The 56,924-nt window shown below is 63.6% G+C and carries 51 protein-coding genes (2 of these 51 only partly in view); 24 read left to right on the top strand and 27 right to left on the bottom strand.

Features of this window, described 5'->3' with window-relative positions:
* The 4 genes from P0D87_RS02015 to P0D87_RS02000 form a co-directional block, all read left to right on the top strand.
* Window positions 1-2,269: the 3' portion of a nitrate reductase gene (locus tag P0D87_RS02015; protein ID WP_053857938.1), read on the top strand. It extends 563 nt beyond the left edge of the window; 2,269 of the gene's 2,832 nt are visible here — the last part of the coding sequence; the start codon falls outside the window, past its left edge; its stop codon occupies window positions 2,267-2,269.
* 713 nt (window positions 2,270-2,982) lie between these two features.
* Window positions 2,983-3,180 (top strand): hypothetical protein, encoded by a 198-nt coding sequence (locus tag P0D87_RS02010; RefSeq protein WP_006051067.1) that lies wholly within the window; start codon window positions 2,983-2,985, stop codon window positions 3,178-3,180.
* 48 nt (window positions 3,181-3,228) lie between these two features.
* On the top strand, window positions 3,229-3,396 hold the full coding sequence (locus P0D87_RS02005) for a hypothetical protein (protein ID WP_006051066.1): 168 nt from the start codon (window positions 3,229-3,231) through the stop codon (window positions 3,394-3,396).
* A 132-nt stretch (window positions 3,397-3,528) separates the two neighbouring features.
* On the top strand, window positions 3,529-4,443 hold the full coding sequence (locus P0D87_RS02000; protein WP_006051065.1) for a LysR family transcriptional regulator: 915 nt from the start codon (window positions 3,529-3,531) through the stop codon (window positions 4,441-4,443).
* 45 nt (window positions 4,444-4,488) lie between these two features.
* Here the strand turns inward: P0D87_RS02000 and madM are convergent, their stop codons facing one another.
* The 3 genes from madM to P0D87_RS01985 form a co-directional block, all read right to left on the bottom strand.
* A complete protein-coding gene (gene madM, locus P0D87_RS01995; protein WP_006051064.1) occupies window positions 4,489-5,256 on the bottom strand; it encodes a malonate transporter subunit MadM in 768 nt (255 codons plus the stop codon).
* 14 nt (window positions 5,257-5,270) lie between these two features.
* Window positions 5,271-5,666: a malonate transporter subunit MadL gene (gene madL, locus P0D87_RS01990; RefSeq protein WP_006051063.1), complete on the bottom strand. Its 396-nt coding sequence runs from the start codon at window positions 5,664-5,666 to the stop codon at window positions 5,271-5,273.
* 257 nt (window positions 5,667-5,923) lie between these two features.
* Window positions 5,924-6,751, bottom strand: a complete 828-nt coding sequence (locus tag P0D87_RS01985; protein ID WP_053857940.1) for an AraC family transcriptional regulator — start codon at window positions 6,749-6,751, stop codon at window positions 5,924-5,926.
* Between the two features lie 95 nt (window positions 6,752-6,846).
* On the opposite strand from P0D87_RS01985, the gene P0D87_RS01980 reads away from it, so the two are divergent.
* Together P0D87_RS01980 and P0D87_RS01975 are read left to right on the top strand one after the other, a co-directional pair.
* Entirely contained in the window at window positions 6,847-7,131 is a 285-nt protein-coding gene (locus P0D87_RS01980) for a hypothetical protein (protein ID WP_053857941.1), read from the top strand.
* Window positions 7,128-8,090 (top strand): quinone oxidoreductase family protein, encoded by a 963-nt coding sequence (locus P0D87_RS01975; protein ID WP_053857942.1) that lies wholly within the window; start codon window positions 7,128-7,130, stop codon window positions 8,088-8,090. The genes P0D87_RS01980 and P0D87_RS01975 overlap by 4 nt, the downstream gene beginning before the upstream one ends.
* Before the next feature lie 37 nt (window positions 8,091-8,127).
* Here P0D87_RS01975 and P0D87_RS01970 read toward each other — a convergent pair whose 3' ends face one another.
* The 5 genes from P0D87_RS01970 to P0D87_RS01950 all read right to left on the bottom strand — a co-directional run bounded on the left by P0D87_RS01970 (window position 8,128) and on the right by P0D87_RS01950 (window position 13,919).
* Window positions 8,128-9,084, bottom strand: coding sequence for an ABC transporter permease (locus tag P0D87_RS01970; RefSeq protein WP_053857943.1), 957 nt, complete (start codon window positions 9,082-9,084; stop codon window positions 8,128-8,130).
* A 5-nt stretch (window positions 9,085-9,089) separates the two neighbouring features.
* Window positions 9,090-10,070, bottom strand: a complete 981-nt coding sequence (locus P0D87_RS01965; RefSeq protein ID WP_053857944.1) for an ABC transporter permease — start codon at window positions 10,068-10,070, stop codon at window positions 9,090-9,092.
* A complete protein-coding gene (locus P0D87_RS01960) occupies window positions 10,060-11,622 on the bottom strand; it encodes a sugar ABC transporter ATP-binding protein (protein ID WP_053857945.1) in 1,563 nt (520 codons plus the stop codon). The genes P0D87_RS01965 and P0D87_RS01960 overlap by 11 nt, the downstream gene beginning before the upstream one ends.
* A gap of 80 nt (window positions 11,623-11,702) precedes the next feature.
* Window positions 11,703-12,713: an ABC transporter substrate-binding protein gene (locus P0D87_RS01955; RefSeq protein WP_006051055.1), complete on the bottom strand. Its 1,011-nt coding sequence runs from the start codon at window positions 12,711-12,713 to the stop codon at window positions 11,703-11,705.
* Window positions 12,714-12,821: 108 nt separating this feature from the next.
* A complete protein-coding gene (locus tag P0D87_RS01950; protein WP_006051054.1) occupies window positions 12,822-13,919 on the bottom strand; it encodes a LacI family DNA-binding transcriptional regulator in 1,098 nt (365 codons plus the stop codon).
* A 165-nt stretch (window positions 13,920-14,084) separates the two neighbouring features.
* Here P0D87_RS01950 and P0D87_RS01945 point away from each other — a divergent pair, with 165 nt between their 5' ends.
* From P0D87_RS01945 to P0D87_RS01915, 7 genes are all read left to right on the top strand, one after another.
* On the top strand, window positions 14,085-14,873 hold the full coding sequence (locus tag P0D87_RS01945) for a phytanoyl-CoA dioxygenase family protein (RefSeq protein ID WP_053857946.1): 789 nt from the start codon (window positions 14,085-14,087) through the stop codon (window positions 14,871-14,873).
* 272 nt (window positions 14,874-15,145) lie between these two features.
* Window positions 15,146-17,014: a serine hydrolase domain-containing protein gene (locus P0D87_RS01940; RefSeq protein ID WP_053857947.1), complete on the top strand. Its 1,869-nt coding sequence runs from the start codon at window positions 15,146-15,148 to the stop codon at window positions 17,012-17,014.
* A gap of 102 nt (window positions 17,015-17,116) precedes the next feature.
* The gene (locus P0D87_RS01935) at window positions 17,117-17,554 is read left to right on the top strand and encodes a MarR family winged helix-turn-helix transcriptional regulator (protein ID WP_053857948.1); all 438 of its coding nucleotides are present in this window, start codon (window positions 17,117-17,119) and stop codon (window positions 17,552-17,554) included.
* A gap of 151 nt (window positions 17,555-17,705) precedes the next feature.
* On the top strand, window positions 17,706-18,143 hold the full coding sequence (locus P0D87_RS01930; protein WP_053857949.1) for a MarR family winged helix-turn-helix transcriptional regulator: 438 nt from the start codon (window positions 17,706-17,708) through the stop codon (window positions 18,141-18,143).
* 37 nt (window positions 18,144-18,180) lie between these two features.
* Entirely contained in the window at window positions 18,181-19,683 is a 1,503-nt protein-coding gene (locus tag P0D87_RS01925; protein ID WP_006051049.1) for an efflux transporter outer membrane subunit, read from the top strand.
* A 46-nt stretch (window positions 19,684-19,729) separates the two neighbouring features.
* Window positions 19,730-21,070: an HlyD family secretion protein gene (locus P0D87_RS01920; RefSeq protein ID WP_053857950.1), complete on the top strand. Its 1,341-nt coding sequence runs from the start codon at window positions 19,730-19,732 to the stop codon at window positions 21,068-21,070.
* Window positions 21,071-21,175: 105 nt separating this feature from the next.
* Window positions 21,176-22,732 (top strand): DHA2 family efflux MFS transporter permease subunit, encoded by a 1,557-nt coding sequence (locus P0D87_RS01915; protein ID WP_006051047.1) that lies wholly within the window; start codon window positions 21,176-21,178, stop codon window positions 22,730-22,732.
* Window positions 22,733-22,801: 69 nt separating this feature from the next.
* Here the strand turns inward: P0D87_RS01915 and P0D87_RS01910 are convergent, their stop codons facing one another.
* From P0D87_RS01910 to P0D87_RS01890, 5 genes are all read right to left on the bottom strand, one after another.
* Window positions 22,802-24,760, bottom strand: coding sequence for an autotransporter-associated beta strand repeat-containing protein (locus P0D87_RS01910; RefSeq protein WP_053857951.1), 1,959 nt, complete (start codon window positions 24,758-24,760; stop codon window positions 22,802-22,804).
* A 206-nt stretch (window positions 24,761-24,966) separates the two neighbouring features.
* Window positions 24,967-25,761, bottom strand: coding sequence for an ABC transporter substrate-binding protein (locus P0D87_RS01905; protein WP_006051045.1), 795 nt, complete (start codon window positions 25,759-25,761; stop codon window positions 24,967-24,969).
* Between the two features lie 68 nt (window positions 25,762-25,829).
* A complete protein-coding gene (locus tag P0D87_RS01900; protein WP_053857952.1) occupies window positions 25,830-27,299 on the bottom strand; it encodes an NAD(P)/FAD-dependent oxidoreductase in 1,470 nt (489 codons plus the stop codon).
* Complete coding sequence (locus P0D87_RS01895) at window positions 27,296-27,598, bottom strand: (2Fe-2S)-binding protein (protein WP_053857953.1); 303 nt, start codon at window positions 27,596-27,598, stop codon at window positions 27,296-27,298. The genes P0D87_RS01900 and P0D87_RS01895 overlap by 4 nt, the downstream gene beginning before the upstream one ends.
* A complete protein-coding gene (locus P0D87_RS01890) occupies window positions 27,582-28,727 on the bottom strand; it encodes an NAD(P)/FAD-dependent oxidoreductase (protein WP_053857954.1) in 1,146 nt (381 codons plus the stop codon). Before P0D87_RS01890 ends, P0D87_RS01895 begins: the two co-directional genes overlap by 17 nt.
* 102 nt (window positions 28,728-28,829) lie before the next feature.
* On the opposite strand from P0D87_RS01890, the gene P0D87_RS01885 reads away from it, so the two are divergent.
* Window positions 28,830-29,753: a LysR substrate-binding domain-containing protein gene (locus tag P0D87_RS01885; RefSeq protein WP_053857955.1), complete on the top strand. Its 924-nt coding sequence runs from the start codon at window positions 28,830-28,832 to the stop codon at window positions 29,751-29,753.
* A 28-nt stretch (window positions 29,754-29,781) separates the two neighbouring features.
* On the opposite strand, the gene P0D87_RS01880 is transcribed toward P0D87_RS01885, so the two are convergent.
* Window positions 29,782-30,513 (bottom strand): IclR family transcriptional regulator, encoded by a 732-nt coding sequence (locus P0D87_RS01880; RefSeq protein ID WP_029969294.1) that lies wholly within the window; start codon window positions 30,511-30,513, stop codon window positions 29,782-29,784.
* A 158-nt stretch (window positions 30,514-30,671) separates the two neighbouring features.
* Between P0D87_RS01880 and P0D87_RS01875 the strand changes: the two genes are divergently transcribed.
* From P0D87_RS01875 to P0D87_RS01845, 7 genes are all read left to right on the top strand, one after another.
* Window positions 30,672-31,556 carry an aldo/keto reductase gene (locus P0D87_RS01875; protein WP_053857956.1) on the top strand — a complete coding sequence of 295 codons (885 nt, stop codon included), beginning with the start codon at window positions 30,672-30,674 and terminating at the stop codon, window positions 31,554-31,556.
* The gene (locus tag P0D87_RS01870; protein WP_408636712.1) at window positions 31,553-33,025 is read left to right on the top strand and encodes an aminotransferase; all 1,473 of its coding nucleotides are present in this window, start codon (window positions 31,553-31,555) and stop codon (window positions 33,023-33,025) included. Before P0D87_RS01875 ends, P0D87_RS01870 begins: the two co-directional genes overlap by 4 nt.
* Before the next feature lie 66 nt (window positions 33,026-33,091).
* A complete protein-coding gene (locus P0D87_RS01865) occupies window positions 33,092-34,426 on the top strand; it encodes an NAD(P)/FAD-dependent oxidoreductase (RefSeq protein WP_053857957.1) in 1,335 nt (444 codons plus the stop codon).
* Between the two features lie 52 nt (window positions 34,427-34,478).
* Window positions 34,479-36,518, top strand: a complete 2,040-nt coding sequence (locus P0D87_RS01860; protein WP_053857958.1) for a hydantoinase/oxoprolinase family protein — start codon at window positions 34,479-34,481, stop codon at window positions 36,516-36,518.
* Window positions 36,519-36,549: 31 nt separating this feature from the next.
* Window positions 36,550-38,577: a hydantoinase B/oxoprolinase family protein gene (locus P0D87_RS01855; protein WP_053857959.1), complete on the top strand. Its 2,028-nt coding sequence runs from the start codon at window positions 36,550-36,552 to the stop codon at window positions 38,575-38,577.
* 241 nt (window positions 38,578-38,818) lie between these two features.
* Window positions 38,819-40,390, top strand: a complete 1,572-nt coding sequence (locus tag P0D87_RS01850; RefSeq protein ID WP_053857960.1) for an ABC transporter substrate-binding protein — start codon at window positions 38,819-38,821, stop codon at window positions 40,388-40,390.
* Window positions 40,391-40,493: 103 nt separating this feature from the next.
* Entirely contained in the window at window positions 40,494-41,771 is a 1,278-nt protein-coding gene (locus P0D87_RS01845; RefSeq protein ID WP_053859013.1) for an NAD(P)/FAD-dependent oxidoreductase, read from the top strand.
* A 47-nt stretch (window positions 41,772-41,818) separates the two neighbouring features.
* Here the strand turns inward: P0D87_RS01845 and P0D87_RS01840 are convergent, their stop codons facing one another.
* Window positions 41,819-42,682, bottom strand: coding sequence for an SDR family oxidoreductase (locus tag P0D87_RS01840; protein WP_053857961.1), 864 nt, complete (start codon window positions 42,680-42,682; stop codon window positions 41,819-41,821).
* Window positions 42,683-42,783: 101 nt separating this feature from the next.
* Here P0D87_RS01840 and P0D87_RS01835 point away from each other — a divergent pair, with 101 nt between their 5' ends.
* Window positions 42,784-43,683 carry a LysR family transcriptional regulator gene (locus P0D87_RS01835; protein ID WP_053857962.1) on the top strand — a complete coding sequence of 300 codons (900 nt, stop codon included), beginning with the start codon at window positions 42,784-42,786 and terminating at the stop codon, window positions 43,681-43,683.
* A 10-nt stretch (window positions 43,684-43,693) separates the two neighbouring features.
* Here the strand turns inward: P0D87_RS01835 and P0D87_RS01830 are convergent, their stop codons facing one another.
* From P0D87_RS01830 to P0D87_RS01785, 10 genes are all read right to left on the bottom strand, one after another.
* A complete protein-coding gene (locus P0D87_RS01830; RefSeq protein ID WP_053857963.1) occupies window positions 43,694-44,764 on the bottom strand; it encodes an SDR family oxidoreductase in 1,071 nt (356 codons plus the stop codon).
* A gap of 70 nt (window positions 44,765-44,834) precedes the next feature.
* Window positions 44,835-45,914 (bottom strand): maleylacetate reductase, encoded by a 1,080-nt coding sequence (locus P0D87_RS01825; RefSeq protein ID WP_053857964.1) that lies wholly within the window; start codon window positions 45,912-45,914, stop codon window positions 44,835-44,837.
* Entirely contained in the window at window positions 45,911-46,774 is an 864-nt protein-coding gene (locus P0D87_RS01820) for an intradiol ring-cleavage dioxygenase (protein WP_029969316.1), read from the bottom strand. Before P0D87_RS01820 ends, P0D87_RS01825 begins: the two co-directional genes overlap by 4 nt.
* Before the next feature lie 20 nt (window positions 46,775-46,794).
* Complete coding sequence (locus tag P0D87_RS01815; RefSeq protein WP_006051026.1) at window positions 46,795-47,079, bottom strand: YciI family protein; 285 nt, start codon at window positions 47,077-47,079, stop codon at window positions 46,795-46,797.
* A 29-nt stretch (window positions 47,080-47,108) separates the two neighbouring features.
* Window positions 47,109-48,017 carry an NAD(P)-dependent oxidoreductase gene (locus P0D87_RS01810; protein ID WP_029969318.1) on the bottom strand — a complete coding sequence of 303 codons (909 nt, stop codon included), beginning with the start codon at window positions 48,015-48,017 and terminating at the stop codon, window positions 47,109-47,111.
* A gap of 4 nt (window positions 48,018-48,021) precedes the next feature.
* The gene (locus P0D87_RS01805; protein ID WP_044021613.1) at window positions 48,022-49,092 is read right to left on the bottom strand and encodes a 2,3-butanediol dehydrogenase; all 1,071 of its coding nucleotides are present in this window, start codon (window positions 49,090-49,092) and stop codon (window positions 48,022-48,024) included.
* A 56-nt stretch (window positions 49,093-49,148) separates the two neighbouring features.
* Window positions 49,149-50,120: an ABC transporter permease gene (locus P0D87_RS01800; RefSeq protein WP_053857965.1), complete on the bottom strand. Its 972-nt coding sequence runs from the start codon at window positions 50,118-50,120 to the stop codon at window positions 49,149-49,151.
* A complete protein-coding gene (locus P0D87_RS01795) occupies window positions 50,117-51,070 on the bottom strand; it encodes an ABC transporter permease (protein ID WP_053857966.1) in 954 nt (317 codons plus the stop codon). The genes P0D87_RS01800 and P0D87_RS01795 overlap by 4 nt, the downstream gene beginning before the upstream one ends.
* The gene (locus P0D87_RS01790) at window positions 51,054-52,628 is read right to left on the bottom strand and encodes a sugar ABC transporter ATP-binding protein (RefSeq protein WP_053857967.1); all 1,575 of its coding nucleotides are present in this window, start codon (window positions 52,626-52,628) and stop codon (window positions 51,054-51,056) included. Before P0D87_RS01790 ends, P0D87_RS01795 begins: the two co-directional genes overlap by 17 nt.
* Window positions 52,625-53,779 (bottom strand): ABC transporter substrate-binding protein, encoded by a 1,155-nt coding sequence (locus P0D87_RS01785; RefSeq protein ID WP_171799830.1) that lies wholly within the window; start codon window positions 53,777-53,779, stop codon window positions 52,625-52,627. Before P0D87_RS01785 ends, P0D87_RS01790 begins: the two co-directional genes overlap by 4 nt.
* 233 nt (window positions 53,780-54,012) lie before the next feature.
* Between P0D87_RS01785 and P0D87_RS01780 the strand changes: the two genes are divergently transcribed.
* Window positions 54,013-54,933: a helix-turn-helix transcriptional regulator gene (locus tag P0D87_RS01780; protein WP_053857969.1), complete on the top strand. Its 921-nt coding sequence runs from the start codon at window positions 54,013-54,015 to the stop codon at window positions 54,931-54,933.
* Between the two features lie 12 nt (window positions 54,934-54,945).
* On the opposite strand, the gene P0D87_RS01775 is transcribed toward P0D87_RS01780, so the two are convergent.
* Both P0D87_RS01775 and P0D87_RS01770 read right to left on the bottom strand, forming a co-directional pair.
* Window positions 54,946-55,392, bottom strand: coding sequence for a type II 3-dehydroquinate dehydratase (locus P0D87_RS01775; protein ID WP_053857970.1), 447 nt, complete (start codon window positions 55,390-55,392; stop codon window positions 54,946-54,948).
* Between the two features lie 4 nt (window positions 55,393-55,396).
* Window positions 55,397-56,680: an MFS transporter gene (locus tag P0D87_RS01770; RefSeq protein WP_053859014.1), complete on the bottom strand. Its 1,284-nt coding sequence runs from the start codon at window positions 56,678-56,680 to the stop codon at window positions 55,397-55,399.
* Between the two features lie 192 nt (window positions 56,681-56,872).
* On the opposite strand from P0D87_RS01770, the gene P0D87_RS01765 reads away from it, so the two are divergent.
* A protein-coding gene (locus P0D87_RS01765; protein WP_006051016.1) for an IclR family transcriptional regulator crosses the window boundary here: on the top strand, window positions 56,873-56,924 show its 5' portion. The gene runs 734 nt beyond the window's last position; the window shows 52 of its 786 coding nt (coding positions 1-52); its start codon is at window positions 56,873-56,875; its stop codon lies off the right edge, out of view.

The raw sequence follows: 56,924 nt of genomic DNA, 5'->3' as shown, positions 1-56,924 counted from the left end.
GTGTCATCCGATCCTGTTCCAGCGGATCGTCAAGATCAAGGAAGCGCGGCCCGACATGAAAGTCGTTGTGATCGATCCGCGCTATACCGCGACGTGCGAGATGGCCGATCTGCATCTGCCGTTGAGCGCAGGCAGCGACGTGCGGCTTTTCAACGGGCTGCTCAGTTTTCTCGCGGAACATGGTGCGATCGACGCGCAGTTTGTCGATGCGCATACCAACGGTTTTGCGCAGGCACTGGCCGCTGCTTCTGAGGGTGAAGTATCGGGCACGACAGCGGCCTTCGATCTCGCCCAATGCGCGAAGGCGTGCAAGGTCGATCCGCACGATCTGCTCGAGTTTTACCGCCTGTTCGCGCGCACCGAGCGTGTGGTGACGGTCTATTCGCAAGGCGTCAATCAGTCGAGCGCGGGCACCGACAAGGTCAACAGCATCATCAATTGCCATTTGCTGACGGGACGCATCGGCAAGCCGGGAATGGGGCCGTTCTCGTTCACCGGACAGCCGAATGCGATGGGCGGGCGCGAGGTCGGCGGTCTCGCGAACACGCTCGCCGCGCATCTCGAACTCGACGACGCGATGCATCGCGAACTCGTTCAGCAATTCTGGGGCGCGCCGGTTATTGCATCGCGCGCGGGGCTCAAAGCCGTCGAGCTGTTCGAGGCGATCGAGGAAGGACGCGTCAAGGCCGTGTGGATCATGGGCACGAATCCGGTCGTGAGCCTGCCCGACAGCGATCAGGCGAAGCGCGCGCTCGCGCGCTGCGAACTCGTGGTCAGCTCCGACATTGTCGAGCGCACGGACACCAATGCGTTCGCTCATGTGCTGTTGCCGGCGCTCGGCTGGGGCGAGAAGGACGGCACCGTCACGAATTCGGAGCGCAGGATTTCGCGTCAGCGCGCGTTCTTGCCCGCGCCGGGCGAGGCGCGCGCGGACTGGCAAATCATCTGCGATGTGGCAAAGCGCATGGGCTATGCGGGCTTCGAATTCGCGAGCCAGCAGGAGATCTTCGACGAGCATGCGCGGTTGAGTGCATGGCGCAACGGCGAGAGCGAAAGCCAATCGCATAGCCAACACGGCGACAGCGTGCGTCGCGCGTTCAATCTGGCGGGGCTGGTGGGCCTCGGCAGCGACGGCTACTCATCGTTGCAGCCTGTTCAATGGCCCGTACGCGCCAATAACAACATGGCCAGCGACACGGCCGGCGACACGACCGCACCCGGCACCGCGCGTCTTTTCGACGATCGCCGTTTTAGCCATGCGGACGGCCGCGCGCGTTTCATCGCCACGCCGCCGCGCGCGCCCGCGAATGCGCCCGATGACGACTATCCGCTGACGCTCAACACGGGCCGCGTGCGCGACCAGTGGCACACGATGACCCGCACGGGCAGGTCCGAAAAACTCGCGGGCCATGTGACCGAGGCGTTCGTCGACATGCATCCACAGGATGCGTTGTTGTGCGGCGTGCGCGAAGGCGACCTCGCGCGAGTGTCGAGCCGTTGGGGCGCGATGGTCGCACGCGTGCAATACGGCGGCGGCATGCCGCGCGGCAGCGTGTTCGTGCCGATTCACTGGAACGATCAGGTGGCGTCCGACGCGCGCGTGGGGGCCGTGGTGAATCCGTCGGTCGATCCGGTTTCCGGCGAGCCCGAGTTCAAGCACACGCCTGTGCGCGTCGACAAGTTTCATGTCGCGTGGCATGGCTTTTCGCTGAGCCGCCGCGCGCCGGTTCTCGACGGCGTCACGTACTGGACGCGCGTGCAGGGCACGCAGTTCGTGCGCTATGAACTGGCCGGCCGCAATCCGCCAGGAGAAGAGGGCGATCGCGGCGCGTGGGCGCGGGCGCTGTTCGGTGTCGACGATGCGCACGCCGATTGGCTCGAATACGAGGATCGCGCGGCAGGCGTTTATCGCGCGGTGCATGTCGTCGACGATCGCATCGAGAACTGCGTGTTTCTCTCGGCGCGCCCGGACCTGCCTGCGCGCGAATGGCTCGCGAGCCTCTTTGCAAAGGGCAAGCTCGACGACGCGGACCGCATCGGCGTGCTCTCCGGCCAGTCGATCGGCAAGGGCGCCGATACGGGGCCGACCATCTGTTCGTGCTTCGGCGTCGGGCGCAATACGATATGCACGGCGATACGCGAGCACGGCCTGAAAAGCGCCGCCGACATCACCGCGTGTCTGAAGGCGGGCGGCAACTGCGGCTCGTGCGTGCCGGAGTTGAAGAAGCTCCTGGTCGATACGGAGCTGGCGCGGCTTAATGCGGCTTGAGTGCTTGAGTGTTCGGGCGCGCCTAACGAGGAACCTCTTCTGCGATGCTGAAAAAACTGCAAACGATGCTGCGCGCGATCGACTCGGCCCGCGGATTCAACGACGAGCACGACGCCGGCATCGGGATGTCGTCGGTGCAAAACGAAGGCGGCCTGCAACAACGGCACGCGGCCAATCCTCGTCCGGCGCGCTTGCGCGGCCCGTGGCGTGCCGCACGTTCGCGTCGGCCGAGGATCGTGCCGCGATAACGGATAGTGGTCGCGCGCGCGTCACGCGCGGCTATTAACTCGCCATAGCGGCGTTAAAAATTCGCGTAATTCGAATGCGGCGATTTAATTCGCGATTCGCGAAATGCACGATAGCTGATAACCCGTTTTAAGAACTTTTAATGAAAGCGGGCGATTAAAAATAAAATAGCCGTTTTTCAGCCTCAAAGGTTCATTTGCCCGGTCGCCCTATCCCGATCCACCGCGTGCCCGCCTGGTCGCCGATTGCATATCATATGTTTAAACCATCGCTATCGGCCCCCACACGCCGATCCATTTATTCATGCGGCGGAATTGCATCATTTCAGTTTACAATTATTTCCCCGGCGCATCGCTGCCGCAAACAATATAAAGCGGAAAGACTTCCCGCCATTTTATCTTTTCAGATACAACGGCCGGTAATTGATTCTTCCGTCTGCATTAATAGAACATTGGAGAGAGACAACTATGCTAAGCCCCAAGGAGTTTGCCACCCTCATGTTGGTCAAGGCTGCTCCGGATCAGATCGATATGTGTCGCGAAGAACTCGACACGCTGCTTGAACGGCAACTCGTCGCACTCGAAGACCTCGCTTCCGGACACCAGCGCCTGCATGTCACTTGTGCAGGTCATTCCATGCTCAACGCGGTGGCGCGCAAACGCTAGGCGGCGAACCTCTCATCGTTGCATCGAAATATTGACGAGAAAGTAGTCATGGACGAACAACTGGTAAGCATCGTAATGGGCTGCGCGGTGCTCGCGATAGGCATCATCTTCGCGGTCGGCCACTATCGGCGGGAGCATCGCCGCGCACAATTGCTGCGCCAACTCGACCACGCGCCCGTGTGGAACTGGTTGCGGCATCATCAGCATCGCCACTGACAGCGCGGCCGGCTCCGACGTGATGTATGCACGCACGCGCCGCAAGCTCGCCGGCGCGTGAGGGATTAACGCTATTTGCAGCAGGCGCGCACGAGCCGATAATGGACGGTTCCGACCGTTCCATAGCTCGACATGCGCGACCGAATCGACGACGAAATCACCTTTCGTAAACTGGAAGTGCTGCTCGCCTTCATGCAGACCGGCAGTCTCGCGAAGGCGGCCGAAGCGCTGAACGTGAGCACGGTCAGCGTGCATCGCGCGTTGCATTCGCTCGAACAGGGCGTGCGCTGCGCGCTGTTTCGCCACGAAGGCCGCAATCTCAGATCGACCGATGCGGCGCAAATGCTCGCCGACGTCGCGCAGGAAGTCATCACGCTGATGTCCGACGGCATTCGTGCGACGCGCGAAGCGGCGGGCTATTCATCGGACCGGTTGAAGATCGGCTCGCTCTATTCGCTGACCATCAGGACGGTGCCGGGCATCGTCGTCGACATCAAGGTGCGGCGGCCCGCGCTTCAGGTCGAACTCGTGCTCGGCCCGAATGCCGAACTGATCGAGAAGCTCAAGCAGGGCGCCATCGACGCCGCGCTGATGGCCTTGCCCGACGCCGAGCCCGAGATCGAATCCATTCCGCTTTTCGAAGACGACATTTTCTTTGCCGCGCCCGCCAACTCGCCGTATGCCAATCTCGAAGCGGTCGATCTGCGCGACTGCCGTGACGAAACTTTCGTTTCGCTCGGCGAGGGCTTTGCGACCTATCACGGCTTTCAGGAAGCGTTTCGCGTCGCGGAGTTCACGCCCAACGTGACCATGCGAGTCGGCGACATTTTCTCGCTGATGAACCTCGTGAGCGGCGGCGTCGGCTATACGCTGTTGCCGGGCCGCGTGCGTGACGTGTTCGGCGACAAGGTGCAGCTCATCGCGCTCAAACCGCCATACCGGATGCGCCAGACCATCGGCGTGAGTTTTTTGCGGGCGCGCGAGCGCGATCCGAATCTGCTCGCGCTGATGGCCGTGTGCCGTCTTCGTACGCGAAACGAAGGCTAAACGAAGGCTGACACATAAACCAGGGCTGCGCATTTGCGTCGCCGCTCAGCCGCCGACCAGCGCGCGCGTCGCGAAGAACAGCAGCGACGGTCCGAGCAGGCAGCCCACGCCTGTATGAAACGTGGCGATCAGCGCACCGTAAGGCACGAGCCGCCGATCGGTCGCCGCGAGTCCCGCGCTCACGCCGCTGACCGTGCCCGCGAGGCCGCCGAAAATCATCGCCGAGCGCGGCGTCTTGAGACCCATGAAGTTGGCCGCGAGCGGCGTGCCGATCATCACGATGATCGCCTTGATGAGACCCGTTGCAATGCTGAGCGCGATCACGTCGGAGCTCGCGCCGATCGCCGCGCCCGTCACCGGTCCGACGATGTACGTGACCGCGCCGGCGCCGATGGTCGTCATGCTGACCGCATCGGTATAGCCGAACGCATGCGCGACGCTTGCGCCCACGATAAACGGCAGCACCGTGCCGAGCAGCAGCGACAGCACGCCGATGAGCCCGGCCTTGCGCGCTTCGGTGGCCTGCACTTCGAAGGCGGTCGCGACGATCGCGAAGTCACGCAGCATCGCGCCGCCCATCAAGCCGACGCCCGCGAACAGCGGCAAATCGGCGAGACCTTTCTGACCCGCGGTGAACGCGCCGCCGAAATACGCGAGCACGAGGCCGATCACGATGGCGATCGCCGAGCCGTGCACGCGCCCGAACGTGAGCTTGCGCGAAATCATCGACGACACCCACATGATGAGTCCCACGAGCGCGAACGCAGTGACGAGGCCGTTTTGTATCAGTACTTTGTCGATCATATGGATCATGGCTGGCTCCTGCGTCAGATCTCTTCGGGTTGCGGGCTGCTGATGAACGAGGTGCTGTCGCGTCCGGTGCGCGAGAGCACCGCGATGCACACGGCGCACACAGCCACCGCGCCCAACGCGGAAAGCAGCGCGACCGGTCCGCCCTTGAGCGCGGCGACCACGTTCTGATTGGCCGCCATCGCCACGACGACGGGGATGTACATCGCGCCCCAGAAGCCGACGCCGGCCTCGGTTTCTTTCGGCAGCAGTCCTTTGCCGTGCAGATAGAGTCGCAGGAAAATCAGCAGCAGCATCGCGATGCCGACACCGCCGACGTTGGTCTTGACGCCGATCGCGACCCCGAGCAGATCGCCGAGAAAGAGTCCCGCAAGGTGGCAGAAAGCGAGCAGCGCCGTTCCGTAGATGATCATCTGTTGTCTCCTGTCGACCGCGGTCGACTCTCTTGCTTTAGTGTCTTACCCGCGTTTTGTGCAAGGGCTGCTAACGGGTGGGGTTGACCGCTTACGAGCCAGCATTGCGTGCACAACGCGGCTCTTTAGGGCATGGCCGAGTCTATGGGACACAGAGACCCGGTTTCAATCACCTTCGGCAAGCATTTGTTATCGCGAGGCTAACGATTCGCGGCAAGAAGCGGTGAAAGCAGCGTGGGGCGGGGACGTGGCGCGGTTTAGGGGTTTTCCCTCGCGCGAGACGCGGCGCAGCCCGGTTCTTGATTTGACGTCGCCGCCGCCGCATAGCGCCCCGGCGTGGTCCCGGTCGCGCGCCTGAACATGTCGATAAACGCGCTCACGTTTTCATAGCCGAGTTCGAGCGCGATGGTCGTCACGCTGACGCCCTCGGCGACGAGTTCCAGCGCGCGAAGCAGGCGCGCCTGCGCGCGCCACTGCGCAAAGCTGAGTCCCGTCTCGGCGACGAAGCGCCGGCTCAGCGTGCGCGGCGACAGTCCCGCCCACTCGGCCCATTCCTCGAGACGTCGCGAGTCGGAAAGATCGGCGGCCAGCGCGTCGGTGATGCGCATCAGCCGCGGGTCTTCCGGGCTCGGCAAATTCAGCGACTCGGCCTTCGACGCCGCCAGTTCATCCATGATGACTTCGGCAACCCGCGCCTGCTGCGCATCGAGCAATGCGCCAGTCCAGCTCGCCGCGCGGCGCACGGCCGCGCGCAGCAAAGGCGTCGTGCGGATCGCCCGCGGTTGCGCGGGCAACCCGGCACACCGCTCCTCTGCAATGAACACGCTCCAGCCGGAAAACGGACCATGCGAGCGCATCGAATGCTCGCAATACGGCGGCACCCATATGGCGTAAATGGCGGGCGCGACCCATTGCTGCCGGCCCACGCCGACCGACGCGAGGCCGCTCAACGCGCCCATCAACTGCCCGCGTGCATGCGCGTGCGGGGCCACTTCGCGCGACGCCCGTTGCGTGAGTTCTCCCGCCATCAGAAAGGGCACGTCAGGCGCTGTGAGCAGTTCTGGACGAATCAGCGGAATAGTCATGGCTCGAAATCCGTATCGAATGGCATTTATACCTGAGACGACCCGGCACTGCATCTCTAGACTGAACTCACTACCACTTCGAGGAGTTCATCACGATGCGAGCCGAACAGATTCTTCCCGACCATGCCGATTCCGTCGATGTCGGCGGCGTGACGATTCGCAAGGGCACGATCGCGGCCTTTTTTGCGAATGCGCGTGTGTGGACCGATCCCGGCGCAAGCGAGACCGCACGCGGCCAGGCCGCCGCCGATATCCGCGAGGCGCTGCCGGCGTTGCGCGCGTCCGGCCTGTTCGACTTCGTGATGATTCGCGATCCACAGTTGCGCGAGTGGATCGATAGCGGGGCACCGACTCATTCGGCTACCGAGGCGCGGTCATGAAAGCAGCGGTCGTCATGCAAGCCGGTCAGATGCCGGTGTATTCCGACATCGACGAGCCCGCGCCCGCGGAAGGTCACGCGATAATCGACGTGGAGGCTTCGGCGCTCAGTCACATCACGCGCGGCAGGGCGTCCGGCACGCACTATTCGTCATCGGCGCGTCTGCCGTTCGTCGCGGGCATCGACGGTGTGGGCCGCCGCCGCGAGGACGGCAAGCGCGTGTATTTCTTCGCGCCGAAGCAGCCGTCAGGCGGCCTCGCCGAGCGAACCGTCGTCGCGCAAAGCCAGTGCATCGAGATCCCCGAGACGCTCGATCCCGTCATCGCCGCGGCGATGGCGATTCCCGGCATGTCGTCGTGGGCAGCGCTCACCGAACGCGCGCACTTCGCTCGCGGCGAGACCGTGTTGATCAACGGCGCGACGGGCGCGTCGGGACGGCTGGCTGTGCAGATCGCCAAACATCTCGGGGCCGCGAAGGTGATCGCAACAGGGCGGCATCCGCAGACGCTCAGCACGCTTGCATCCGTGGGCGCGGATTACGTGCTTTCGCTCGATCAGGAAGAGTCCGCATTGCAGCGCGCGCTTGAGCCTCACTTTCATGACGGCGTCGACGTGGTGCTCGATTATCTGTGGGGCGCCAGCGCGCTCACGCTGCTGACGGGCGCGGCGCGGTCGCTTCCGGGTGGTTATCCGATGCGCTTCGTGCAGATCGGCTCGGTTGGCGGCGCAACCATCTCGCTGCCGGGCGCGGCGCTGCGTGCATCGGCGATTATGTTGATGGGCAGCGGAATTGGCAGCATTCCTCTCGAGCGGCTGTTCAACGCGACGCGCGAGGTGTTGCATGCCGCGATTCCATCCCGCTTCGAGATCGCCACGCAGGCCGTTCCTCTGGCCGAACTTGCGACGCACTGGAACGAAAGCGGCAGCCGCTTGCGCACCGTCTTCACGATGCAAGGCTAACCGGCGGCTGCGGCTGCGGTTGCGCTGCGGCTGCGACTCAATGCGCGAGTTTCACCGCGCCGCGATTGCGGTTCAGCACGCGCGCCTGCAACACGATGACAAGCAGCAGGAACATGCCGCGAATCACCGACTGCCAGTAAGCCGACAAGCTGATATAGCCGAGCCCGTTCTCGAAGTTGAGCAGATTGAAAACGAGCGCGAGCAGTGCGACGCCCGCAATCGTCATCGCAATCGAGCCTTCGCCGCCCGTCAGCCGTGTGCCGCCGAGCACGACCGCCGAGATCGCGAACAGCTCCCAGCCGACGCCCTCGTTGGGCTGCCCCGCGCCGAACTGCGCGGCGAGAATGCTGCCGGCAATGCCCGCGAGCAAACCGCTCACCGCATACACGGCGACCAGCGTGCGATCCACGTTAAGCCCCATGAGCCGCGACGCTTCCTCGCTGCCGCCGATAGCCAGCGCATGCCGCCCGAAGCGCGACGAGCGCAGCGCGATCCAGCCGAGAATCGCAGCGACTGCCGACACGATGCCGGGAATCGGCAAGCCGAACAGATCGCCCTGGCCGAAGCCCGCAAAGCTCGAATCCGACGCGATGCCGACCGCGTCGTTGTGACCGAGCAGCAGCGCGAGACCATGCGCGCCGAGACTCGTCGCGAGCGTGACGATGAACGGCAGAATACGCATGCGCGTGATGACGAGTCCGTTGAGCACGCCGACAGCAAGCCCTGCTAACGATCCCGCCAGCACGGCGGCCACGCCGCCATGCGGACTCGCCAGCGCCGACACGACACTCGCGAGCGCCGCCACCGCGCCGACCGAAAGATCGATGCCGCCCGTGATGATGACGAACGCCATGCCGATGGAGATCAGCAGGAACATCGAGTTGTAGCGCCAGAACGAAAGCACGTTGTACGCGTCGGCGAAATGCTCGTAGCGCGTCACGCCTAGCACGAGCAGCGCTACGAGTGCGCTGATAATGGGCAGATTCTTCTTCATGAGCGTCAGCCTCGCTTGCGTTGCACGTACACCGCGACGATGATGATCGCCGCCTTGAGCACCAGCGCCGCCGCATCGGGAATACCGTGCGCGAGCAGCGTGTAACGCAGCAACTGGATGATGAGCGCACCGATCAGCGTGCCGGTGATATACGCCTTGCCGCCTGTCAACGCCGTGCCGCCGACGGCCACCGCCGCGATCGCATCCAACTCGACGCCCAGACCGATGACGTTCGCATCCGACGACGAATTCACCGAAATCGAAATCAGACCGGCGAGTCCCGCGAGCGCCGCGCAGACGGTATAGGCGATCATCTTCACGCGCACGGTCGGAATGCCCGACAGATACGCCGCGTCTTCATTGCCGCCCGTCACCAGCAGATACTTGCCGAACAGCGTCTTGCGCACGATCCACGTAAATACGGCGACGAGCGCGAGCATCAACAGAATCTGGAAGGGCACGCCCGCGACCTTGCCGAGCGCGATCCATTGAAACGCCGGATTGGTGAAGGCCTGCAGGCTGCCGTCGGTGACGACCTGCGCGATGCCGCGTCCCGCGATGAACAGCACCAACGTCGCGACGATCGGCTGCACGCGAAGCCGCGTGACGAGCAGGCCGTTGAACACGCCGCATAGCGCGGCCGCGACGATCGGCAGCGTGAAGGCGAGGGCAATGCCGGGCGGCCCCGCGATGTTCATAAAGAGCATCGGCGCGACCGCGCCGGCAATCGCCATCGACGCGCCCACCGACAGATCGATGCCGCCTGTGGCCACCACCAGCGTCATGCCGATGCCGACGATCACGATCGTCACCACTTGCGTCAAGTTGACGTTGAACGTTTGCAGCGACACGAAGTGCGGCGTGAAGAGCAGATTGAAGACGATCATCGCGACGAGCACGACGATCTCGCGCTGAATCGCGACACTGCGTTTTTTCCTCGCGGGCGCCTGAACGATTTGCGCCGCGCGTTGCGTATCATCGATCATGTTTGGCTTCCTCCACCGCTTCGGCCAGCGTCGACCGCTCGCCCGCGCCGTGTGCGATTGCGTCCATGATCGAGGCCTCGTTCATCTGCGCGCCGTCGAGCTGCGCGACGGTCTGTCCATCGCGGATAACGACTGCGCGATCCGCGACCGCCGTGAGCTCTTCGAGTTCCGACGCCGACAGCAGCACCGCCAGGCCCGAATCGCGCAATTCGCGCACGATCTTCGCGACGTCGGCCTTCGCGCCGACGTCGATGCCGCGCGTCGGTTCATCCAGCAGCAGCAGACGCGGATGCGTCGCGAGCCAGCGCGCGAGCAGCACCTTCTGCTGATTGCCGCCCGAGAGTTCGCGGATCGGCTGATCGGCGGAACGCAGCTTGATGCCGAGCGACTCGATAAAGCCATCGACAATTTCTTTCTGCCGCGCGACATCCACGATGCCGCGTTTCGTGAGCGCGGGCAGACACACGAGCGTGAGGTTGTCGCGCACCGACAACTCCGGCACGATGCCTTCGGCCTTGCGGTCCTCGGTCAGATACGCGACGCCATGCGCGATCGCATCTTTCGGCGACTTCCACGCGACGGTCTCGCCATTCATCGACAGCGTGCCTTTCTCCGGACGATCCGCGCCGAACAACAGACGCATCGTCTCCGTGCGGCCCGAGCCGAGCAGCCCGGCGAGGCCGACGGCTTCGCCCGCGTGCACATCGAGCGACACGTCCGCGACTTTTGCGCCGGCCGACAGTCCTTGCGCACTCAGCGCGAGGCCGCCGCGCTTCGCGAGATTCGCTTCCTTGACCGCGCTGTCTTCGTGGACGACGGCGGCGAGCGTGCGGCCGAGCATCGTCGTGACGAGCCTGAGCTTGTCCATGTCCTGCATCGCGCTTTCGGCGACGGTTTGCCCGTCGCGCATCACGGTGACGCGATCGCACAACGCATATAGTTCGTCCAGCCGATGCGAGACGAAGATCACCGCGCGTCCGTCATCGCGAAGACGGCGCACGACGCTGAACAGCAACTCGACTTCGCGTTCATCGAGCGACGAGGTGGACTCGTCCATGATGACCATCTTCGCATCCGACGACACCGCGCGTGCGAGCGCGACCATCTGCTGAATCGCTGTGGAATATTCGCGCACGGGCTTCTTCACATCGATCTTCAGTCCGAACGATTCGAGCAGTTCGTCCGCGCGGTGCTGCACGGTTTTCCAGTCGATCAGCCCGAAGCGGCGCGGCTCGCGTCCGAGAAAGATGTTCTCCGCAACCGAGCGGAACGGCACCAGATTGATTTCCTGGTAGATCGTGCTGATGCCCGCCTCGCGCGCTTCCTTCGGCGTGCGGAAATCGGCTTCGCGTCCGTCGAAGCGAATCGTGCCCGCGCTTTTCCGATAGGCGCCGGTGAGGATCTTGATGAGCGTCGATTTGCCCGCGCCGTTCTGACCGATCAGCGCATGCACTTCGCCCGCCGTCACGGTCAGCCGCGCGCGTTTCAACGCCGCGACACCGCCGAAAGAGATGTCGATGTCCTGCATGTCGAGCAACGGAGCTTGAGCCATCGTGCGTCATCCATCATCGAAAGAACTGAAACGACAAAGCGGGCGCTTTGGAAAAGCGCCCGCGAAGGCCGACCTGTCGCTCAATAGCCGTACTGCATGCTCGCGTCGACGTTGCTCTTGTCATAGAAGCGATCGGAGACCTTGACCCACGGCGGGATCGTTTCGCCTTTCGCGTACTTCTGCGCGACGTCGCAGGCGAGCGGTCCGAAGAACGGGCTCGATTGCACGCTCGCGCCGAGTTCGCCTGCCTTGATCGCTTCGAGTCCGCCCTTGGTGCCGTCGATCGTGACGATCTGGATGTCCTTGCCCGGCTGCTTGCCCGCGGCCTTGATCGCGGCGATCGCGCCGAGCGCCATTTCGTCGTTGTGCGCATAGACGGCGGTCACGTCGGGATGCGCCTGCAACAGCGTTTCCATCACCTGGCGGCCCTTGTCGCGTGCAAAGTCGCCGCTTTGCGATGCAACGATCTTCATGCCCGGATTCTTGGCGATGACTTCATCGAAGCCTTTCTTGCGATCGTTCGCGGCGGACGCGCCCGTCGAGCCTTCGAGTTCGATGATGGTCGCCTTGCCATTGGTCGCCTTGATGAGCCAGTCGGCGGCGCGCTGTCCCTGGTCGATGAAGTCCGAACCGATGAAGGTGATGTAGTCCTTGCCGGCTTTCGCCATCGACTGATCGACGTTGCGGTCGACGAGAATCACCGGAATGCCGGCCTTTTTCGCCTGCATGATGACGGGCACGAGCGGCTTCTCTTCACGCGGCGGGAACACGAGCAGATCGACGTGCTGCGCGATCATGCTTTGAATGTCCGCGACCTGCTTGGCGGCGGAACTGTTCGCGTCGGTCATGACCATCTGCCAGCCGCACTTCGAGGCGATCTCCTTGAAGCTGCGGGTCTCCGCGAGCCGCCAGGGGTTATTGCTTTCCGTCTGCGCGAAGCCGACTCTCAGCGGCTTCTTGTTTGGGATCTTCGGCAGCGCGTCGTCCGCGGCATGCGCGATGCCGAAGCCGGCGGAAAAGGTGAGCGCAGCGAGTGCGATAAACGATGCAGCGATCGGGCGCAGGCCCGTTTTCTTTGTGAGCGACAGCATGTCTTCCTCCGATAAGGATGGTTTGCCTCTTCTTGTCAATGCCGATGCTTGTGATGCCCGGTCTACTGCGTGCTGCGAGAGCGCCAGCTAGAGAGCTAGATGCACTGGCTAGTCGTTAATATTATTAATAGCGAGTTGCTTCGTTTCGGCGATGACCTTGACCGAGCCGCGCTCGATCAACGGTCCGTCGAGCTTGACCGTGCGACGCCGCACGGGCGCGCCCGCCGCGCGGTTGTGTTCTTCCTGCAAGAGCGTGTCGACCGCCCATTTGCCAAGCTCGTAGTTCGGCAACACGACGGTCGATAGCGGCGGATGCGTGTGCCGCGCGATTTCCTGATCGTCGTAACCGAGCACGGACACATCGTCGGGCACGCGCAGGCCGAGCTGCTTGAGCGCTTCGATTGCGCCGAGCGCCATCAGATCGTTGGCGCAGAAAATGGCCGTCGGCGGATTCGGCTCGCGCATCAGCGAGAGCGTTTCCTCGAAGCCGGTCGCCGGTCCCCAGTCGCCTTCGCGCACGAGTTCCGGCGCGAACGGCAAATCGGCCGTCGCCAAAGCCGTGCGATAACCCTTCAAACGATCGCGCGCCGCATCCTGCCACGGCTCGCCGTTGATATAACCGATCCGCCTGTGTCCCGCCGCGAGCAGATAGTCCGTCGCCGTGTGGCCGCCCGCGACTTCGGCGGGCACCACCGACGACACATCGGCATCGCTCGAATAGCAGTTGAGCAGCACGGTCGGCACGCGCGCGAGCGCCGCGGGTACGGTCACGCGGCGGGTGTACACGGTCGCGTAGATCACGCCGAGCACGTTCGCATTGCCGAGCGTCGCTTCGAGCACGCGGGCTTCGATCTCCGCGTTGCCGTGCGTCGAATACACGGCGAGCATGCGGCCGTGAGCGAACGCGGCATCGCGCGCGCCGTCGATGCTGACGACCGGATGCGGGCTCGTGGAGATCTCATCGGCGAGATAGACGATCAGGTTGCGTTCGCCCTGTGCCGTGTCGAACGAGGGCAGCGCGCTCGTTTCGCGCTGCGTCATCCGGTAGCCGAGTTCCTGGGCCGCGCGCAGTACCTTGTCGCGCGTGGCGTCGGAGAACTTCGCGCCGCTCGCGTTGTTGAGCACGAGTGAAACCGTCGATTGCGAGACTCCGGTGAGCTTCGCAATGTCGGTCATGGTGGGGCGGCGTTGGGTCGTCTTCTTCATGGGCTTGCCGGCTGGAGTGCAGCAAACTTACCACTAATATTAGCGATGAACAACGCGCATCGGCGCCCATTCGATCGGGGTTTTCACCGAGTATTACTAATAATATTGACGACCCAAAGCGACGCATGCGATTCTTTTTTGCAAACCGACATGGAGGAGACGCGCATGGCCCGTTACGACGAAAGCACGAGAGACGCACTCGCGGATGCGTTCAACCGCGACGGCTTCGTGCTGTTGCGCAATCACTTTCCGCGCGCGACGATCGAAGCGTGGCGCGACGCATTCGCGCCGCTGCTCGAGCCTCATGTCGAATCCGACGCGAACGGCAATCGCGGCCCCGGCCGCTATTACGTAACGCTGCCGTTCGAAGGCCTCTTTGCCGATCCGGCCATTGTCTGCGATGAAGACATTGTCGGTATCGTGGAGCGCGTGGCGGGCCGCGATCCGGTGATGTGCCAGCTCGCCACCGATACGCCGGTGCTCGGCTCGCAGTTCCAGGACTGGCATCGCGATACGCCGCCGCTCTTTGACGACGCGCCGGAAACGCCGTCGTTTCAGCTTGCAGTGAACTTCCCGCTCGTGGATGTCGACGATAGCAATGGGCCGCTCGAGACGACGCGCGGCACGCATCGCATCTCACGCGAAGAAGCATTGGAAGGTCTGGAAGCGGGGCGCTTCCCAGCCGAGCGCGTGCCGATGCAAGTCGGCGACGTGATGATCCGCGACGTGCGCGGGCTGCATCGCGGCACGCCGAATCTGACCGGCGTGCCGCGCCCGATGGTCGTGATCGGCTATAGCCGCGGGTGGTATTTCCGGCCCGAAGTGCATATCGACGTGCCGCGCAAGGTGCTCGCCGAACTGCCGCCGCGCGCGCGGCGTTTGTTGCGCTTTAATCCGGTGGTCGAAGAAACCGCGCGCACGTTCGATGAAAACTACCGGCAATTTGCGTATTGAGCGCGTATTGAGCGGCGAGGCGCAAGGACGCTCTATTGAGCCATAGCTTCGCAGCATCTCGACACGCCGCTATTCGCGCACGCGCCGCGCAGCTATGATTGGAGCAGGGCGGCGCCTGGCCTATTCAAAAACGCCGTCCCGCTGCGTCGAAACTGGTGAAGATTGTGTTTGCCGCGTCGGCGGCTCGTGGTTGAAGAAAGCGGTTGAACAAAGCGGTTGAACAAAGCGCCTTTTGCAGGTCCTGGAAACAAACCAGAACGAAGGGGAATGCCGTGGCCAGCTACGATCGCAATCACGAGGTTCCGTTCAACACAGGCCGGCGGCAGTTTCTCGGCTACACCGGCGCCGGCGTGCTCGCCGCGATGCTGCCCGGTTGCGGCAGCGACGAGGTGCAGTCGACGCCTTATCAGCAGACCATTGCACTCGGTCAGCAGATGATCCAGCAGGCCGTCAGCGATCCGTCGACTCCTGTCGCGGCAATCTCCGTCGCGATGGTCAAGGGCAACGCGGTGGTCTGGCAGCAGGCGTTCGGTGTGGCGTCGGTGCCGGGGCAGATCAAGGCGACGCCGCAAACGCGCTTTAACATCGGCTCCGTCAGCAAGCTGTTCCCGGCGCTTGCGGCGGCGATCCTCGTCGACCGCGGGCTCATCACGCTGGACACGCCGATCGTCAAATATCTGCCGGCCTTCACGATGCTGTCGCCGGAATACGCGCGAATCACCACGCGTCATCTGCTGTCGCACGCATCCGGTTTGCCCGGCACGAACGGGCGCAATCTCTTCACGTTTGAGCCGGTTGCCGGTTACGCCGCCGACACGCAAGCCGAACTCGCCAACTCGCATCTGAAGCATTTGCCCGGCGAGCTGGCCGTCTATTGCAACGACGGCTTCACGATGGTCGAGCAGATCGTGCTCGCCGTGACGGGCCGGAGTTTCGCGGACTTCGTGCAGTCGGAGATTCTCGCGCCGCTGAAGATGACGAACTCCAGCTATCTGACGAGTGTGCCGTCCGATGGATCGTTCTCGCTGCCGTACGTGAAGGGCGCGCAGCATCAGGAATTCGTCAATGCGTACGCGACCGGCGGACTGAGTTCGACGCCCGCCGACATGATGAATCTCGCGCAGATGATCTACGGCGGCGGCGTATTCCAGGGACAGCGCATCGTGTCCGCCGCGGGCATCGCGGAGATGGGCGCCGACCAGACGAAAAGCCTGACGATCAACCCGTCGCCGGAATGGCGCTGGGGTCTGGGCTGGGACAGCGTGGTCCAGCCCGCGCTCAACGCCGCAGGCGTGCTCGGCTGGGAAAAGGACGGCGGCACGGCGTTCTACTCGACCGAATTTTTCGTCGTCCCCAATGCGAAGTTCGCGCTGATGGTGACCGGCAATGCCGGATACAACGCTCGCGCTATTGCCGAAACGCTGGTGCTGTCGGCGCTGAAGGAAGACGGCACGATTGCGTCGCTGCCGGCGAAGCTCGCCAACACGGCGCCGCCGGCCGCATCGGGGCCGGGCATCGCGGGCGGCGCCGGCATTTACGGCAATTCCGATTCGCCGTATCAGGTGCTCGCCAATGCGGACGGCAGTCTGCAGATCAACCAGTGGGACGCCGATACCCGAGGCTGGGCCGAGATCGGCGCGTACCAGTACCGCAGCGACGGCTGGTGGTGGAGCGCTGCCGATACGGCGTCGTACCGCTTCACCGTCGTGTCGGGCAACGACAGCGAGGGCAATGCATTCAACTATCGCTATCTGATGAAGCGGGTCGTGCCGGGCGCGGGCTACGCGTATCTGACGCTGCCGGTCGGCCAGCAACTCGCACCGCTGGCGCCGCTCGACAGCGCGTGGCAGCAACGCGTCGGCACGCAATGGACCTTGACCAACGATTCACCGAGCGCCGTGCCGATTGTCGTTCTTGGCAATCCGCCGGCCTTTTTCGCGACCCTGGCTGAACTTCCCGGCTACGTGCTGTTCGGCAACGAGGATCTTCGCTACGAACTGTTCGTGCCGGTGAGCGATACGCTCGGCGGCATGTCCGTCAAAGTGCCGGGCAACTTTGGACGCGACCTGTACGAGATCCGCTTTGCGTCGCCTGGCGCGACGACGCTGACGATCGGCAGTTCGATTTACGCTCGTATCTGACACTGAGTGCGCGCACCGCGGTAAACCGAACGCCGATGTCCCGAGGCCTGATTTGATAATATCTGATTGGTCAGTTATATCGGATCATTCAGGAGGCCTCGCGTGCGTCACTACACCAAAGACAATTTCAGGCTGACGGAGAGCGTGGGCTTCCAGTTGGTGAAGGCGCGCAACCTGATCGTCGCCGAAATGGACGCGGCGCTCAAGGAACTCGACATCTCCAGCCAGCAAATGGGCATCATGCTGACGCTTCGCCAGCGCCTCGCGTCGACGCCGTTCGAGCTGTCGAAAATGCTTGCCATCGATACGGGCCTGATGACGCGCATGCTCGACAAGCTCGAAACCAAGGGCCTTTTGGTGCGCTCGCGCGACGAGACGGACCGCCGCGTGGTCAATCTTTCACTCACGAAAGAGGGCGCCGCCGTCGCCGATCAGATTCCTCACGTCGCGCCCGCTGTGCTGAACGCACGGCTGAACGACTTCACAAAATCCGAACTCGTTGAATTGCGCCGTTTGCTGCGTAAATTCCTGAGCGACTGAACGCGGCGCTCGCCGTCTGCTCCGTCTGCTTCGCCCGTGCCTCCGCAAAACTAAAGACTGTCGCCGCCAATGAAACAATGAGTTCCATGTGGCGCCGTTGATAGTATCTGACATGTCAACTATTGTGTCGACAGGCAACGAGGAGCAACGCATGTCGCACTATTCAAAGGCCGATTTTCATTTGACGGATAGCGTCGGCTTTGCGATCAGCAAGGCGCGCAATCTGATGGCGATGCACATGGACGCGGCGGTGAAGGGCTTGAATGTGCGCGCGCATCACGTCGGCATTTTGCTGTCGCTACTGCAGGGCATCGACACGACACCGGCGGCGCTGTCGCGTCATCTCGGCGTCGATACCGGCCTGATGTCGCGCACACTCGACAAACTCGAGACACGGGGTCTGTTGACGCGCTCGCGCAGCACGGGCGACCGCCGCGTCGTCAACGTCGGACTCACGAAAGCGGGCCGCGAGGTTGCGCTGCGTATCGCCGAGATTGTGCCGGATGTGCTGAATGCCCGGCTCGAAGGCTTCACTCACGACGAATTCAATGAACTGCGCCGTCTGCTTGGCAAGTTTCTGAGCGACTGAGCGCTTTTTTTTAACCATATATCTGACAGGTCAGCAAATGAGAAACGAGTTAAAGAAAGAACGGCGCGCTTCACGGCTGCTGAAAGCGGGTGTGTCGATCATGTTTGCCGCGGTGCTGTCGGCGTGCGCGAACTATGCGGGCATCCACAGCGACGCAAAGACGGCCGGCCCGCAGCAGTACGCCACGCAACAAAGCATTCCCGCCGAACAAGGTCACTGGCCCGCAGCGGACTGGGCCGACCAGTTCGGCGACGCGCAACTGAAAGCGCTGATCGACGAAGCGCTGAAGAGCAGCCCGACGCTCGATCAGGCGCGCTCCCGCGTCTCGGCGGCCGCTGCTTATAGCGAAACCGCGAAGGCCGGCACGATGCCGCGCGTCGACGCGAGTTATTCGCTGACGCGTCAGCAATTCTCGGGCACCGCGCTCGTTCCGCCTCCGTACGGCGGCTCGTGGCAAACGGAAAACAAGGGCTTGTTGAATGCTTCATACGATCTCGATCTGTGGGGCAAGAATCGCGAAGCGCTGAAGGCCGCGATTTCGCAACTTCAAGCGAGTCAGGCCGATGCCGAGGTCGTGAAGCTGACGCTGACGACGTCGATTGCACGCACGTACAACCAGCTTGCGCGCCTCTATCTGTTGCGCGACATCGCGCAGCAGGAGGTCACGCAGCGTGAGCAGATCGAGCGCATTACCGCGGGGCGCATTGCGACCGGGCTCGATACTGAGGTCGAACGCAAGACGGCGCAGGCCAATCTCGCGACGAGCCGTGCCGCGCTGAAGTCGCTCGACGGACAGATCCTCGCGACGCGCTACCAGATCGCCGCGCTGCTCGGTGCGGGCCCGGACCGCGGGTTGCAGATTGCGCGGCCGTCGCTCGGTCTCGGCGACGAAGTCCGTCTGCCCGACAACCTGCCCGCCGATCTTGTGAGCCGCCGCCCCGACATCGTGGCCGCGCGCTGGCGCGTCGACGCGATGACGCACGACGTGAAGGAAGCGAAGGCCGAGTTCTATCCCGACATCAACCTGAGCGCGGCAATCGGGCTCGATGCGTTCGGCTTTGGCCGCTTTCTGACGGCGGCTAGCCGAACGGCATCGGCCGGTCCCGCAATCCACTTGCCGATCTTCGACGCAGGCGCATTGCGCGCGCAATTGAAGGGCCGCTACGCCGACTTCGATTACGCGGTCGCGACCTACAACCAGACGCTCGTGACGGCGCTAAGCGAGGTCGCATCGCAACTGGCCAATGTGCGCTCGACCGATGCACAGCTTGTCGATGCACAGGCGGCACAGGACGCCGCGCGCGAGGCCGACAGACTCGCGCTCGTGCAATACAAGGCGGGCCTGACGAATCAACTGACCGTATTGAACGCCGACGTCAACGCGCTTTCCGCCGATCAGGCCGTGGCGAACCTGCGCATGAGCCGCCGCGATCAGCAGATTGCGCTGGCTTCCGCGCTTGGCGGCGGCTTCGTCGATACATCGAACACCGATGCGGGGCGCACGCAAGCATCGAATCCATCCGTTGACGCCGCGCGTTGAGCGGCCTTCCGAATAACCCACGACCGAATCTGCCTGGAGAATCGACATGAGTGAAATCAACACGCCGGAGCGCGACGCGACGCATGCGGCGCCCGCCAACGTAGACACAGCAAAGGCACCCAATGCCGCCGCGGCCACCGCGGCCACCGCGCCCACCGCCGCGAGCGAGCCGAATTCGCGCAAGCGCCAACTGCTGCTCACGCTGCTTGGTGCAGCCGTCGTCGTATCGGTCGCGGCATACGGTGCCTATTACATGACCTATGCGCGTTATCACGAGACGACCGACGACGCCTACGTAAGCGGCAATCTCGTGCAACTCACGCCGCAAGTAACCGGTACGGTCGTCGCGGTGAACGCCGACGACACGCAGATCGTGAAGGCGGGCGACCCTGTCGTCACGCTCGATAACGCGGACGCCACAGTCGCGCTCGGCAACGCCGAAGCGATGCTGGGGCAGACCGTTCGCCAGGTGAGCAGCCTGTACGTGAACAACGATTTCTACGCCGCCAACATCGCGCAGAAAGAGTCCGATCTGGCTCGGGCGCAAGACGATCTGCGCCGCCGCCAGGCCGTCGCCGACACGGGCGCGGTGTCCGCGGAAGACATCGCGCATGCACGCGACACGGTGACCGCCGCACAGGCCGCGCTCGACGCCGCGCGTCAGCAGGCGGAAGCCAATCGCGCGCTGACCGACCACACGACAATCGAACAGCACCCGAGCGTGCAGGCCGCGGCGTCGAAAGTACGCGACGCGTACCTCGCCTATGCACGCAACACGTTGCCCGCGCCCGTCACCGGCTATGTGGCGAAGCGCTCGGTGCAGGTGGGCCAGCGCGTATCGCCGGGCACGCCGTTGATGGCCGTAGTGCCGCTCAACGGCGTCTGGGTCGATGCCAACTACAAGGAAAGCCAGTTGCGCAACATGCGTATCGGCCAGCCTGTCACGCTGACGGCCGACGTGTACGGCAGCAAGGTCGAATATCACGGCCGCGTGGTCGGCTTCTCGGCGGGCACGGGTAGCGCCTTTGCGACGTTGCCCGCGCAGAACGCGACCGGCAACTGGATCAAGGTGGTTCAGCGTTTGCCCGCGCGCATCGAACTCGATCAGAAGGAACTGCAAGCGCATCCGCTACGAATCGGCTTGTCGATGCAGGTCGATGTGGACACACGCGATAGCACCGGCGCGCAACTCGGCGCGGCCGTGAATACGACGTACCGCACCGATGTCTTCGCGCAATACGGGGCTCAGGCCGATGCGGAGATTCAGAAGATCATCGAGCGGAATAGTGTTGTCGCGCATCCGGGACCGACGGAGCGTGTCGTATCGTCGGCACAGGGCACGCGTGACAAGCGCAACAGCGCCGCCATGCCAAAACGCGCGGGCTGAAGTGCAGAACGTGACGCCGTTCGTTATCGCGTCTTCATTTATCCATTTAGCTGACAGGTCAGATAGATATTGCCGGCCTGTTCGCGACTTCGTACTGGAAGTGAGATGAATTCCTCGACGCAACTCGCACCGCCGCCGCTGAGCGGCGCAAAGCTGGTTCTCGCGACCTTCGCCGTCGCCCTCGCGACGTTCATGAACGTGCTCGATTCGTCCATCGCCAACGTTGCGATTCCGACTATCTCGGGCAACCTCGGCGTATCCGTCGATGAAGGCACGTGGGTCATCACGTTGTTTTCCGCGGCGAATGCAGTCGCCATTCCGCTGACGGGCTGGCTCACGCAGCGCGTCGGTCAAATCAAGCTGTTCGTCGCCGCGATCGTGCTGTTCGTATTTTCTTCGTGGCTGTGCGGGGTCGCGCCGAACCTGGTGATCCTGCTCGCCGCGCGCGTGTTGCAGGGTGCCGTGGCCGGTCCGCTGATTCCGTTGTCGCAAGCGATTCTGCTCGGCTCGTATCCAAAGGAAAAGAGCTCGACCGCGCTGGCGTTGTGGGCGATGACGGCCACGGTCGGCCCGATTGCCGGTCCGGCGTTGGGCGGCTGGATCACCGACAGCTATAGCTGGTCGTGGATCTTTTACATCAACATTCCGGTTGGTCTCTTTGCTGCGGCCGTGACGTGGTTTATCTATCGCGACCGCGAGACGCCGGCGCGCAAACTGCCCATCGACAAAGTGGGTTTGATGTCGCTCGTCGCATGGGTCGCGTCGCTGCAAATCATGCTCGACAAGGGCAAGGACCTCGACTGGTTCAGCTCGCCGGTGATCTGCATTCTCGCGGCCGTGGCGGCGGTCAGCTTCGTGTTTTTCCTGATCTGGGAATTCACCGAAAAGAACCCGATCGTCGATCTCCGGCTCTTCGCGGTACGCAATTTCCGCGGCGGCACGATTGCGATTTCGGTCGCGTATGCGGTGTTCTTCGCGAACCTCGTGATTCTGCCGCAATGGATTCAGGGCTATCTCGGCTATCGTTCGGTGGATGCCGGTCTGGTCACCGCGCCGCTCGGCATCTTCGCGGTGCTGCTCGCGCCCGTGATGGCGAAGATCATGCCGAAGACGGATGCACGCGTGCTCGCGACGCTGGCTTTCGTCGGTTTTGCCGCGGTTTTCCTGATGCGCTCGCATTACACGACGGGCGTCGACACCTATACGCTCGTGCTGCCGACGCTGCTGCAAGGCATTCCGATGGCGCTCTTTTTCACGCCGCTTACCGCGATCATTCTGTCGGGACTCTCACCCGATAAAATTCCTGCGGCCGCCGGCCTGTCGAACTTCGTGCGCGTATTCGCGGGCGGCGTGGGCACGTCGCTGATCACGACGGGCTGGAACAACCGGACGATCCTTCATCACGCGCAACTCGCGGAACAGTCGGGCGTCAACAATCCGGCTTATACGTCCGCGCTCGCGGACATTCATACGACGCTCGGCGGCAACATGGATCAGGCGGCGGCGTTCTTCGAGCGCTCGCTGAATGCACAGGCCGCGATGCTCGGGCTGAACGACATCTTCTGGCTTTCGTCGATGATCTTTATCGTGATCATTCCGCTGATCTGGCTCACGAAGCCGGGCAAGGGCGGTGGCGGCGGGGCGGCGGCAGGTGCGCACTAGGATGCGCGAGGAGACGAGACGTTCGAAGTAGCGAACGTCTCGTCGCGGTTCACCGCACAGCCACAACCATTACGCCGCCGACAACCTCACCGACACGCCCGTCCCCGTATAAACCGGCGTCGCCTTGAAGCCGTCGACCGTCACCGTCGAGAACTTCGCGGAGCCGGCCGCGCCGTCGATCAGCGCGATGGTATCGCCGGCCTTCGGCGCATAGCCGTTCACGAACTTCACATGCAGCGTGCCGCCCACGACGCTCAGCGTGCCGCCCACACGCAGACGCCCGCCGCCGTTGCCGTCGATGTCGAGTTCGAGCGTCGTGTTATCGAGCTGCGTGTAGCGCGTCGCGATCGTCACCGGCGCGCCGGCCGCGATCTTCACGCTGCCGCCCGAGCCGACATACACGTCGCCGCTGCCGAACGCGTTCGCCGAGCCCGCCGCGAGCGTGCCGCCGCTCACTTGCGTGCCGCCCGTGTAGCGGTTGTTGCCCGACAGCGTCAGCGTGCCTGTGCCTTGCAGCGTCAGCTTGCCTGCACCGGCAATATCGTTGCGCCACACGTCGGCCGCATTGAGCCCGCCCTGCGACGCATCCATCGACACGATCACGTTGCCGTTGAACGCGCCATAGCCGTCGGCGGCGGCGAACAGGTTCAGGCGGCCCCAGCCTTCCGCGTCGTCCATCACCGGATAGCCGGACGGCATCTCGGTCGTCTTCAGCACGACGCGCCGCTGGTCCGCGCTCAGGTACGGGAAGCGCGTTTGCAACAGAATTTCCGCGCCCTTGGGCACAAGCGGCGGCGCATCGGTCGATGCGATCGGGCCGAAGCCGAACGTCATGCGGCGCATGAATGCCGCTTTATTTGCGGTGTAATCGGCGAAGCGGTCCGTTGCCGCCGTGCCCGAACGAGCGAATGCGGCGAAGCTCGCGCCGTTGGTCCCGCTGAGCTGCTGCAGCGCCTGGTGAGCCTGAACGTAGGCGGCCTGCGCGTCGCTTGCATACGTGTTCAGGTTCGCCGCGCTGACGGCGAGCGCGAGCATCCGGCCGCCGATCACGTCGAGCGGCGAGTGCATGCCGGCGAGAATCCGGTTCTCGCCGAGTTCGAGACCGCGGCTCACCATTTCCTGGAATCGTTCGGGAACGAGCCACGCCATCGTCGTCGCATCGCGCATCGCTTCGGCCTCATGACCGCTGATGAAGCCGCCGTCGGTCGCGGGTGTCGTGCTTTCCGCGGGAACGAGCGTCGGCGCGACCACGACGCTCGCGCTCCAGCGATACGGCCGTGCGTACTTGTAAAAGCGTTTCGCTGGTTCCGTCGATGCGTTGTTGCCCATCTCGTTCAAGAGATCGACGACCTTGCCGAAGCTCGCGTTCGTGCTGCCGCCGACGCCGACGTTATTCCCCGAGTCGTTGTACAGCACGGTCGTCGCGTCCGGCGGCACGCTGGTGATGCTGGTCGTCTGCTGCGCCGCCGTGCGCCATGCGGCGGCGAGCGGGCCCATCCCGTCGGTCACGCTGTAGCCCTTGCCGCGGCGGTCGTCGAAATACGCGGCGTCGGCCTGCTGCGGCGTGCGCGCGGTCGTCGCGTCGATCACGTATTGAACGTTGGCGCCCAGCACCGCGCTGTTCAGGATCGTGCCGCACGGCGTGCCGCTGGCGGGCAGGCCGGAGCAGGTCGACGGCACGATCGCCGGAAACGCGCCGTTGGCCGGCGCGCTCACGCCCGCGTCGACCAGCATCGTCGACGGCTGCCACAGGTCGAGAAAGCGGCTCACCACACGCACCGCAGCGTTGGTCGACAGCGTTGCATAACGCGCGTCGCCGCGCTGGTTCGTCGCGATGTTATCGACGAAGGCCGGCACGCCCGGCACGGGCGCGCTGTCGACGAAACCGGGATCGGCCGGCGGCGCCGGCACGGCCGCGACGGGCGTATTAGTGGCGACGACATCGCCGCCGCCGCCGCAGGCAGCCAGAACGATCGCACTCGACAACGCTGCGACGTGCAGCGGAAAACGGCTTCGTGACGCAAACATGCCGACTCCATCCTGAGGGTCAAAGATGGCGCATTGTCGTGGGCGAACGTGACGTGGAGGTTACGGAGCCGTTTAGCGGGGGATTTGGTGTTGGGGTGGGGAAGAGCGAGGCGACGCTCGCTACTCTTTAGCTGGATCGATGCGCCGGCGTTCAATGGATGCGGCTATCCGGCGCATACATACGCAACAAGCGAGAAAAACGGTTGTTACTTCCCGTACATGTCGAAATCGAAGTACTTCGCTTCGATCTTGCGATACGTGCCGTCCTTGAGCAATTCGGCAATCGCGCCGTTTAACGCATCGCGCAGTTGCGGCTCCGACTTGCGCACGCCCGCCGCGTCGCCGTCGCCCATGATCTTCGCGTCGTAGACCACATCGCCTGCGAATGAAAAGCCCTTGCCGGCCGGCGTCGCGAGAAAACCCAGCTTGCCCTGCACGGCGTCCATCAGCACCGCATCGACGCGCCCCGCCGTCAAGTCGGAATAAGCCTGGTCGTAGCTCGGATACGCGACCACTTCCACGCCCGACGACGCCCACTTCTCGCGCGCATACGTTTCCTGCACGGTGCCTTGCTCGACCGCCACGCGCTTGCCCGCGAGCTTCGACGCTTCGGGCAGCAGATGCGCGCTGTCCTTCGCGATCAGACGCGTCTGGTTGCGGTACAGCCGGTCGGTGAAGTCGATCTGTTCGCGGCGCTTGGCGTTTGCCGCCATCGACGAAAGGATCACGTCGAACTTGCGCGCCTGAAGGCCGGGAATCAGTCCGTCGAAACTGCTTTGCACCCACACGCACTTCGCCTTCAGTTTCTCGCAGATTGCATTGCCGAGGTCGACGTCGAAGCCCACGACCGTGCCGTCTTTTGCGATCGATTCGAACGGCGGGTACGTCGGGTCGACGCCGATGCGGATCGTGGTCCACTCCTTGGCCGATGCCATCGTGCTCGCGGCCATCAGGGCGAGCAGGGCGGCGCTCAACATCGTCTTTACGCGTGTGGTCTTCATAGAGGCTCCGTGTGTGATGTGGTGTGGTGTGGGTGTGGTGCGATTCGTTTCGTCTGCGATGGATGGGATCAACTGGGAAATTCGCCGCGAGTGAAGTCGTCGCCGAGCGCGATGGAGTCGGCGATCTCGTCGACCGTAACGGGTTTGATCGGCGCGCGAATGCGGTAGTAGCCGACGTCGCCGACCGCGCGTTCCTGCACCTGCGCGATGAGTTCGCCGACCGTCGCGCCACACCATCGGCCCTGACACGGACCCATGCCGCAGCGTGAAAACGCCTTCATCTGGTTCGGCCCCTGACAGCCGATTGCCGCGATCGCGCGAATCTCGCCCGCCGTGACTTCCTCGCAACGGCACACGATGACGTCGTCGGCGGGACGGCGTAGCGCGGCAGGCGGCGTGTAGAGCGCGTCGAGCAGCGGGCGCACGGCGAGATGCCGTTTCATCGCGAGCCGCGAGCGACGGCCGCGTGCATCGCGCGACGCGGCATCGAGCGCGCCGAGTTCGCGTGAGATATCGAGTGCCGCAAGCGTGCCCGCGTGCGCAGCCGCTTTCGCGCCGCCGATGCCCGCGCCGTCGCCCGCGATCCATATGTGCCCGACCGTGCTGCGTCCGTGCGCATCGGTGCGAGGGCGCCAGCAGGCCGACGACGCATCCCATTCGTGCTCGCAACCGAGCGAGCGGGGCAGTTGCGTCGACGGAATCACGCCCTGATGCAGCAGCACGAGCGACGTGTCGATCGAACGATGCGTGCTGTGTTCGTCGGCGAAATGCACGCGTTCGGCGCGCTCTTCGCCTTCGATCGAGAACGCACTTGCGCCGCGATAAATGGGGATGCCCGCGCGCTTTACCGCGCGCATCATGCGCAGACCCTTCAGCAGATAATCGGCGCCTGCAAGCGCGGGCAGCGCATAAGGCAAGGCGGCGCGCCACGCATCGCGCGGCGTCGTATCGATGATGGCGCGCACACGGCGTCCCGCATTCAGCAACTGCGATGCGAACAACCACAGCAGCGGTCCGCAACCGGCAAGCACGGCGTCTTGCGATGGCGCGAGTCCCGACGACTTGAGCAGCGTTTGCGCCGCACCGATACCCATCACGCCCGGCAGCGTCCAGCCGCGCACCGGCCACGGACGCTCCTGCGCGCCCGTCGCGACGAGCACCGCGCGCGCCGAGATGTCGAGCGTGCCGCCAGGTTGCGCACCTTGTGCACCTTGCGCGCGGCGCGTGAGCATCGCGACGGCGCGGCCGTTTTCAAACGCGATCTGCCATACGACGCAGCGCGCCAGATGCTTCGCGCCGCTGGCATCGAAAGCCGCGATCAGCGTGCGTCCGCCGAGATACTCGTCGCCGAGCACGTGTGCATCGCTCAGCGGAGACTGCGCGGCGTTGCGATAAATCTGTCCGCCGGGCGCCTCGCCTTCGTCCGCGACGATCACATCGAGACCCGCACGGCGCGAAGCGATCGCCGCCGACATGCCCGCCGGTCCCGCGCCGATGATCAGCAGATCGCACGTCGATTGCACTGGAGGCTGCATCATGCGAGCCTCGCTTTACCGGACATCGCGCGGACCCGCATGCCGTCGCAGACGCGCGTCATGCACGCCTGCACGTTCGGCACGCCGTCGATTTCGACGAGACAGTCGAAGCACACGCCCATCATGCAGAACGGTCCGCGCGGGGCGCCGCTGACGGGCGTGGTCCGGCAGGCGAGCGCGCCGCTTTCGAGCAACGCCGCGGCGACCGTGTAGTGCTGCGGCACATGCCGGTGCGTGCCGTCGATATCGACGCGCACCGTGGGCGCCGGCAAGGTGACGAGAGATTCAAAGTACGTGGGCATCGGTCGAATTCGAAAAACGCGTGGCGACGAAGGGATCAAGTATTGAAGGTCGCGCGCTGCCCGCGATCCACGGCGCGATCACGTCGGCATGGGCGGCGGCGAGCGTCACGCCGCTATGGCAGATGGCGAGGAACGCGCCGGGATGCGTGGACGATTCCTCGTAGACCGGCAGGCCGTCGGGCGTCATGATGCGAAGCGCGCCCCACGCGCGCACGATGCGCGCATGCCCGAGCACCGGAAATGCGGTGCGTGCGCGGCGCGCGATATCGGCCATGACGGCGCGCGTCTGGCCGTCGTCGAAGCCGACGGCTTCGGCAGAATCGCCGAGTAGCACCGAGCCTTCGGGCGTCTGCCGCACGACCAGCGTCGGATAGTCGAGAAACGGCGCGAGCCGCTCCGTCACCATGATCTGACCGCGCAGGGGCGTGATTGGCGCGAGCATGCCGACCATTGGCGCCAGGCGCTGGTTGTCGAGGCCCGCGGCGAGCACGACGCGTTCGGCTTCCAGCGTGCCGTGCGGCGTATCGATTTCGAAGCGGCCCACATATGGGCGGATTTCACGCACTTCATGGTGCGGCAGATACGTGCCGCCCGCGAGCGCGAAGGCCTGCTGCATCGCGCGCAACGTATAGAGCGGGCTCGCGTGTCCGTCATGCGGCGAGTACAGCGCGCCCGCCAGTTTGTCCGATGCCGAGGGCACGCGCGCCTTCAGCGCATGGATATCGAGCACCTCATAAGTGAGCGACGCGTCGCGCAAGCGAATCGATTCCAGCAACTGCCGGCCCGCCTCGAGCTGCTCGATGGTTTCGCACAACTCGATGCCGCCTGGGCGCTCGAAGCCCGCATCGACGCCGGTCTTGCGCTGCAATTGCGCGGCGAACGCGCCCCAGCGCTCGGACGATTCACGCGACCACTGCGCGTAGGGCAGGCACCGGCCGCCCTTGCCTTGTACCCAGACGAGCCCGAAATTGCCGCGTGCCGCACGATGCGCGGAGTCCGCGCCGTCGCATACGGCTACGCGTTTGCCTGCACGGACGAGCCCATAGGCGATGGCCATGCCGACGAGTCCTCCGCCCGCGACCACGATGTCGAAGCGGCGTGCCGTGTTATGAGCCAGCTTATGCTGCATGAAATGCGTTTCCTGCCTGTTTTTACGAGTCGAGACCGAAGTTTGGGCGCTGCAAAAAACTGCGTCAAATGCCAGTTTGTCGGTCATCTATAATCCAATGTTATGGACACATCCGAACTCAAGATTCGCCAGATCGAGGCCTTTCGCGCCGTCATGCTTCGGCACACCGTCACCCGCGCCGCCGAGTCGCTGCATATCTCGCAACCCGCGGTGAGCCGTCTTATCGCCGATCTGGAAAGCCGCGTCGGCTTCGTGCTGTTCGATCGTCAGCAGGGGCGGCTCACGCCCACGGCGGAAGCGCGCGTGTTGTCCGAGGAAGTGGAGCGCGCGTTCGTCGGCATGGACCGCATCTCGCAGGCGGCGCGGCAGATACGCGCGATGCGGCGCGGCTCGTTGCGCGTGGCAGGCTCGCCCGCCGTGGCGCTCGATTTGCTGCCTGCGGTGATCGCGCGGTTCGTGGAGCGGCATGCGGGTATCGACATCAGTCTGCTTACGCATAGCGCGACGACGGTCGTCGAGAAAGTCGCGTCCGGGCAGTGCGATGTCGGCGTGATCGCGGAGCCGATTCCGCATCCGGCCGTTCGGAGCGAACGCCTGGCGAATGCGGTCATGCGCTGCATCGTGCCGCGCGGGCATCGGCTGGCGCGCAAGGCGTCGCTGACTCCTGCGGATTTACGCGGCGAGCGCTTCGTGTCGTTTCCGCAGAGTTTCGATGCACGCAGCGCGATTGACCGCGTTTTCGTCGATGCAGGCGTCGCGCGCGATCTCGTGATCGAGGCGCAACTCTCGCAAGCCATCGTGGCGCTCGTCGCGAATGGCGCGGGCGTCGCGCTGATCGATCCGGTCACCGCTGCATTTGCGCGGCAGCGTGTGGCCGTCAGGCCGTTCACGCCCGCCGTGCCGGATCATTTTTATCTCGTGACCAATGGGTCACGGCCGTTATCGCTCGTGGCAGAGACGTTTTGCGGCGCGATGCGGGAAGCGTTCGAGCGCGCGATAGCTGAACCTGATATCCGCAAAAAATAACGGGTGAAATCCGCATGCCGCCCGGCTGCTACACCCCAATCGCAGCAGCGGCCTTCGCCACCGCGTTCCCCCATTCTTCAAGACGTGCCGGGTCATAGCGCGATTCCGGCATCGAGATGCAGATGCTCGCCGCCGGCGCGCCGTCCGAGTCGATGACCGGCGCACCAATCGCGCACACTGCGGGACGATACTGCGAGAGATTCACCGAATAGCCGCGTTGCCGGATGCGCTCGAGTTCGAGACGTATCTCGGCCGGATCGGATGGCGTGGTGTCACTGAACTTCGGCAGATCGCGGCTCAGGATTTCGTCGGCGTCGGCTTCCGTCATGTACGCCAGTACCGCCAGGCCCGTCGCGGTCGCATGAAACGGACTCAGATCGCCAATCGGACTAAAGGTGCGCACCGTCTGCGTACAGTCTTCACGATCGATCAGGACCATTGAGTTGGTGCTGTCCGGCACCGACAGATGAACTGTCTCGTTGGTCAAATCGCGCAACTCGCGCATCGGCCCGCGCGCGGCCGCATACAGCGCACCGCCGCGCAGCGCGGCAGGCCGCACGCCGAGGATTCGCGGACCCACTTCCCAGCGTGTCAGGTCGCCGCTCGTCTGGCGAAGCCAGCCCGCCTCGTGAAACGTCAGCAGCGCGCGCTGCACGCTCGACTTCGGCATATCGAGCAGGCGCGCCAGCACGCCGACGCTGACCGGCTGGTTCTTCGACACAGCTTCGAGAATCTCGAGGCTCTTCAACAAACTTTTCATGCAGGTCTCCGATGAGCGACGGCGACGGGCGAGCGCCCACGCTGCGCTTGCAACGCAAAAAAGCGCGTGTTACTTTTCGTGCACTGTTCGTGGCACGCCGTGCCGTATTGTGGCACACCTCTCTTAGAGTTGCAAAGCATTGGAGAACGATTAAGGCAATGGGACTCTCTTTTCAGCCGCCCGGCGCTGCGCCGGTTATCGAAGCGCACGGCGCGCGCTTGCCCGCCATCGGCCTCGGCACCTGGCGCTCCACCCATGACGAAGGGGTGCAAGCGGTGCGCGCGGCGCTCGCAGCGGGCTATCGCCATATCGACACGGCGGCGCGTTACGAGAACGAGCAGGCGGTCGGGCAGGCGCTCGCGGCGAGCGGTTTGCCGCGCGACGAAGTGTTCGTCACGACCAAGGTGTGGCACACAGAATTGCGCGCGGCGGATTTCAGGCGTGCCGCCGAGGCGAGCGTCGCGCGGCTCGGGCTCGATCACGTCGATCTGCTGCTGGTGCATTGGCCCAATCCGGATGTGCCGCTCGAAGAGACCATCGGCGCGCTCTGCGACGCGCAGCGCAGCGGCTTGACGCGGCATATCGGCGTATCGAACTTTCCGGCCGCGCTGCTCGATCGCGCGGTCGCGCTTGCTTCTGTGCCATTGGCCGCCAATCAGTGCGAATACCACCCGTATCTCGATCAGACGCGCGTGCTCGACGCGTGCCGGCGGCATCGCATGGCGCTCATTGCGCATACGCCGCTTGGCAGCGGCAAGCTGCTCGCCGATCCGGTCATCGCGGACATCGCACGCGAATACGGGCGCAAGCCGGCTCAGATCATCTTGCGCTGGCTCGTGCAGCAGCCTGGCGTGGCGGCGATTCCCAAGTCGTCGAATCCGCTGCGCATCGGCGAAAACCTGGCCGTCTTCGATTTCGAACTCGATGCGGGCGCAATGGCGCGCATCGGCGCGCTTGCTCGCGCCGACGGCCGCGTGAGCAAGCCCGCGTGGCATCCCGAGTGGGACGCACCTGCGCATTCATCAGCGGCGGACAAACCATGAACTTCATCGACACCGCCATGAACCCCGCCATGAACCCCGCGATGAACCCCGCCATGAACCCCGCCATGAACCCCGCGATGCGCACGCATGGCGAACTGACGCTCGAAACCGACCGGCGGCATCTGATGCATCCCGGCACGCATGCGTCGGATCATGCGTCGGGTCAACTCGATGCGCGCCTCATCTCGCGGGCGAAAGGGATTCGCATCGAGGATCACGCGGGACGCTCGTACATCGACGCGTTCGCAGGACTCTACTGCGTGAACATCGGCTATGGACGCGAGGAAATGGCCGACGCCATCGCCGCGCAGACGCGCGAGTTGTCGTTCTATCACACGTATGCGGGCTTCTCGAACGACCCCGCTGTCGAACTGTCGCGGCGCCTGATCGAAGAGTGGGCGCCGCCCGGCATGAAGAAAGTGTTCTACGGCATGTCGGGCTCGGACGCGAACGAAACGCAGATCAAGCTCGCCTGGTACTACAACAACGTGCTGGGGCGGCCGCGCAAGAAAAAGATCATCGCGCGGCAGCGCAGTTATCACGGCTCGGGCATCGCGACCGGCAGTCTCACGGGGCAGCCCAAGTTTCACGCCGGTTTCGATCTGCCGATGCGCGAAGTGCTGCACACGGCTAGTCCCGACTTCTATCGCGATGCACGTCCCGGCGCGAGCGAAGCGGAGTTCGTCGCGGATTGCGTCGAGCACCTGGAGCAACTGATCGCGCGTGAAGGCGCCGACACGATCGCCGCATTTTTCGGCGAGCCGGTGATGGGCTCGGGCGGCATCGTGCCGCCACCATCAGGTTATTGGCCCGCGATTCAGGCGGTGCTCAGGCGTCACGACATTCTCTTCGCCGTCGATGAAGTGGTGTGCGGTTTCGGCCGGCTCGGTTCGCGCACGGGCAGCGAGCACTACGGTCTCGAGCCGGATCTGATGTCGGTGGCGAAGGGCCTGACGAGCGGGTATCTACCGCTGTCGGGTGTGATCGTCAGCGAGCGCGTGTGGGATGTGATCGAGCGCGGCTCGCGTGAGCAGGGCGCGATGAATCACGGCTGGACCTATTCGGGCCATCCGGTGTGCGCGGCGGCGGCGTTGACGAATCTCGACATCATCGAGCGCGAGCAGCTCGTGAACAACGCAGCGCAGGTTGGCGCTTATTTCCAGGCGCGTTTGCATGAGGCGTTCGACGCGCATCCGCTCGTCGGCAATGTCAGAGGCGTGGGCATGCTCGCCGCGCTCGAACTGATGGCCGGCAAGAGCGAGCGCCGCCCGTTTCCGGCCGCGGCGAAGGCGAGCCAGCGGGTAGCGCAGGCAGCGCTTGCGCGCGGTTTGATCGTGCGTGCGCTCGGCACCAACGACATCGTCGGCTTTGCGCCGCCGCTTGTCGCCACGCGCGCGGACATCGACGAAATTGTCGCGATCGCGCGCCATGCGCTGGACGATGTTAGCGACGCATTGTCTGTGCAGTAGCCGCCTGTTTTCACGCCCTCGCTTGCCTCGCGAGCGGGGCTCTTCAACTCAACCAGGGACTCGACCGTGTCCACGCGCAAGCAGGTTTTCTCTTCCGATTTCACCGACACGCCGTACTGGTGGCAAGACTGGCGTCCTCATGACGAACTGATGTCGGACGTGCCTCGCGACGCGGACGTGGCGATTGTCGGCGCCGGTTATGCGGGCTTGTCGTGCGCGCTCGAACTCGCGAAGCAGGGCTTGCGCGTGGCGGTGCTCGAAGCGGACGTGCCGGGCATCGGCGCCAGCACGCTAAGCGGTGGCCAGGTATCGGGAGGCGTGAACGTCGGCAAGGCGCCGTCGGGCAAGAAGCTGGATAGTTCGGTATCCGAAGAACGGCAGAGAAGGCTGCTCGGCGAAGCGTCCGTGTCATACGAAGTGTTTGAAAACATTCTGCGCGACAACGCGATTGAATGCAGCTACGTCAAGGCAGGGCGCATCAACGCAATGTGGACCGATGCGCACATGGCCGCGTGGCGCAAGCGCATCGTCAATCTGAACGCCTATGCGCGCGCCGGCGCACGCATGCTGTCGCGCGACGAATTACGCGGCGAACTGGCGAGCGACATCTATGCGGGCGGCGTGCTGATCGAACGCGCGGGCCAGGTTCATCCGTCGATGATGTTCGCCGGTTTGCTCGCCGCGGCGCGTGGCGCGGGCGTGACGGTATGCAGCCGCGCGGCGGTTCGAAGCATAGCGCGAAGCGGCGCTCAATACCGGGTGGAAACGTCGCGCGGCGTGCTCACGAGCCGGCATGTGGTGATCTGCACGAACGGCTACACCGGTTCGTCGATGCCCGATTTGCAGCGTCGCGTGGTGCCGGTCGTGTCGCACCAGATTGCCACCGAGGAATTGCCGGCCGACCTGCGCGCCTCGCTGATACCGAAGCGTCGCGGCATCTCCGAGACACGGCGTGTCGTCAATTACTACCGCTATTCGCCGGATGGCAAACGCCTGCTGTTCGGCGGCCGCGCGCGCTTTTATCACCTCGATCGCCGCCAGTCGGCTGCGGTCCTGCACGCGCAGATGGTCGAGCGCTTTCCGCAGATGGCCGATGTGAAGGTCGCGTATAGCTGGGGCGGCACCGTGGCGCTCACGCTCGATTTTCTCCCGCATCTGGGCCGCACCGCCGATGGCATTTACTACGCGCTCGGCTGCAACGGCAGCGGCGTCGTGATGATGACCTACCTCGGCTACAAGGTCGCGCGGCTGATCGCCGAAGGGCAAGCGCCCGAGACAAGCGCCTACGGCACGCCGATGGTCACGCATCCGCTTTATAGCGGCAAGCCGTGGTTCATGCCCGCGCTCGGCAGTTACTACCAGATTCGCGACGTCATCGACAAACGCAGGCGGCACGCATGAACGGCCGCACATCGCTTGGCGCATACCATTTAACACAGGCAAGGGCACGACAATGGGCTTGAGAATCGGAGTCGATATCGGTGGATCTTTCACCGACTTCGCGGTGCTTGACGAGGACACGCGCAGCATCCGCACGCTAAAGGTGTTTTCGCGCCCGGACAGCCCGGGCAGCGAAGTGCTGGCCGGCGTAGAAGGACTGCGCGAGCGCTACGGCATCGAGCCGCACGATGTCAGCTATTTCACGCACGGCACGACGGTCGGCGTGAATGCGGTGGTACAGCGCCGCGGACTGAAACTCGGCCTCATCACCACGCGCAATTTCGAAGACGTGCTCGACATCGCGCGCCTGAAGATCCCCGATATGTATCACCTGATGTCGAGCCGTCCCGCGCCGCTCATTCCGCGCGACCGCGTGTTCGGTGTCATCGGGCGACTCGGCGCTGACGGCGAAGAAGAGACACCGGTCGATGAACAAAGCGTGCTCGATGCGATACGCGGCTTGCAGGCGGCGGGCTGCGAAGGCGTGGTGGTGTCGCTGCTGCATTCGTATCGCAACCCGGCGCACGAACAGCAGGTGAAAGCAATTATCGAGGCCACTCTGCCGGGCTTTTTCGTATCGTGCTCGCATGAGGTCTGGCCCATCATCCGCGAGTACGAGCGCACGGTGACGGCGACTATCGGCGGCTATGTGCAGCCGCGCGTGTCCAACTATCTGACGCAGTTGCAGGCGGCGCTGGCGGAAAGCGGCGTCGCGGCCGATCTGAAAGTCACGAAATCGAACGGCGGCGTGATGAGCGCCGAGCACGGCAAACAGAACTGCGTGCAGATGATTCTGTCCGGCACCGCGTCGGGCGTGATCGGCGCGGCGTATCTCGCGAGACTCTGCAACGTGAAAGATTGCATGAGCCTCGACATCGGCGGAACCACAGCGGATATCGCGCTGATCGTGGATGGCCAGCCGCAGTACGCGACCGGCGAATACATCGGCGAATTCCAGATTCATATTCCGTCCGTGTCGGTGTCGTCGGTCGGCGACGGCGGTGGTTCGATTGCGTGGGTCGACGAATTCGGCGTGCTGAAGGTCGGGCCCGAAAGCGCGGGATCGAGCCCTGGGCCAGTGTGTTACGGCCGTGGCGGCACGCGCCCCACAATCACCGATGCGTTCGCCGTGATCGGCGTGCTCGGCAGCGCCGCGCTCGGCTACAACGCGGTGAAGGTCGACGTGGACGCGTCGCGGCGGGCAATCGAACCGCTCGCCCGGCGTCTGGGTCTCGACATCTATCAGACGGCCGCGGCCATCATCGAGGTGTCGATCTCCGGCATGTATGCGGGCGTGAGCCGGCTCAGTTCGCGTTTCGGCATCGACCCGCGCACGTTCGCGCTGATGCCGTTCGGCGGCGCGGGGCCGATGCTCGGCTGCTTTCTTGCGCGCGCGCTGAACGTGCGCAATCTGCTGGTGCCGACCACGCCGGGCGTGTTGAGCGCGCTGGGCGGCCTGATTGCCGATACGAAAAACGATTTTGTTCGGACGACGTACTATCCGCTCAACCGCGCTTCGCTCGCCTTGCTCGCGCAAGATCTCGCGCATCTGGAAGCCGACGCGCGCGCATGGGTGATTCGCGAGGCGGGGACGGACGCAAGCGCCGACATCGTCGTATCGGCCGATATGCGCTATCGCGGGCAATCGTTTGAAATCGACACGCCGCTCGCGCGGGAAGCGATCACCGGCGGCGATATCGAAGCAATCGCGCAGGCGTTTCACCGCGAACACGCGCGCCTCTTCGGGCATAGCGACGAGAAGTCGCCGATTCAGGTGGTGGCGCTGCGGCTCGTCATCACCGCGCCCACGCCGAAGCCCGCGCTGCCGCGCATCGCGACAGGCGAGGGTGCGCCGCGCGCGGAATCGGAGATCGACGTGTATCTGGACGGCGCGTGGCGGCGCGTCCCGCTTTACCGGCGCTCCGCGCTGCTCGCGGGACACCGGTTCGCCGGGCCCGCAATCGTCGCGCAGGACGACACGACGACATGCGTGCTGCCGGGTTTCGACGGACGCGTGGACGAATACGGCAACCTCTTTCTCGAAGCGGTCTGATAGATCGATAGATCGATCCAGGAAACACACCATGACATTCGATAAATCCGTCCTTCAGATCTTCGCGAACTATTGCGTCGCGGCCGCCGAAAGCATGGCGTACACGCTCGTGCGAACCGCGCACTCCGCGTTCGTGAAGGAGACGGAAGACTTCTCCTGCACGCTGATGAACACGCGCGGCCTGACTTTCGCATCGCCGAAAACGCTGGGCGCGACCTGGTATCCTGGACTCGACTTCGGCGCGGTGATCGACATGATCGATCACTACGAGCCGGGCGACATCTGCATGACGAACGACGCGTATAGCGGCTACGTCGCCACTCATACACCCGACGTGATGATGTGGAAACCGGTGTTCTTCGGCGGCGAGATTGTCTGCTATGTCGGCGGGCACATTCACAACACCGATATGGGCGGCGCGGTGCCCGCGTCGCTGTCGCGCACGCTCACCGAGATCTATCAGGAAGGCATTCGTTTCGCGCCGACCAAGATCGTCCGCGCGGGCGTGCTCGATGAAGCATTGCTCGAACACATGGCGATCAACGTGCGCGCAGCCGAGCAGAATCGCGGCGACCTGAAGGCGCAGATCGCGATGCTGATGACCGGCGAGCGGCGTGTGCTCGAAATCATCGAGCGCTTCGGCATCGAGCAGTTTCGCGCCGGCATGGACGCGCTGCTCGACTATTCGGAGGAGCAGGCGCGCACGATCGTGCGCGGCATGCCCGATGGCGAGTACTTCTTCGCCGAGTACGCCGACGAAGATTCCGTCAACGGCAAGCCGTTGCGTGTTGCGCTGACGCTGACAGTGAAGGACGGCTCGCTTGTGTTCGACTTCACGGGCAGCGATCCGCAACTGAGTTCGTCGCTGAATATGCCGACGGGCGGCAAGGAGCGCCATGTGCTCGCGCTCGTTGGCCTCAACTACGTGCTGTATTCGCTGAACCCCGATCTGCTGCTGAATGCGGGCATGCTGAAAGTCGCGCGCTGCATCCTGCCTGAAGGCACGATCATGAACTGCGTGCCGCCGGCCGCGGTCGGCATGCGCAGTCTGACTGCGAAGGTCGCACAGTACGTCACCTTCGGCGCATTTTCGATGGTGTGCCCCGAGCGCCTGCCGGCCTGTCCCGCGGGCGGCATGTCGATTCTCAACGTGAAGACCGTCGACCGCAACGGCCGCACGGTGATCGCGTCGATCGGACCGGTGGGCGGCGGCGCGGGCGGCATGGCGTCGGCTGACGGCTCGGACGCATCGGGTGCGAATGTCGCGTTCCTGCGCAACACGCCAGTCGAAATCAACGAAGCCGAAGTGCCGATCCGCATCACGCGCTATGGCGTGGTGCCTGGCAGCGCCGGCGCCGGCAAATATCGCGGCGGGCTTGGAACGGTGATGGAATTTCGCGTGTCGTCGCCGGGTACGCTCGTCACGGCGCGCAATCGCGACCGCTCGCGCTTCGCTTCATGGGGCGTGCTGGGCGGCAAGGCGGGCGCCGTATCGCGGTTTACCCGCAACCCTGGCACCGACGGCGAAGAAGATCTCGGCGTGACCGATCTCGTGATGTGCGGCCCCGGCGATGTGATCCGTCTCGAAGGCTGCGGCGGCGGCGGCTATGGCGATCCGTACGAACGAGACGTGCAGAAGGTGCTCGAAGACGTTCGACGCGGTTACCTGTCCGTCGATCAGGCGCGCGAGTTGTATGGCGTGGTACTCGGCGCAGAAGCCGGCGCCATCGCCATCGACAAAGCCGCGACCCTGCATATGCGCGCCACCGCGAATACCGACGCGCAGCGGCGGCCGGCCTCTCACTTCGACTATGGCGCGGAGCGCAACGCGTACGAAGCGAAATGGACGCGCGAGCGCTACGACGTGCTGACCGGCATTCTGTCGCGCGCGCCGGTGGTATGGCGGCATTTTCTCAAGCACAAGATCTTCGATGCACTCGATGCAAGAGAAGCGGCCGGCACCTTGGAGCCGGGGTCAAAAGTGATCACGCAACTGTATGAAGAAGTGCTGCAACGCTATCCGCAGTTGCTTGAAGTCGAGGCATCGGCGAGCGCCTGATATCGCCCGTTGATGCCGCGCTTGCAGTGAGTCTTTCGCGCATAACCGGCGACCATGCAAATTGCCGCGTTAGCGCCGCAGGAACAGTTTGTTTATGCCGTCTGCCCTTTTTTGTCGGCGCTTTACGCGGTTTCTGCAGGCATACGATGCTGCTAACGAGCCGCGAAAAAATCTTCTCGCTGCCTATACGAACTTCTATGCAACATTGCCAGGATCACTTACCTCTGCGGAGCCAATTCAGATGAACGACGAAACGAATAGCCGCGGCATCAGCCGCCGCGACATGATGCGCATGTTGGCTGGGACCGGCATGATGGTAGCCGGCGGGGGACTCCTGACGACTGCGCCCGGCGCGCTTGCCGCCGAGGTTCCGAAGAAGGGCGGCAGCATTCGCGTCGCCTATAACGCGGGCTCCGTATCGGATACGCTCGATCCCGCAGCGGGCTCGACCGGCGGCGACTATATCCGCTTCTTCATGTTTTACAGCGGCCTGACGCAACTTGACGAAAGCCTCACGCCGCGCATGAACATCGCCGAATCGGTGTCGAGCGCGGACGCGAAGACGTGGATCATCAAACTGCGCTCAGGCGTCACTTTCCACGACGGCAAGACGCTTACTTCCGCCGACGTGGTGTACTCGCTGATGCGTCACAAGAATCCGCAAACGGCCTCGCGCGTGAAGACACTCGCCGACCAGTTCGCGAGCGTGACGGCGAGCGGGCCGAACGAAGTGACGTTGACGCTACAGGTGCCGAATGCCGATCTGCCCGTGATTCTCGCGACGCCGCAACTCGTCATCGTCAAGGACGGCACGACCAACTTCAACTCGGCGATCGGCACCGGTCCGTACAAGCTGAAAAGTTTTGCGCCGGGCGCGGGCACGGTGGGCGTGCGCAACGACAACTACTGGAAACCGGGGCACCCGTACCTCGATCAGATCGAACTGATCAGCATCAGCGACAACGCAGCGCGTGTCAGCGCGCTGCTCGCCGGTGACGTCCACCTGATCAACTCGGTCGATCCCCGTTCGACGCGGCGCATTTCGTCGACGCCGGGGTACGAAGTCAAGGAGACGAAGTCCGGCCTGTACACGGACCTGATCATGCGTCGCGACAACACGCTGACGGGCAACCCCGATTTCGTGAAGGGCATGAAGTACATGTTCGATCGCGAGCAGATCCGCTCCGCGGTGTTTCTCGGCTATGCGGTGACCGGCAACGATCAGCCGATTCCGCCGGGTCATCGGTACTTCAATGCTTCGCTGCCGCAGCGCGGCTTCGACCTCGACAAGGCGAAGTTTTATATGCAGAAGGCCGGCGCGGTCGGAACTACATTGCCGCCGATCTACGCCACCACCGACGCCAACGGCTCAATCGAAATGGCGCAACTGATCCAGCAAACGGCCGCGAAGATCGGCGTGAATCTGAGCGTGAATCGCGTGCCGTCCGACGGCTACTGGTCGAATCACTGGATGAAGCATCCGCTCGGTTTCGGCAGCATCAATCCGCGGCCTAGCGCGGATGTGCTGTTCACGCAGTTCTTCAAATCCGATGCGCCGTGGAATGAATCGGCGTGGAAGGACCCGAAGTTCGATCAATTGCTCGTGAGCGCGCGCGGCGAGACCGACGACGCCAAACGCAAGCAGATGTACGGCGAAATGCAGGCGCTGGTCACGGACGAAGGCGGCATCGGCATCCCGTCGTTCATCAGTCTGATCGATGCAAACGACAAGCGCCTTAAAGGGCTCGGCGCGATTCCGACCGGTGCGATGATGGGTTTCTCGTTCGCCGAATATGCGTGGTGGTCGGCATGAGCGAGGCGGGCGCTCGCTATTGATCGCTATGGTGACCGGCTCGCCGCCGACGCTTCGCTCGCGGGCGATGCCGGTCCGCTCCGACATTTCAATTAAAAATGCAATGAAGCTAGATTCGTACTGGCTGGACACCGCTCCCGACTTCAACGAGGGCGCCGACGGTCCCGTCGAGGGGCGCAGCGATGTGGTCGTGATCGGCGGCGGCTTTACAGGTCTATCGGCCGCGCTGGAACTTGCGTTGCGTGGGACGTCGGTCACGGTGCTCGAGGCGGGGCGGATCGCGGGCCAGGCATCGGGGCGCAACGGCGGGCAGTGCAACACCGGCGTCGCGCAAGACTTCGCTTCGCTCGCGGCCAGCGTCGGGCTGGAGCAAGCCCGCGCGTTTTACCGTGCGTACGAAAGCGCGGTACAGACGGTCGAATCCATCGTGACGCAACATCGGATCGACTGTGATTTCGTGCGTAGCGGCAAGCTCAAACTCGCGGCCAAGCCGAAGCACTTCGACAAGCTCGCGCGGACCTACCACGTGTTGCATCGCGAAGTCGATCAGGATATCGAACTGATCGAGCCGGCGCGCATGCGCACCGAAGTCGGCTCCGATGGTTTTCATGGCGGACTGTTGCAACGCAACGGCGCGCAGATGCATATGGGCAAGTTCGGCGTGGGGCTCGCGCAGGCGGCGGCGCGTCACGGGGCGCGCATTTTCCAGAACGCGGCGGTGACGCAGATCAGGCGAATCGCCGGTGGCGGTTACGAGATCACTAGTGCGCGCGGCGTGGTTCGGGCGGACAACGTGCTGGTGGCGACAGGGCCTTCGCGGCAAGGTCCGCTGCAATGGTTCCAGCAACGAATGGCGCCTGTCGGCAGTTTTATCGTCGTGACAGAGCCGCTTTCGAAGGGGCAACTGGACGCGCTTTTTCCGCAGCGGCGCAACTATGTGACGTCGCTGAACATCGGCAACTACTTTCGCGTCACGCCTGATAACCGGCTGCTGTGGGGCGGGCGAGCGAGATTCGCAATGTCCGATCCGCGCTCCGATGCGAAGAGCGGTCACGTACTGCAAGCCAATCTCGCGAAGTACTTTCCGGAGCTGGCCGCAACGAGAGTCGACTATTGCTGGGGCGGTCTCGTAGACATCACCGTGGACCGTCTTCCGCGCGCCGGACAACACGACGGGCTTTACTACTCGATGGGTTACAGCGGGCACGGCGTGCAGATGTCCACGCATATGGGCCGCGTGATGGCGGACGTGATGTCCGGTTCCGCCGATGCCAACCCGTGGCGCGCGCTGCCGTGGCCGCCCGTGCCGGCGCATGCCGCGCGCCGGTGGATTCTGCCGCTCGTCGGCGTCTACTATCGGCTGCAGGACGTTCTGCACTGAGCCGATGCGGTGCGCGCTCGCGCACCGCATGCAACGGCGCGTGAGACTCAGCCGACGAGGCCGGCGGCGAAGTCGCGGTATGAGTGCAGTGGCCGGCCGAGGATGCTGACAAGCCGAGCGACGTCGCCGGCTTCCGGCACCATCCCGTCGCTGACGAAGCGCTCGGCCATCAGGCGCATTTCGTACGCCATCCACTTCGGCAGGAAGTTCGTCAGGTTCTGCTCGAACTGGCTGGGGTCGTCGCCGCCGTAGGCAACCGGCCGGCCAAGCAGTTCCGACCAGATGGACGCGAGGCCCGGACCCGTCAACGTGTCGGGCCCAACGAGGTTGATGACGTCGACAGGCAATTTGCCGGGCGCCTGATCCCGACGCAGCAGTTCGATTGCCGCGACCTCCGCGATGTCGCGCGTGTCGACCATCGCGACGCCCTTGCTGCCGATCGGCATCGGGTAGACGCCGTGGTTCAGGATGACGTCCTTGATCGTCAGATCGTTATCGATGAAGTACGCCGGACGCAGGATAGTCGCGTTAAAGCCCATCTGTTCGATCATCCGCTCCGCGCCGGACTTCACCGCAAAATGCGGCACGTTCACGGAGCGCTCAGCGTGCATGACCGACAGGTAGACCACGCGCTCGACGCCCGACTCGCGAGCAACGTTGAGCGTGATGAGTGCCTGAGTGAATTCGTCGGCTGCCACGGCGTTGAGCAGAAACAGCGTGCGCACGCCGCTGAACGCGCTGCGCAGCGAGTCGATATCGAGCATGTCGCCTTGGGCCACGGCGACATCGGCGGGAAAGTCGGCCTTCGACGGATCGCGGACAAGCACGCGCACTTTGGCACCGAGCTTGACGAGCTGGTTGACGACATGGCGGCCGACACGGCCGGTGGCACCGGTAACGAGGATAGTCATGGTGTTACTCCTTGGGTTGGTTGGGACGCCTCCAAGGTAAGTGATCCATGCGTGGTCCGGAAGATGTTATAAAGAGACGGGGTATCTCACTGGTGGAACACATGGACCTTCTTGCTCTCGCGGATTTCAACCTCGTTGCCCGTCACGGGAGCTTCGGCGAGGCCGCCCGTGTGGCGGAGCGTCCGAAGGCCACGCTCTCGCGCAGGGTCAGCGAACTCGAGGACAGCCTGGGGCTCAGGCTGTTTGAACGCGGGTCCCGCGGAGTGAAACTCACGCAGGAAGGACGCGCGCTTTACGAGCGGACCGGTGCGCTTCTCGCGGAGCTTGCGGACAGCGCCGCCGCCATCACGTCGGGTAGCGAACACCCGCGCGGCCGACTGCGCATCAGCGCGCCCGCGCTCTTTTCGCAGATCGCGATGGGCAAGCTGGTCGCCACCTTCGCGCTGAAATACCCCGACATTCGACTGGAAGTGACGACGGAAGATCGTCCCGTCGACATGGTCGAGGAAGGCTACGATCTCGTGATCCGCGTGAACCCCGATGTCGACGAGAGCCTGATCGGTCGCGTGTTCCTGCGCGACCGGCTGGTCGTCGTGGCCACACCGGGCCTGGTGCGGCCGACGGATGGGTCGAGTGTTCCGGCTGTCGTTCGCGGGACGCCTGACCGGATCGCCGCGTGGGACGTCACGGGCCCGAAGGGAAAATCGCGCATCTCGATCACGCCGGTTGCGCACCTTTCGTCGCTGGTCATGGTCCGCGATACGGTGCGTCTTGGCGTAGGCGCCGCGAGGCTGCCGCTGTCGCTCGTGAGTCACGACATCGCGGCCGGCAGGCTTGCGCATTGGGGCGATGTGGACGGTCCCGACATCCCGCTATGGGCGCTTTATCCTTCGCGACGCTTGCTAAGCCCTCGGGTCTCCGCCTTTCTCGATCACATCAAGGAAGCGTTTCCTCTCGGAAAGCCCGAGGAACTGGCGGGATTTATTGGGTTGGATCCGTGAGGCGTGCCCTCTACGAAGGTATGACGCGTTCCTCTTTCAGTTTGTCGAAGAGGGCGAAGAAGGCATCCGGCGTGCTCTGATAGTCGAGGAAGCCGGCTTTGCGGCTCTTGCTCATGTCGGTCAGCACTTCCATCGGACGTCCGAGATCGGCGTCCGTATGCCACCACGACACGAGCTTTTCGATGCTCGCTTCCCTCAATTGATAGCGGGCCGCGATTGTCGCCCATTGTTCGCCGGCTCCCTGCATGCGATGTTCAAGCGGACGCGTCTCACCGTCGAAAGGCGCAGGCTCGATGCCGAAGTACTGCGCCAGTTGCGACCACATCCATTGCCAGCGGAACACGTCGCCATTCACAACGTTGAAGTCCTCGTTGCGCGCGGCGGGCGACGTTGAAGCCCACTCGAGATGTCGCGCAAGCAGGCGCGCGTCGGTCATATCCGTGAGACCGTTCCATTGCGCGGCCGAACCGGGAAACATGAACGGTTGTCCCGTTTCCTTGCACAGCGTCGCGTACACGGCGAGCGTCACGCCCATGTTCATCGCGTTGCCGAGCGCGAAGCCGATAATCGTATGCGGCCGATGCACGCTCCAGTTAAAGCCGTACTGACGCGCTGCTTCGAATAGCCGGTCTTCCTGCTCGTAATAGAAATTGTCGACGGGTTGGCGGCCCTGTTCCTCGCGAAACGGCGTAAGCGGCACAGTGCCCTGCGCATACGCTTCGAACGGTCCGAGATAGTGCTTGAGCCCTGTGACGAGAGCCGCGTGTTCCAGCGTACCGGACGGTCCCAGCGCGTCCAGTACATGACGGACCATTGCACCGTTCACTTCGATGTTCTCGCGCTCGGTCGCCTGTCGCGACCACGCAGTAAAGAAAACGTGCGTGAACTGCCGGCCCTGTAGCGCATTGGCGACGGATGCGGCGGAAGTCAGATCGGCGGTAACGGATTCCATCGCGCGATTCGCTGCGCTCCGGCCGCGTGAAAGACCTGTCACGTCCCAGTCTCCGTACGCGAGTAGATGTTGCGCGAGATTGCCGCCGACGATGCCCGTCGCGCCGATGATGAGTGCCCGTTTTTTCATAGCGAATTGAAATTGAAAAGTGTCTGTTTGCAGGAGTAGATGCGGAGCCGCGCGTCGGTAAGGGAAGCGCTTATACGCTTTCGAACGTGCGGCTGTCGGGCCGCATGCCGTCGAAAGCTGAAGTGAGCAAGCGGTGTACCGCTTCGTATGAGAGTGGCCGGGGGTTGTAATACGGCGCCTGCATTGCGGCGGCCGCAGCCGTCGGAATATCCGCTGCGCGCAGGCCCAGCGCTTTGAGAGACGCCGGCGCATGAAGCGAGCGGCCAAGCTCGTAGAGCGAGGTCGCGGGCTCCGGCGTATCGAGCGCTCTGCACAGACGTTCGTGTGCCGCTGGCGCTGCCGGCAGATTGAACGCCATCGAGTACGGCAGCATCACCGCATGAGTTTCCGCGTGCGGCAGATCGAACATGCCGCCGAGCGTGTGGCACAGCTTGTGATGCAACGCCATGCCGACGCTTCCCAGCACGGTCCCGCATAGCCATGCACCGTACTGGGCGGCTTCGCGTGCCGCGATGTCGTCCGGCTGTTCGACGATGCGCGGCAACGCATGCGCGAGACTGCGGATGCCTTCTTCCGCGAAGAGCGACATCACGGGATTGGCGTCGTGCGCATAGAGCCCTTCGGCGGCGTGCGCGATGGCGTTGAGGCCGCTCGTGGCCGACAGCGCTGCCGGCAAGGTCAGCGTGAGGCACGCGTCGTAGATCACGGTGCGCGGCAGTACACGGTAGCTCTTGCCGGTCTTTTTCTCTCCGGCGGAAGTCATGCCGTAGATCGGCGTGACTTCGGAGCCCGCGTAGGTCGTCGGAATCGCGAGGATCGGTAACGACGTTTCCAGCGCGATGGCTTTTGCGAGCCCCAGCGTCGACCCGCCGCCCGCCGCGACCAGTCCATCGGCGCCCGCTGCGAGCGCGGCCGCAACGCCTTCCTGCGCGGTTTCCACGGGCACATGCATGACGGCCCGATCGAACACGTCCGCGCAGTGCTCGCCGGCTATTTTGCGCACGCGGTCCGCGAGAAAACGTTGCTCCGGTGTGCAGAGCACGAGCGCGCGCCGGATGCACAGTTCGTCGAGTTCCTCCGCGACGCGCTCGATCGCTCCCGCGCCGAACACGATGCGGCCGGGCCGGCTGGTGTAGGTGAAGGCAATCATGACGATCGGCTCAAGACAAAGTCGAATTCGAGGGTGCTGAAGGGCGTCGTCATTGCGGTGCCGTCGGGCGCCGTGCCGCTCTCGTGATGAATCCACTGCGCAATCAGCGACGAGCGCACGCCAAACACGGCGTCCGAATCGAGGTAACGATCGCCGTCGCGGAACACGTGCGTGACGAGCCGTTCATAGCCGGGCGCCGTGATCATGAAATGCAGATGCGCAGGGCGCCACGGATGGCGCCCCAGCGCTTCGAGCATTCGCCCCACCGGACCATCGTGCGGAATCGGGTAGGGCACCGCGACGATCGAGCGAAAGTGATAGCGCCCATCGGAAAGACTATGCAACACGCCGCGCGCGCGGTGCGTGTCGGCGTCGCTGTGCTGGACGTCGTAGAAACCATCGGCGTCCGCCTGCCAGACTTCGATGCGTGCGCCGCTCACCGGTTCGCCGTCCCGGCCGCGCACCACGCCCGACACGAAGCACGGTTCGCCTCGCGCGCCGTTGGCCACGTCGTCGCCGTTGCGATACTCGGGCGCATGGTCGACGAAAAACGGCCCGAAAACCGTGGCTTCCGTGCAGCCTTGAGGCTTGCGATGCGCCATCGCGGTCACGAGCATCGAAAGGCCGAGCGTATCCGACAGCAGAATGAATTCCTGACGGCGCTCGTCGGTGATATGGCCGACCTCGGTGAGAAAGCGGATACCGGCTTCCCATTCGCGTTCGGTCAAGCCGACTTCGCGGGCGAAGTCGTGCAGATGCCGCACTAGACTCGTGACGATCGTCTTCAGCCGCTCATCGGGTGCGTGTTCGTGGCGTGCAAGAACGGCATCCGTGATGGTGTTTTCGTCGAGGTTTCGCATGAATCGATTCCTTGATCTGCCTAGCGGTTGTCGACGCGCTTGAGGAACGGGCGGATATCGACGGTACGCCAGATTCCAGCCTTGTTGAACGGGTCGTTGCTGTTAAAGCGCATCACGTCGCCGATCTCGTCGGCTTCGAAAAGAAAGAAACTGCCGATCATCGTTTCCTCGTCGCCGGCCAGCAGCGGGCCCGACATGACCATTCTGACTGGCGACGTGGCCAGGTACGCCTTGTGTTCTTCGTAATGGGCAAGGCGGCGTTCGACCATGTTGTCGTGGTCGAGGCAGTAGACGGTGTAGTGCATCGTGACTCCGGAGTAAGGTGAAAGCGTACTTAGCGGGTAAGGCCGGCTTGTGCTTCGACAGCACGCACGATGGAAAAGAAGTCCAGTTCCGCTCCATCGCCTTGGGCGTAGTGCGAAAACTGCTCGCGCACGAGTGCCGCGGCTGCCATCGGGACGCCGGCTTCGACGCCGGCGTCGACCACGAGCGACATGTCCTTGAGCATCTGCCGCGAAGAAAACGCGGGAGAGAAGTCACGTTTTTTCAGCGGATCGAGTTTGTATTTGACGAGCGGCGATGCCGCGACGCTGTCGCCGATCACGTCGAGCATCTCGGCCCAGTCGAGGCCGCCTTTCGTGCCGAGCGTCAAGGCTTCGGCAAGCAGCACGGCCGTCGAGCCGACGAGGTGATTGATGGCGAGCTTCAGATAACGTGCCTGCTGATCTTCGCCGACATAGTACTGACGCGCCGACATGGCCTGGAAGACGGGCAACGCGCGCCCGTATGCCTCTTTCGCGCCCGATGCGAATACCGTCAACTGTGCGTTGCCGGCAAGGACCGTGCTGCCCGATACCGGCGCGCAGATGTAGCCGACGCCGCGCTTACGCGCTGCTTCGCGAACTTCGCCCGATGCCGTGGGCGACACCGTACTCATGTCGATATAAACGGCGCCGTCGTTCGCATTTTCGATCACGCCATGTGTGCCGAGCGCGACTTTACGCAATACGTCGTCGTCGGGGATGATCGAGAACACGAGCGGCGCCGAACGCGCGACACTCGCGACATCCTCTGCACGCCGCGCGCCGAGTCCAACGGCCTCGTCGACGCGTGCTGTATCGACGTCGTACACGGTCACGTCGAATCCCGCGGCGAGCAGATTGCGCACTATGGGCGACCCCATCTTGCCGAGCCCGATCCAGCCTACCGTTTGTGTGTGTTGCTTCTCTTGCGTGTGCGGCATGTCGTCACCGTGTCTGGGGATTGATGAGAATCTTCATCTTGTCGCTGCCTTTGTCGCTCAGTACGTCAAAGCCTTTCTCGACGACTTCGTCGGCATCGATCAGATCGTGAATGAGCTTTTCAACCGGGAACTTGCCGTTCGCGATCATGCCGATGATGCGCGGCCAGATCGTGACGGGGTAACACCATGTGCCTTCGATCCGGATGTCCTTCAGCGACCATTTCATCGGGTCGACGCTCGCTGTGCCCACGTGCAGACCCGCCTGAACCACAGCGCCCGCCGATCGCACCGCGTCGACGCATGCGTTCAGCGCATGCTGGTTGCCCGCGCATTCGATCGCCACGTCCACGCCGACGCCTTCTGTCAGGTCGCGAATCTTTTGCGGCAGTTCGCCGTCGGATGGATCGAAGATTGCGGTCGTGACGCCGAAGCCGGCCATCTTGTCGGCTCGCGCCGCATTGGGTTCGCTCACGAAAATCTTCGTGGCGCCCGCTGCATGGCAGGCGAGGGCGGCAAGTACGCCGATCGGGCCTGCGCCGGTGATCAGCACTGTGGAGCCGACCGTGACGCCGCCACGGTCGACCGCATACAGCGCGACAGCGGCGGGTTCGATCAACGCGCCCTGTTTGTCGCTCACGGTGTCGGGCAAGCGGTTCGCGTGATAGTCGTTGAGCAGCGTGTATTCGGCCATTCCGCCGCCGTCCCAACTGAGCCCGACGCAGCCCATTTTCGAGCACAGATGGCGCATGCCGCGCGCGCAGTAATAGCACTGTCCGCACGACGCGAGCGGCATCACCGAGATGCGGTCGCCGCGTTGCACGTTCTTCACGTCCTTGCCGACTTCGACGACTTCCGCGCTGAATTCATGGCCAAGCACCTGAGGCGCTTTCGCGCCTGTCAGCGCATGCGGTTCGGTCGGCACCACGATGGGCCCCGCCTGATACTCGTGCAGATCGGTGCCGCAGATGCCGCACCACAGCGGCTTGACGATCATCTGGTTCGCGCCCATGCCCGTCGGGTCCGGTACGTTTTCGACCCGGACATCGTGCGCACAGTGAAAACGCACTGCTCTCATGTTCGACTCCTTGGTTAGCCGGGCCATTTCGTATGGCCTCGTGTGAATGGGTAAATTCAGCGCTGCCGGCGGCTCACGTAGCACGCGGATGCGCCGATGATGATGACGCCCTTGACGATGATCTGCGCCTGCACGGGCATGCCGATCAAGAGCACGATGTTGAAGACGACGACGAGAATCGCTGCGCCCGCGAGTCCGCCTGGCAGCGAGCCGCGGCCGCCGGAAAGGGCGAGGCCGCCCATCACCGCGGCGACGATCGAATCGAGCTCGAAGCCGCGTCCCACCCAGTTGTCGACGATGCCGACATAGCCCGACAGGATCAGCCCCGCCAGCCCGGCAAGCAGCGCGCTGATCGCGTAGCACGCGATGCGCACGGTGTCGGGGCTCACGCCGACCAGTCTCGCGGCGACGGCATTGCCGCCCACCATGTACACGCGTCGCCCGAAGGTGGACAGATGCAGCAGCGTGCCGAACACGATCGCGCACGCGAGCAGCAACAGCACGTTGACGGGCACGCCCGCGACCGAGCCCGTTCCCAGCGTGTGAAAAAGCGGTGGCACGTTGCCCGAAGGCGCGCCTTGCGTATAGGCGAAGCGCAGGCCGTCGAGCACGACCGCCGTGGCAAATGTCGCGAGAAACGGCGACACCTGGCGCTTCGTCACGAGCAGGCCGTTGAGCAGACCGGCGCCGATGCACAACACGAGCGTGACGCCGAAGATGGCGGGCGCCGAATGGTTGGTGTCGTCGAATGCGGTGGCGATGACGGCTGCCGTGGCCATCACCGAGGCAACCGACAGATCGAGTCCGCCGACAAGAATCACGAACACCTGGCCGATCACGACGATGCCGAGCGGCGCGAACTGCACCAGCATGTTGACGACGTTGTCGGCACGAAGGAACGTCGGCGACCTTGCACCCGAAAGCGCAATCAGCGCCACGAGAAACAGATAGATTCCATAGCGTCGCGCGACACCGAGCGAGAGCTTGCGCGCAGGCGAGGCGTCCGTGCGTGGAGCAACCGAGTTCATGCGAGCCTCCGTTTCTGCTGGACATTCACGCAGACGGCGGCAATGATCGCGACGCCCTGCACGATAAGCTGATACTGCGACGGCACGCCCGCGAAGTTGATCAGGTTGTTGAGCATGCTGAGCAGATACACGCCGAGCAGCGTGCCGATGACGCCGCCGCGCCCGCCGCTCAGAATCGTGCCGCCGACCACAACCGGCGTAATCGACGCCAGCGTGTAGTTGGCGCCGAGATACGGTTGACCCGATCCGAACTGGGCAGCCAGATAGATGCCCGTGAGACCCGCGCAGAGCGACGAGAACGTGTAGACGAACAGAATGACGCGTTTGCGGGGAATGCCCGACAGCGTCGCCGAGTTGTCGTCGTCGCCCACGAGGTAGACGTATCGCCCGAGGCGCGTATTGCGCATGAAATACGATACGCAGCCGTAGAGCAGCAGCACGACGGTGGCGGTCACGGGCACGTTGGCGTAGCGGCCGTAAGCGAGTGCGTCGAAGCCGTCCGGCACGCCGCCCGCCGGGCCATTCGCGTAGTACAGAATGCCGCCTTGCAGCACCGCGCCCATGCCGAGCGTGACGATCAGCGGATGCACGCGCAGCCAGAGCACGAGCAGGCCATTGACCAATCCCACGAGGACGGACAGCGCAATCGCCACTGCGATCGCCACGGCCCATCCGCCTTGTGTGGCTTCCGACAAACCGGAGGTGAGCGTGGCCGACACGCTGATCAGCGAGCCGACCGACAGATCGATGCCGCCCGTCAGCACGGCGAGTGTCTGCCCCAGTGCGACGAGCGCAAGTCCCGTCGCCTGCTGATGGACGTTCAGCAGATTGGACAGCGTCGAAAAGCGGTCATTCACGCTGGCCCCGGCGACGAACAGCATGACGATCAAACCGGCCACGATATACGCGGCTGCGTTCAGCGGAACATGACGCCTAATGAGCGAATGCATGTGCGCCTCCCGTTCGAACGAATTGCCCGCCGCCGGTCGCGAGCGCCATGATGCCGTGCTCGGTCATCTCGTTGCTGCTGACTTCGCCCGCGATGCGTCCTTCGCGCATCACGAGGACGCGGTCGGACATGCCGATCACTTCCTGCAACTCGGAACTGATCATCAGGATGCCGAGTCCCCGATTCGTCAGTTCGCGCATCAGGCGATAGATTTCCGCCTTCGCGCCGATATCGACGCCGCGGGTCGGTTCGTCGAGAATCAGCACGCTGGTGCACACGCGCACCCATCGGCTGATCAGCACCTTCTGCTGATTGCCGCCCGACAGTGTCGCGACGCTGCCCGCGGGGCGCGCGCCCGCAATGCCGAATTCGCGGATTGCATCGGCGCCCGCGCTTCGCTCGTGTTTCGCTTTCAGCAATCCGAAACGGGACACATGCTTGAGCGTTGTCGCCGTGACGTTCTGCGCGACGTTCAGGTACATCAGCAAGCCTTCGGACTTGCGGTCTTCCGTGACGAAGCCGAGGCCGAGGCGGATTGCCGTTGCCGGTGTCATGCGCGTATGGCGCGCGCCGCGCACTTCGATCGTGCCGCGCGCGGGCAGCGCGCCGAATACGCCCGACGCGAGTTCGGTGCGGCCGGAGCCGACCATGCCGGCGAGTCCGACGATTTCGCCGGCGCGCACCGAAAGCGAAGCATCGAATACGCGATTGCCGACCTGCAGCCCTTCGACCTTCATCAGCACCGTGCCGCCCGGTTGCAGCGTGGGCTTTGGCGGATAGATGTCCTTCATTTCGCGGCCGACCATCATGCGCACGAGATCGGCGCGCGTCGTTTCGGAAACGGGCTGTGTGCCGATCTTGCGGCCGTCCTTCATGACGGTCACGCGGTCGCACAGTTCGAAGATTTCATCGAGCCGATGCGAGATATAGACGATCGCGACGCCGCGCTCGCGCAGCACGCGCAGCCGTGCGAACAGCAGTTGAACTTCCTTGCCCGCGATGACTGCTGTCGGTTCGTCGAGTATCAGCACGCGTATCTCGCTGGCCATCGCCTTCGCGATCTCGACCATCTGCTGACTGGCGACCGAAAGCGCGCCGACACGCTCGCGCGGATCGAGTTGTACGCCGAGTTCGTGCAGCAAGGCGGCGGCGCGTTCGTTCATCGCGCGATGGTCGATCGTGCCCAGCCGCGTGCGCGGCTCGATTCCGGCGAAGATGTTCTGCGCCACGCTCGATTGCGGAAACAGCACGAGTTCCTGATAGATGATGTGAACGCCGTGCGCCTTTGCGTCGGCGGGGGACTTCCACACCATTGGCTGACCTTCGAATCGCAATGCGCCTTCGTCGGGGACATAGGCACCCGCAAGCACTTTCATCAGCGTCGATTTGCCTGCGCCGTTCTCGCCGACGAGTGCGTGAATCTCACCGCTACGCACACCGAAGTTCACGGCATCGAGGCTCTTTACACCAGGAAATTGCTTCGTGATGCCGGTGACCTCGATCACGTCGGGCTGCGCGTCCAGGCTTTCGCCTGCCGGACTGGATGTGGGCTGGTTCATTTTTCACCCGGCAACTTGATCTTGAAGGTCGACGGGTTGTAGTCCGCGCCCATGCCGCCGTCGATGATCTTGTCGGGCGGACCCTTCGCGTCGACCACCTGATCGATGTACTGGTCGGGATGCGGGACCGATGCCGTTTCGTCGCCACGCGTCAATGCGATCTGCGGACTGATCTCGTAGATCCTGGGCAAGGGCTGACCTTGCAGCACCTTGAGCGCGACATCGAGCGACGTGCCGCCCATTGAAGGCGGATAGCCGATCTCGAGCATCGGAATCTTGTACTTCAACGCGAGTTGCAATGGGCCGTTCAGATCGGCTGTCGTATGCGGCGGAATTTCGCCTGGCTTGAATCCGGCCGCGACGAACGCTTCGATCGAGCCCGCGACGGGCAAGCCGTGCGCGCACCACACGGCGTTGATGTTGTGCCCGTACTTTGCGATCATGGCCTGCATCTGCTGCTTGGCCTTCACGGGGCTCCAGTCGGAATACACCGTGTCGAGCACCTTGATGCCCGGATATTGCGAAAACACTTCGTGCGCGGCCGCCTCGCGGTCAGCGCTGACGCTCGACCCCGCCTGGCCTGCGAGCATGATGACGTTGCCCTTGCCATGCAACTTCTCGACGATCCATTGCGCCCACACACGGCCCATCATCGCGTCGGAGCCCGTCACGAACGAAACAAAGTTGTCGGATGAAATGCGCCGGTCGACCATCACGACGGGTATGCCCTGTTTCATCGCACGCGTGACAACGGGGTCGAGTGCCTTCTGCGTATTCGCGCTGACAATCAGCAGATCGACACCCCGCGAGATCAAGTCCTGAATGTCGGCGGCCTGTTTGGCGTCGTCCATGTTTCCGTTTGTGATCAGCAGTTGCCTGATCTGGTCGGGATGGTCGGCCGCCGCCTTCATCAGCGAGTGCTGCATCACGACGCGCCAACTATCGCCGAGTCCCGCATTCGAAAAACCGATCACATAGGGCGGCTTCTTCTTGAACTTCGCCGTGTCGGCGAACGGAATCTGCACGGCGGGATTGAACAGAAACGTACGCGGCGCACCGGTGTAATCCGCACGCGCGGCACCCGAAACTGTCAGAATGAAGGCCGCGGCGGCGAATACGCTCGCACGGTGAAGGCGGGTCGAACGACGCATGAATGTCTCCGTAAATGTTCTGATATCTGTCGGGAGACGCACGCGTTGTGGCCGCCAATTTTCGACGCGGCTGGCTGGCACCTACGCGGGTAACGAGTTCTATAATCTGGCGTTACCGATGCTGGATACAGCGTGCTTCCCGACGGCGCCAATGTCGCATGGTTGACGGAGCGCATCTAGCAATTGCCATTACTAGTAATGGCAGTAACAGGGAACGCAGGAGGACACGAAACATGGAAAAGCAGCAGCGTCTGAACGAACTGGCCGATTTTCTGAGGACGCGTCGCGCCCGTCTTCGACCCGAGGACATCGACTTTCCAAGCGGCAGCCGTCGCAAGACACCGGGACTGCGGCGCGAAGAAGTGGCCGAGCGCGCCGGCATCAGCGTCACCTGGTATGCGTGGCTCGAACAGGGCAGGGAAGTGAACGTGTCGTTCAAGACGATCGAAAGTCTTGCGAATGCGTTGAAGCTATCGCCGCACGAGCGCACACATCTGTTCGAACTGGCTAACCATTACACACCGCCCGGTCCGTATCCGATTGCTCAAAACGTGACAGATACCGTTCGACGCATGCTCGATCAGCTCGGCAACATGCCGGCCTACGTGGTTGACGGCAACTGGAACTATGTGACGTGGAACGAAGCGGCGGTGCGTGTATTTACCGATTTCCGCAAGATGCCTGCGGGCCGCTGCAATCTGCTGTGGTTCACGTTCCAGCAGGACGGTGCGCGCTCGCTCTTTCAAGGTTGGGACGCCTACGCAAAATGCGTGCTTGCGCAGTTTCGCGGCGACTATATTCTTCGCCCGTCGGGTGAAGTGTTTTTGCGTGATCTCGTCGAAGAACTGAACGATACCGATGCTGACTTCTGCCGCTGGTGGGCGGAGCATGAGGTGCTCAAGCGAAGCGACTGGCGCAAGGTTATCGAGCACCCTGTTGCAGGCGTGCTCGAACTGGATGCGCTGTCGCTCGAAGTGCCGGACGCGCCGGGCATGCGCATCATGGTCTATACGCCCGCGCCGTCGACGGATACGGCGCAGCGTATCGAGGCGTTGATGAGAACCGGCCAGGTCGATGCCATTCCATTTCCGGCTGCCACGGTACTCGATACTTTTCGCAAAGCACGGGCACCGAAAGCAGGACATCGCGGATAAGAAAGGACTGGCTTAAGTCGGGCTGCCCCATAGATCGTCGACTGTGCGGATCGCCAGCAAATAGCCGTTTGCGCCGGCCCCGCAGATCACGGCGGTGGCCGCCACCGAAATGGTCGAGTGACGGTATTCTTCCGAGCGCTTGTGGATATTGGTGATGTGCAATTCCACCACCGGACGGCGAATCAGCTTGACTGCGTCGAGCACCGGAATCCGGCCGAACGAAAAGCCCGCCGGATTGATGATGAGCGCGGCGTCCTGCAGGAATGCTTCCTGAATCCAGTCGATCAACTGGCTTTCGCTGTTGGTCTGACGGAATACGCAGTCGAACTCGAGCGTGTCGGCCAACGTCAGGCAGTTCTGTTCGATCTCCTTGAGCGTCGTGCTGCCGTAAATATGGGGCTCCCTTGCGCCCAGCATGTTCAGATTGGAGCCGTTGAGGATATAGAGTTTGCGGGTCATGGTTTCAATGTGTAGAAGAGCTTTCGAGCGCGGTGCCTCTGGTTTCGCGCGATATCGCGATCATCAGGAACGAGAGCAGGTTCAGCGAGCCGCACACCGCGACGATGGCCCACGGAGAACCGTGAAATGCATTGAGCAGCGCCACCGCGACAATCGGCATCGGCCCGCCGGTGAGCAGGTTGGCGCCCGAGTACGATAGGGCAGAGCCGGTGTAGCGTGCCTCGGTCGGAAAGGACTCGGCAAACCAGACCGGCTGGATACCGCTCTGGAATTGTGTGAAGCCGAGGAAGGCGCCCATCACCGCCATCGTCATGCCAATCGAGTTCTGGTTCAGAACCGGAAAATAGATCAGGCAGCAGATCAGCGTGCAGAACGAGCCGATCATCAGCGCACGCCTGCGTCCGATCCGATCGCTCAGATAGCCGCCCAGCAGCGCGCCGGCAATCGCGCAGACATTGGCAACCATCAGCAGCATGAAGCCGGTTTGCTTGGGCACGCCCAGGTGTTTCGTCAGGTAGCTGAGCGAGAAGACCACAATCAGATAGAAGAGCGCAGCGGGACCGCAGAAGAACAGCGTCAGGCGAAGGGCGGTGCGCCAGTGATACCTGAAGACGGTGCCGAGCGGATTGGCGGCGCGCACGGGAGCGCCCGTCTTTTTGAGCGCCTCGAAGGCCGGCGTCTCGCTGACCTTCCTGCGGATGTAGATGCCGAGCAGCAAGAGGACAAAACTTGCGAGGAACGGAACGCGCCATCCCCAGGCGTTGAAGTCGTCCGATGAAAGCAGGGCGGCCATCGTAAAGAGCGAGAGATTGGCGAGAATCTGGCTGAGCGGCGAGCAGATGCCAAGCAGTCCGGAATACCAGCCGCGCCGGTTGGCTGATGCGTGCTCCACTGCCATCAGTTGCGCGCCGGTCGATTCGCCGCCGAGCGCGAAGCCCTGGATGATACGCAGCGACACCAGCAACGTCGGCGCGAGAATGCCGACCTGCTGGTAAGTGGGCAGCAAGCCCATCAGAAACGACGACACGCCCATCACCGAGACAGTGATCAGCATCAGCTTGCGACGTCCCCAGCGGTCGCCGAGCATCCCGCAGATCACCGCGCCGAGCGGCCGTGCGGCGAGCCCCGCCCAGAAACTTGCCAGCGATGCGAGCAGCGAGGCGGTCGGGTCGAGTGAAGGGAAAAACAGCTTTGGAAAGATCGTGGCGGCGACCACGCCATACAGCGCGAAGTCGAACCATTCGAGTGCGGTGCCGACGGTTGCGCCCGCTACCGCGCGGCGCGCCATCAAATGGGCCTGCGCCGACTGTTTCCCCGCGGCCACGTCTGAGTCTGAATCTGCGAACGACGACATGTTGTCTCCTCAATCCCGATGTGTTGAAACGTTCGTTCTGGCGACGAACAAATGCTATTGTTTGCGCTCTCCAAACGAGGCGTTCCACGCTGGAACTGCTTTTCACATGATGGAAGCGGACGCGACATGTCGCTGAAGAACGGTCTCAGGATTCTCGATTGGCTGGCCTCGCAAGGCG

The organism is Paraburkholderia sp. RL17-368-BIF-A, from assembly GCF_046054045.1.
GTDB lineage: Bacteria > Pseudomonadota > Gammaproteobacteria > Burkholderiales > Burkholderiaceae > Paraburkholderia > Paraburkholderia graminis.
The sequence above is the reverse complement of the archived record's forward strand: the minus strand, read 5'-3'. Positions and strand labels throughout refer to the sequence as shown.

Excerpts from the sequence above, each read along its gene's own strand:
- P0D87_RS01770 (WP_053859014.1), bottom strand. The coding sequence starts at position 56,680 with ATGGCGCGCCGCGCGGTAGCGGGCGCAACCGTCGGCACCGCACTCGAA.
- P0D87_RS02010 (WP_006051067.1), top strand. The coding sequence starts at position 2,983 with ATGCTAAGCCCCAAGGAGTTTGCCACCCTCATGTTGGTCAAGGCTGCT.
- P0D87_RS01820 (WP_029969316.1), bottom strand. The coding sequence starts at position 46,774 with ATGCGAAACCTCGACGAAAACACCATCACGGATGCCGTTCTTGCACGC.
- P0D87_RS01850 (WP_053857960.1), top strand. The coding sequence starts at position 38,819 with ATGAACGACGAAACGAATAGCCGCGGCATCAGCCGCCGCGACATGATG.
- P0D87_RS01880 (WP_029969294.1), bottom strand. The coding sequence starts at position 30,513 with ATGAAAAGTTTGTTGAAGAGCCTCGAGATTCTCGAAGCTGTGTCGAAG.
- P0D87_RS02005 (WP_006051066.1), top strand. The coding sequence starts at position 3,229 with ATGGACGAACAACTGGTAAGCATCGTAATGGGCTGCGCGGTGCTCGCG.
- P0D87_RS01795 (WP_053857966.1), bottom strand. The coding sequence starts at position 51,070 with ATGCATTCGCTCATTAGGCGTCATGTTCCGCTGAACGCAGCCGCGTAT.
- P0D87_RS01825 (WP_053857964.1), bottom strand. The coding sequence starts at position 45,914 with ATGATTGCCTTCACCTACACCAGCCGGCCCGGCCGCATCGTGTTCGGC.
- P0D87_RS01845 (WP_053859013.1), top strand. The coding sequence starts at position 40,494 with ATGAAGCTAGATTCGTACTGGCTGGACACCGCTCCCGACTTCAACGAG.
- madM (WP_006051064.1), bottom strand. The coding sequence starts at position 5,256 with ATGATCCATATGATCGACAAAGTACTGATACAAAACGGCCTCGTCACT.
- P0D87_RS01790 (WP_053857967.1), bottom strand. The coding sequence starts at position 52,628 with ATGAACCAGCCCACATCCAGTCCGGCAGGCGAAAGCCTGGACGCGCAG.
- P0D87_RS01895 (WP_053857953.1), bottom strand. The coding sequence starts at position 27,598 with ATGCCCACGTACTTTGAATCTCTCGTCACCTTGCCGGCGCCCACGGTG.
- P0D87_RS01985 (WP_053857940.1), bottom strand. The coding sequence starts at position 6,751 with ATGACTATTCCGCTGATTCGTCCAGAACTGCTCACAGCGCCTGACGTG.
- P0D87_RS01810 (WP_029969318.1), bottom strand. The coding sequence starts at position 48,017 with ATGCCGCACACGCAAGAGAAGCAACACACACAAACGGTAGGCTGGATC.
- P0D87_RS01900 (WP_053857952.1), bottom strand. The coding sequence starts at position 27,299 with ATGATGCAGCCTCCAGTGCAATCGACGTGCGATCTGCTGATCATCGGC.
- P0D87_RS01855 (WP_053857959.1), top strand. The coding sequence starts at position 36,550 with ATGACATTCGATAAATCCGTCCTTCAGATCTTCGCGAACTATTGCGTC.
- P0D87_RS01945 (WP_053857946.1), top strand. The coding sequence starts at position 14,085 with ATGGCCCGTTACGACGAAAGCACGAGAGACGCACTCGCGGATGCGTTC.
- madL (WP_006051063.1), bottom strand. The coding sequence starts at position 5,666 with ATGATCATCTACGGAACGGCGCTGCTCGCTTTCTGCCACCTTGCGGGA.
- P0D87_RS01925 (WP_006051049.1), top strand. The coding sequence starts at position 18,181 with ATGAGAAACGAGTTAAAGAAAGAACGGCGCGCTTCACGGCTGCTGAAA.
- P0D87_RS01890 (WP_053857954.1), bottom strand. The coding sequence starts at position 28,727 with ATGCAGCATAAGCTGGCTCATAACACGGCACGCCGCTTCGACATCGTG.
- P0D87_RS01910 (WP_053857951.1), bottom strand. The coding sequence starts at position 24,760 with ATGTTTGCGTCACGAAGCCGTTTTCCGCTGCACGTCGCAGCGTTGTCG.
- P0D87_RS01905 (WP_006051045.1), bottom strand. The coding sequence starts at position 25,761 with ATGAAGACCACACGCGTAAAGACGATGTTGAGCGCCGCCCTGCTCGCC.
- P0D87_RS01980 (WP_053857941.1), top strand. The coding sequence starts at position 6,847 with ATGCGAGCCGAACAGATTCTTCCCGACCATGCCGATTCCGTCGATGTC.
- P0D87_RS01800 (WP_053857965.1), bottom strand. The coding sequence starts at position 50,120 with ATGAACTCGGTTGCTCCACGCACGGACGCCTCGCCTGCGCGCAAGCTC.
- P0D87_RS01860 (WP_053857958.1), top strand. The coding sequence starts at position 34,479 with ATGGGCTTGAGAATCGGAGTCGATATCGGTGGATCTTTCACCGACTTC.
- P0D87_RS01930 (WP_053857949.1), top strand. The coding sequence starts at position 17,706 with ATGTCGCACTATTCAAAGGCCGATTTTCATTTGACGGATAGCGTCGGC.
- P0D87_RS01805 (WP_044021613.1), bottom strand. The coding sequence starts at position 49,092 with ATGAGAGCAGTGCGTTTTCACTGTGCGCACGATGTCCGGGTCGAAAAC.
- P0D87_RS01775 (WP_053857970.1), bottom strand. The coding sequence starts at position 55,392 with ATGACCCGCAAACTCTATATCCTCAACGGCTCCAATCTGAACATGCTG.
- P0D87_RS01830 (WP_053857963.1), bottom strand. The coding sequence starts at position 44,764 with ATGAAAAAACGGGCACTCATCATCGGCGCGACGGGCATCGTCGGCGGC.
- P0D87_RS01870 (WP_408636712.1), top strand. The coding sequence starts at position 31,553 with ATGAACTTCATCGACACCGCCATGAACCCCGCCATGAACCCCGCGATG.
- P0D87_RS01840 (WP_053857961.1), bottom strand. The coding sequence starts at position 42,682 with ATGACTATCCTCGTTACCGGTGCCACCGGCCGTGTCGGCCGCCATGTC.
- P0D87_RS01915 (WP_006051047.1), top strand. The coding sequence starts at position 21,176 with ATGAATTCCTCGACGCAACTCGCACCGCCGCCGCTGAGCGGCGCAAAG.
- P0D87_RS01975 (WP_053857942.1), top strand. The coding sequence starts at position 7,128 with ATGAAAGCAGCGGTCGTCATGCAAGCCGGTCAGATGCCGGTGTATTCC.
- P0D87_RS01965 (WP_053857944.1), bottom strand. The coding sequence starts at position 10,070 with ATGATCGATGATACGCAACGCGCGGCGCAAATCGTTCAGGCGCCCGCG.
- P0D87_RS01835 (WP_053857962.1), top strand. The coding sequence starts at position 42,784 with ATGGACCTTCTTGCTCTCGCGGATTTCAACCTCGTTGCCCGTCACGGG.
- P0D87_RS02000 (WP_006051065.1), top strand. The coding sequence starts at position 3,529 with ATGCGCGACCGAATCGACGACGAAATCACCTTTCGTAAACTGGAAGTG.
- P0D87_RS01785 (WP_171799830.1), bottom strand. The coding sequence starts at position 53,779 with ATGCGTCGTTCGACCCGCCTTCACCGTGCGAGCGTATTCGCCGCCGCG.
- P0D87_RS01780 (WP_053857969.1), top strand. The coding sequence starts at position 54,013 with ATGGAAAAGCAGCAGCGTCTGAACGAACTGGCCGATTTTCTGAGGACG.
- P0D87_RS01960 (WP_053857945.1), bottom strand. The coding sequence starts at position 11,622 with ATGGCTCAAGCTCCGTTGCTCGACATGCAGGACATCGACATCTCTTTC.
- P0D87_RS01920 (WP_053857950.1), top strand. The coding sequence starts at position 19,730 with ATGAGTGAAATCAACACGCCGGAGCGCGACGCGACGCATGCGGCGCCC.
- P0D87_RS01815 (WP_006051026.1), bottom strand. The coding sequence starts at position 47,079 with ATGCACTACACCGTCTACTGCCTCGACCACGACAACATGGTCGAACGC.
- P0D87_RS01950 (WP_006051054.1), bottom strand. The coding sequence starts at position 13,919 with ATGAAGAAGACGACCCAACGCCGCCCCACCATGACCGACATTGCGAAG.
- P0D87_RS01955 (WP_006051055.1), bottom strand. The coding sequence starts at position 12,713 with ATGCTGTCGCTCACAAAGAAAACGGGCCTGCGCCCGATCGCTGCATCG.
- P0D87_RS01885 (WP_053857955.1), top strand. The coding sequence starts at position 28,830 with ATGGACACATCCGAACTCAAGATTCGCCAGATCGAGGCCTTTCGCGCC.
- P0D87_RS01970 (WP_053857943.1), bottom strand. The coding sequence starts at position 9,084 with ATGAAGAAGAATCTGCCCATTATCAGCGCACTCGTAGCGCTGCTCGTG.
- P0D87_RS01875 (WP_053857956.1), top strand. The coding sequence starts at position 30,672 with ATGGGACTCTCTTTTCAGCCGCCCGGCGCTGCGCCGGTTATCGAAGCG.